Here is a 55,403-nt window from a genome sequence, read left to right as displayed (position 1 = left end):
CGCCGCGAAAGACGGCTTCAAGGCCGTCGAGTATCTTTTCCCCTATGCCTTCGCAAAGGAGGAGCTCGCCGCGCGGCTCAAGCACAACGGCCTGCAGCAGGTGCTCTTCAATGCTCCCCCAGGCCACTGGGACGGCGGTGAGCGTGGCCTGGCCTGCCTGCCGGGGCGCGACGCCGAGTTCCGCGAAGGCATGGCCAGCGCCATCGACTACGCCGTGGCGCTCGGCTGCCCGCGCATCCACGTCATGGCGGGCCTGGTGCCCGAAGGCTTCGAGCGCGAGGCCGTGCAGCCCGTGTACGTCGACAACCTGCGCTGGGCCGCGGCCGAGGCGGCCAAGGCCGGGCGCGACGTGCTGATCGAACCCATCAACACGCGCGACATCCCGCGCTTCTTCCTGAACCGGCAGGACCATGCGCACGAGATCGTCGACATGGTGGGCGCGCCCAACCTCAAGGTGCAGATGGACCTGTACCATTGCCAGATCGTCGAGGGCGACGTGGCGATGAAGATCCGCAAGTACCTGCCCACCGGGCGCGTGGGCCACATCCAGATTGCCGGCGTTCCCGAGCGCCACGAGCCCGATATCGGCGAGCAGAACTACACCTACCTGTTCGACCTGATCGACGAGGTGTCGGCGCAGAGCGGCTGGCAGGGCTGGGTCGGCTGCGAGTACCGGCCCCGGCGCGGCTCGGAACCCGGCGGCACCTCGGCCGGGCTGGGCTGGCTGCGGGCGCTGCAACAGCGCGCATGAAGCTCGAGTCGCTGCGCATTCCATCGCGGCTGCGCGGCTTTGCCGCGGGCGATGCGCAGGTCTTCGACGTCATGCTGGCCGGCGACAGGGTGCAGGCCATCGTGCCGAGCGCATCGCAGTCGCAGGCGCGCGGCACCTTGCTGAGCGCGCTGGTCGAGGCGCATGCGCACATCGACAAGAACTACACCGTGCAGGAAGTCGGCGCGGCCCAGGGCAACCTGTTCGCGGCCATCGACCGCATGGCGAAGCACCGCGCGGGCTGGAGCGGCCAGACGCTGCGCCCGCGCATGGAACGCGCGTTGCACGAGGCCTGGCAGTCGGGCACGCGCGCGCTGCGCACCCACATCGACTGGGTGGAGGGCGAGCCGCCCGCCGCGCTGGCGGTGTTCGAGGCGCTGCGCGAAGAGTGGCGCGGCCGCATCGAGCTGCAGTTCGTCTCGCTCACGCCGCTGGACCTGTTCGCCGATCTCGCGGCCGGCGAGCGCATGGCGCGCGAGGTGAAGCGCGCAGGCGGCGTGCTGGGCGCCTTCGTGTATCGCAACGAAGGACTGGTGCACAAGCTGGGCCGCGTGTTCGACCTCGCGCAGGACCACGGCCTGGGCCTCGACTTCCATGTCGACGAAGGGCTCGACGCCGATGCGAGCGGCCTGCGCAGCATTGCGCAGCTGGTGCGTGCGCGCGACTTCCGGCGCGGCGTGGTCTGCGGCCACTGCTGCTCGCTGGCCATGCAGGACGATGCCGTTGCCAACGAAACGCTGGCGCTATGTGCGGGCGCCGGCATCCACATCGTCGCGCTGCCGACCACCAACCTCTACCTGCAGGGCGCCTGGGACCGCACGCCCGTGCCGCGCGGCATCACGCGCATCCACGAGGCGGCGGCACGGGGCTTGCGTGCGAGCCTGGCAACGGACAACGTGCAGGACGCCTTCTATCCCTATGGCAGCTACGACCTTCTCGAAACCTTCGGCCTCGGCGTGCAGATGGCGCACCTCGCGCCCGCCGAAGAATGGCTCGACGCGATCACCCTCAGCCCTGCGAAGGCGCTCGGCCTTGCGTGGGACGGCCGCATCGCACCGGGCTGCCCCGCGGACCTGGTGCTGCTCGCGGCCACCGGCGAGCACGAGCTCGTCGGCCCGCGCGGGCGCCGGCGCACCGTGATCCGCGGCGGTCAAGAAATTCTGGAGCAGTCACGATGAGCATGGGCAAGCCAATGGCCAACTACGCCGCCGCCAAGCGCGTGGGCGATTTCGTCTTCATGAGCGGCGTGGTCGCGGTCGATCCGGCCACGCGCCGCGCGGTGGCCGGCTACGACGCCCTGCCCGAGGAAGGCCGCACGGCCCTGCAGGGCCTGGGCTATGCCACCGGCCAGATGTCGGTCGACGTCTTCGAGGCGCCCATCGTGGCGCAGAGCTGGTTCGTGCTCGAGCGCATCCGCCAGCTCGCGGCCGAGCATGGCGGCACGATGGAAGACGTGGTGAAGCTGGTGCAGTACTTCCGCCAGCTGCCGCACTACGCCTTCTACAACCGCGTGCGCGGCCTGTTCTATCCGGGCGAGCCGCCGGTCAGCACGGTGGTCGAGGTGTCGCGCTTCCTGCCGGGCGACGAGGTGCTGGTGGAAGTGGAAGCCACCATGTACCTGCCGCAGCACCGCGCTACCTGACGCCCGCGCCTTTCAGCAGGAATTCGGTCACCTGCTCGATCAGGTAGCGCCGGTCCTTGTCGTCGCCTTGCTGCGCCACATTGCGGAAGTAAGCGGCCTGCGTGGCGTGGTCGGCATAGAACTGCGTCACGGCCCAGATGTGGAACAGCACCAGCATCGGGTCGGCCTTGTCCATCAGGCCCTGGTTCATCCAGTTCTGTATGACGGCGGCGGCCTGGTCGGTGCGCTGCTTGCTCGTGTCCATCATGGTGTTGAGCACCGGCGCGCCGCGCATCATCTCGGCCGTGAAGATGCGCGAGCGCAGCGGGTGCTCGAACGAGAACACCATCTTGCGGCGGATCAGGTCGCCCAGCACCTTGCGCGGGCCGAAGGCCTCGTCGGCAAAGCCGAACACCACGATCCAGTCGTTGAGGATGTCCTGCAGGATCTGCCGGTAGAGCGCTTCCTTGCTCTCGATGTAGTAGTGCAGCTGCGCCTTCGAGAGCCCGGCCTTGTCGGCAATGGCCTGGGTCGAGGCGCCGGCCGGGCCCTCGCTTGCGAACACCTCGATGGCGGCCTGGTTGATGAGGCCGAGCACCTGCGTGTACTTGCGCGAGCGGCCACGCGTCGCGGCGGGCGCCTCGGCGTCGCCTTGTTGTTGTTCTTCTTTTCCGATGCTCACAGCTGCAGCACCAGTTCCCGGCCCCTGGCGCGCGAGCAGCACAGGGCCACCTTGTGGCGCCGCTCGCTGCCCGTGAGGCAGAAGTCGCGGTGCTCCGCGCCTTCGCCATCGCCCTCGACCACGCAGGTGCCGCACAGGCCCTGCTGGCACGACACCGGAATGTCGATGCCCACTTCGTGCAGCGCATCGACGGCGGTCTGGTCGGCCGCCACCGGCACGCTGATGCCGCGCTGCGCGAGCTTCAGCGTGAAGGGCAGGCCGGTGCCCGCGTTCGCATCGGTGGGAGCGGCGAAGTATTCGGCGTGCAGCGTGTCTTCGGGCCAGTGCGCCGCGGCCTCGCGCACCGCCCGCATGAAGCCGCCGGGGCCGCAGACATACAGGTGCGCATCCGGCGTGCGCTCGGCCAGCAGCGTGCGCAGGTCGATGCGCTGGCTGGCGTCGCCCTGGTCGAGGTGCAGGCGCAGGTGCGGCGCCAGCGCGGGCGAATGCAGCGCATCGGCAAAGGCCAGGTGTTCCTCGCTGCGCGCGAACACGCAGAGCGTGAACGAGGCACCGCGCGCCGCGAGCGCCTGCGCCATCGCCAGCAGCGGCGTCATGCCGATGCCGCCGGCCATCAGCAGATGGTGCCCGGCCTCTTCGCGCAGCGCAAAGGTGTTGCGCGGTGCGCTGATCGCGAGCAGGTCGCCCTGGCGCACGCGCTCGTGCATCGAGGCCGAGCCGCCGCGGCTTTCGGCTTCGCGCTTGACGCCGATCAGGTAGGACGAGGCGGCGTTCGACGGCGGATTCGAAAGAGACCATCGCGCCAGCGAGTACTGGCGCGAGAAGCCGCCGGGCATGTGCACGTCGATGTGCGCGCCGGCCTCGTAGCCCGGCAGGGCGCGGCCCCACGGGTGGGCCAGCTCGAAGGCCAGGATTTCCGGCGTCTGGCGCGAGATGCGTTCGACGCGGACGGTGAGCGTGCGTTCGAGGCTCATGGTGGGGTCTTCCTGCTAGATGCTCTGCAGCTTGCGCGCAACGCGTTCGATGAAGTGGCTGCGGTCGCGCGCGGTGACGGCGTTCATGTCGTGCAGCTGCAGCCACGTGACCTTGCAGCGCCACGCGAACAGCGCCCGCAGCGCGCGCGTGAACAGCCGCCGGCCCGGATCGCCGATGAGCATCACGAACCAGCGCGGCGAGCCGCCCGTGGTCACCACCGTCAGCCGCTGGATGTGCCGCATGCCCGACCTCGCGAGCTGTCCCTTGCGCTCTGCCGGCAGGAAGGCCACGCCCGGCAGCCAGACGCGCTCGAGCCAGCCCTTGAGCATCGACGGCGGTCCATGGAACCAGGTGGGATAGACGAACACCAGGTGCTCGGCCCACAGCAGCGCTTCGACATGCGGTTTGACGCGTTCGCGGATCAGTTCGGGGTTGTCGAGATAGGCGATGCGCTCTTCGCGCGTGAGCGTGGGATCGAAGCCTTCGGCGTACAGGTCGATGGCCTTGACGGGGTGCCGCGGCTCGAGGGCCTCGAGGGCGGTGCGGTAGAGCGCGTGGTTGAAGCTGTCAGGGTTCGGATGGCAGTGGACGACGAGCGTTTTCATGAGGAGGGCCGGTTCGCCGGTTCGGCGAGACGGGGTCAGAGCCCAGGGAATGAAGAGCCGCGCAGTGCCTTATGGCAACCCAGGCGCCGGCATCTGACCCCGGCGCAAGCCCCGCGCGGCCCACGGGAAAACTTCGAAGCAGAATTACTTTCCAGCGAGCTTCTTGCGGATGTCGAGACCGACACCCTTGTTGACGAACTGCGTGGTCACGACCTTCGACAGGTCGACCTCGCCGGGCTTGTAGAGGCCGGCCTTCACCATCTTGTCGTAGAAGTCTTTCACGCGGGCCTCGTCCATTGCGCCGATGCCCTTGGCGAGCGATTCGCCGCTGTCGACGATGCCCATCTTCTTCATGAGCTCGATCGAGCCCTGCGATGCGGCGACGGGCGAGTCGGGGTTGATCTTGGCGATCATCTCGTTGGCGGCCTTGTTGTCGCCGTAGAGGTAGTTGTTCCAGCCGATGATCGAGGCCTCGACGAACTTGCGCACGGTCTCGGGCTTGGTCTTGACGAGGTCGGCGCGCGTCTCGATGGTGGTCGAGTAGGTCGAGAAGCCGTTGTCGGCCAGGAGCTGCACCACAGGGTCGAAGCCGGCCTGCGCCTTGATCGAGAGCGGCTCGGAGATGGCGTAGCCCTGCTGGATGGACTTCTTGTCCGCCAGGAACGGGCCGACGTTGAAGGTGTAGGGCTTGAGCTGCGAATCCTTGAAGCCGTGCTCCGACTTCATCCACTGCCAGAAGCTGAACTGGCCGTCCTTGCCGATGAAGGCCACGGGCGCCTTGGCCATGTCCTTGAAGGTGTCGAAGCCCTGGCCCGGATGCGCGAACATGGCCTGCGGGTCTTTCTGGAAGAAGGCCGCGACCACGACGGTGGGCACGCCGTTCTTCACGTTGTCGAAGGATTGCAGCAGGTTGCCGGTCATGAGGAAGTCGACCTTGCCGGCCGGTAGCATCGGCCGGTTGTTGACCATCGGTCCGCCCTGCTGGATGTCGACGTCGAGGCCATACTTCTTGTAGGTGCCGTCCACCAGCGCCTGGTAGAAGCCGCCGTGGCCGGCCTGCGCCTTCCAGTTGGTGGCGAACACCACTTTTTCCTGCGCCTGTACGGCGAAGGCGGCGGCCGCGAGGGCCAGGGCTAGGGCGAGCGGATGGATGGTCAGAGCGGGAACGCGCATGGCAGTGGACTCCTGGTGTGAATTCGATGGGATATTTTCATGTCAGCTTGCGCGATGGACGAGGCTGCTGTTCAGGGCGTGTGCACAGATCACCGGGTACTCCCCTCCGCGAATGTCCCCCGGCCTGCGGCCTCCTCCTTTATTTCGCTGCGGGGAGCACCCGATGCTCTGTGCACTGGGGCGCGCTGCTGGTGAACCGCTGATCAACAGCCGTTGCTGATAACGATCACGTCGATGGGGTGCCTTGCGCAGCGAAATAAAGGGGGAGGCCGCAGGCCGGAGGACATTCGCGGAGCAAGGTACCCCGTCGGCGGGAGCGCGCCCTGAACAGCAGCCTTCGAAGCCGACGCAAAGGAAGACAAGACAACGCTTCATTTCAGCGCTCGACAGCCATATCGGAAGTCCAGCCACGCGTCTTGCCGGGGTTCATGAGCCCCATCGGATCGCTGCGCTTCTTGAACTCGATCTGCTGCGTGTCGATGGTCTTCATGCCGCCGTCCTCGATGGTCACGACATGCGGATTGAAGATCTTGCAGCCGCCCTGCGATTCGATCTCGCGGATCACTTCGTACTGGTGGGCTTCGCCCTTCCAGCGCACCAGCAGGATGCCGAAGGTGCCGCATTCGCCGCCGGCGCGTGCGAAGTCCTGGTGCTGCAGCACCTCGTCGCCGAAGATTTGCAGATGCCGCTCGACCACCGCCGGGTCGAAGGGCTGGGCGTAGGCCACCTGCAGGTAGGTCCAGCCGCGGTCGGCCTTGAGCGCCTGCAGCGTCGTGTGGTTGAACGCGCACTCGTAGGCGGGCGGCAGGCCCTCGGCGAGCAGCTCGGGCTCGGTGCCGGCGACGGAGAGGGTGCCGCCATGCGCAGCGGCCAGCGCGTGGAAATCCTTCATCGATTCGGGCGAGACCATCGCGAACGCCGCATGCCGGTCGCGCGGAAAGCGGTCGCGCATCGCCGTGTAGTAGGGCGAGAAGCGCGCCTCGACCGTGGAGAGAAGGAAGATGTCGAGCGTGGGCGCCTGCGCCGCGACGGCGAAGGCCAGCGCAGCGCGGTAGGTTTCGAACAGCACCGTGCAATGCACCCACTCGACGGCCGGGCTCAGCGCCACTTCCACGTCGAGGATCACGCCATTGGTGCCGTAGGCATGGTGCACCTGCTGGATCTCGTCGCCGTGCAGTTCGATGATGCGTGGCTCGCGCTCCACCGTCATGACGCGCGCGCGCAGCAGGTTGCCGGGGTCGCGCAGGATGCCGTGGCGGAACGAGCCGATGCCGCCGAAGCCGCCCGCGATGAAGCCGCCGATGGTGGCCACGTGCCAGGTCGAGGGCCACATGCGAAGCGCCTGGCCGGTTTCGCGCGCTGCAAGGTCGATGTCGTGCATGCGCGCGCCGGCCTCCACGCGCATGCGGCCGTCCTGGATGTCGAGCACGCGGCACATCTGCGTCACGTCGAGCACGATGCCGCCTTCGAGCGGCACGCACTGGCCGTAGTTGCCGGTGCCGCCGGCGCGCACGGTGAGCGGCAGCTTCCACTTCGCGGCCACGGCCGCCGCCTGGCGCACGTCGTCCTCGGTGCTGACCTTGACCACCAGGTCGGCCACGCAGCCCGCGAGCTGCGCGCTGAGGATGGGGCTGTACCAGTAGAAGTCCTTGGACAGCTGCTTGCGCTGGGCCGGCGCGGTGATCAGGTTGAGGCCGCGCAGGTCGGCGCGCACGGCCTCCCAGTCGGTGGCGGCGTGCATGGCCCTAGCGTTCACGGCGCATCTCGCTTTCATGCCAATGGCCGAGCACGAGGCGCGACAGGGCCGCGAACACGATGAAGATCACGATGCCCAGCAGGGACACCAGCAGCAGCGCCGCGAACATCATCGGGATCTCGGTGCGGAAGCTCGATTCGAGGATGCGCGACGCCAGCCCCGTCTCCTTGCCCGCGGTGCCGGCCGTGAACTCCGCCACCACCGCGCCGATCAGGCTCAACCCGCCCGCGATCTTCAGGCCCGCCATGAAGTACGGCAGCGCGCTGGGCGCGAGCAGGTAGCGGAAGGTCTGCCACGGCGAGGCCTGGTAGAGCTGGAACAGGTCGCGCAGGTTGCTGTCGGCGCTTTTCAGGCCGATGACGGTGTTCGACAGGATCGGGAAGAAGGCCACGATCCACGCGCACAGCAGGAGCGCCGCGGTGGTGCTCGACACGTAGATCAGTATCAGCGGCGCGATCGCGATGATCGGCGTCACCTGCAGGATCACCGCGATCGGGAACAGGCCGATCTCCACCCACTTGAAGAGCGCGAAGGCAATCGCCAGCAGCACGCCGCCGACAATGGCCGCGCCGAGCGCGAGCAGCGTGAGCTTCACCGTGAACCACAGCGCGCTGGAAAGCGAGCCCCAGTTGTCGAACAGCGTGCGCAGGATGAGCGAAGGCGCGGGCAGGATGTAGTGCGGGATGTTGTTGGCGCGCACCATCCACTCCCAGGCCAGCAGCAGCGCGATGACGATGCCCGCGGGCACCGCGATGCGCAGCATCGACTCGCGCCGGCGCAAGCCGTCTTCGTGCGCGCGCAGCGCGGCTTCGGAGGGCGCCGTGTCCGCCTCCGCGAGCGCGACGGGTTCATCAGTGATCGATGTCGACGCCATGCAGGGCTCCATGCAGGGATTGCGACACGGCGGTGCAGTGCGCGTTGTAGCGGCTCGAGGTGCGGAACTCCTCGCCGCGCGGATACGGCTCGTCGATGCGGATCTCGTCGATCACGCGGCCCGGGCGCGCGGCCATCACCACGATGCGGTTCGAGAGGTACACCGACTCGTAGACGCTGTGCGTGACGAACACCACCGAGAAGCGGTGCTCGCGCCAGATCGCGAGCAGGTCGTTGTTGAGCTTGATGCGCGTCATCTCGTCGAGCGCGGCAAAGGGCTCGTCCATCAGCAGGAGCCGCGGGTGTGTGACCAGCGCGCGCGCAATCGACACGCGCATCTTCATCCCGCCCGAGAGCTCGCGCGGGTACACGCCGGCGAAGCGCGAGAGACCGACCATCTCGAGCGCCTGCTGCACCACCGGCGCGGCCGCATCGCGGCTCTGGCCCGCGAGCTTGAGCGGCAGCCAGACGTTGTCGAACACCTTGGCCCAGGGCATGAGCGTGGGCTCCTGGAATACGAAGCCCAGGTCGCGGTCGCTCTGCGTCTTGCCGGTGTTGGCGCCCGACCAGTGCATCTCGCCCGAACTCAGGCGCGTGAGGCCGGCGATCAGCCTGAGCGCGGTGCTCTTGCCGCAGCCCGAGGGGCCGAGAAAACTGATGAAGTCGTGCTCGCCGATGTCGAGCGTCATGCCCTGCAGCGCGAGCGTGCCGTTGGCAAAGCGCTTGCTGACGTGGCGCAGGCTGACCAGCGGCGAAGAAGGCGATGGCGTCGTGCTTTCCATGGTGGCTGCGAGCCTAGCGCCAGGCGGGAACATTGGCGAGGCGCGACAGCGGGAAGCGGTCCACCTCCTGCAGCAGTTCGACGAAGCGCTGGCCCACGTGGTCGAGCACCGCGGCGCCTTTTTCGGCCGTGGCGCGCGTGGCGTCGCCGGCCGCGCCCGCGGGGTTGATGTCGTGCATCTGCCAGCCGAGCTTGCCGCTGGGCGTGATCGAGAGGAACTTGTTCTCGTCGGCCAGCTGCTCGGTCATCGAGCTGAAGTTCTGGAACCGGTCGCGGCGCACATGGTCGGGCGCAAGGTGCAGCATGACCGAACTTTCGAGGTCGCCGGCATGGATGCCGTGCCGGCCTTCGTGCGCGGTGAAAAGCCCTTCGGGCAGGCCCAGCGTGTACCAGTTGGCGGCCACGACCATCATGCCGTGCTCCTCGCGCAGGTCGCGCGCCACGATGTCCATCACGCTCATCTGGCCGCCATGACTGTTGTAGAGCACCAGCTTGCGCACGCCGGCCTTGGCCACGCAGGCGCCGATGTCCTTCCACAGCGCGATCAGCGTGGTGGCCGAGACGGTCAGCGTGCCCGGGTAGCGCGAATGCTCGTTGCTCTTGCCGTAGGCCACGGTCGGCAGGAACAGCACCGGCAGGTCGCCCGGCAGGTGCGGCAGCGTGGCGCGGACCATGCCGTCGATGGTGGCGGTGTCGGTCGACATCGGCAGGTGGGGGCCGTGCTGCTCGGTCGCGCCCACCGGCAGCACGGCAATGAGCCGTTCGCGGTCGAGGCGGGAGAACTCTTCGCTGGTCAGGTCGGACCAGAAGCGGCTGCGCAGGGGATGCGGGGTCATCGTGGCGTACCTCGTGGTGGCGGGCAACAGGGGCGGGATGATGAGCTAAATTATCCAATCGGTCAAAAAAAGATGGGTTGGCGATAACCCCCATGCCGCTGCCGCGTGAAATGCGGCGCCCACTTGATGGCGGCCTTCCTTGGGCATATAAGTCATCCATGGTTCCTTGACTCGTCGCAAGACGAAAGGGGGCGCTATGAAGAGGCGCATCTACTGGCTGATGCCGGACATCGCGAGCGCCAGGCGAGCGATGGACGATCTGGTGTGGGCACGCGTCGACGTTGCGCACATTCATTTCGCCGGACCGGAAGGCATGGACATGGCCGGGCTCCATGCAGCCAACGTGTGGCAAACCTCGGACCTCGTCCACGCAGCCAAGACCGGGTGGGTGGTCGGCAGTGCCTGCGGCGTCGTCGTCGGCCTTGCGGCCGCGCTGCTGTTCCCGATCGTCGGCGACGGCCCCGAATGGGAAGTGGCTGTGCTGGTGGCCATCCTGGGTGGCGCGGTCGGCGCCTGGTCGGCCAGCATGATCGGCATTTCCATCCCGAGTCCCAGGCTGCAACGTTTCGAGGGTGCCATCGCGCAGGGGCAGATCCTGCTGATGGTGGACTTGCCGCGTTCGCGCGTGCGGGACATCGAGGCGCTGCTGCGCTCCGCGCACCCTGAAGCCCGGTTCGAGGGCGAAGAGCCGCAAGTCCCGGCGTTTCTCTGACGCGCGCATGAGCCCTGAAACCATGCCGAGCCAAGGGAGCGCACATGACCATGGCCGTCGCCCTGTTGCTCATCGTGGCCGGCTCGGTGCTGTTTCACGTTTTCAATCCGTGGTGGACGACGCCCCTTGCTTCGAACTGGAAGCTGATGGACGACACCCTTGGCATCACGCTGGCGATCACGGGCATCTTCTTCATTGTCATCAACCTGTTCATCGCCTACATGCTGGTGCGCTTCCGCCATCGCGCGGGGCACCGCGCGGCGCATGAGCCCGAGAACAGGAAGCTCGAGCGCTGGCTGATCGGCGGCACCACCGTCGCCATCATGGCGCTGCTGGCGCCCGGTCTCCTGGTGTACGCGAACTATGTCAGGGAGCCTCGCGATGCGCTCGTGCTGGAGGTGCTGGGCCAGCAGTGGCAATGGCGCTTCCGCTTCCCGGGAGGGGACGGCAAGCTGGGCGCGACCGATGCGCGCTTTGTCAGCGCCACCAATCCGTTCGGCATCGACCCCGCCGACCGGGCCGGGCAGGACGACCTCCTGATCGCCGGCGACGAGGTGCACCTGCCGCTCGGCAAGCCGGTGCTGGTGCTGATGCGCTCGAACGACGTGCTGCACGACTTCTTCGTGCCGAACTTCCGCGCCCGCATGAACATAGTGCCGGGACAGGTCAGCCGCTTCTGGTTCACGCCGACCGTCGCGGGCCGCTACGAAGCGCTGTGCGCGCAACTGTGCGGCGTGGGCCATTCCAACATGCGCGGCTACGTGGTGGTGGAAGACCCGGCCAGCTACAAGGCCTGGCACGCGGCGCTGCCGACCTTCGCAAAGTCCCAGGCCAAGGCGCCCGAGGCCCCGGCCGGCGGCGATGCACGCGTCCGGCAGGGGCACGCGCTGGCGGACAGCAAGGGCTGCGTGGCCTGCCACACGATCGACGGCAGCCCGCGCGTCGGGCCGACCTGGAAGGGCCTGTACGGCAAGACCGAAACCATGGCGGACGGCTCTACCGCGCTGGTCGACGAAGCCTTCCTGCGCAGCTTCATCCGCGATCCGCAGGCGCGCCATGTGAAGGGCTTCCCGCCGGTCATGCCCAAGGTCGAGTTGACCGAAGAAGAGCTGGCCGCGCTGGTGGCCTATATCCAGAGTCTGGGCAGTCCGCCGGCGCAGGCTGCCGCTGAACAGAGGGCTCCCCGATGAACTCTCCCGCGCCCGCGGAGCACGCCATGCCCCACGCCGACCACGACGACGACGCCGGGCACCCCGCGCCGCAGAGTTTCCTGACCCGCTACGTCTGGAGCCAGGACCACAAGGTGATCGCAGTCCAGTACGCCTGCACCGCCATCGCGGTGGGCGTCGTGGGCGTCGTGCTGTCCAACCTGATGCGGCTGCAGCTCGGCTTTCCGGGCCAGTTCGAGTTCATCAACGCCGAGCGCTACTACCAGTTCGTGACCATGCACGGGATGATCATGGTGATCTACCTGCTCACGGCGCTGTTCCTCGGTGGCTTCGGCAACTACCTGATTCCGCTGATGGTGGGCGCGCGGGACATGGTCTTTCCCTATCTCAACATGCTGAGCTTCTGGGTCTACCTGCTGTCGGTGGTGGTCCTGATGGCGAGCTTCTTCGTCGCGGGCGGTCCCACCGGCGCGGGCTGGACGCTGTATCCACCGCAGTCGATCCTGCCCGGCACGCCGGGCCATGCGGGCGGCATCGTGCTGATGCTGGTGTCGCTGCTCATCTTCATCGTGGCAACGACGATGGGCGGCCTCAACTACGTGACCACCGTGCTGCAGGCGCGCTGCGAAGGCATGACGCTGCTGCGCATGCCGCTCACGGTGTGGGGCATCTTCGTTGCCACCATCCTCGCGCTGCTCGGTTTTCCGGCGCTGTTCGTCAGCGGCGTGATGCTGCTGCTCGACCGGACGCTGGGCACCAGCTTCTTCATGCCGGCGCTGGTGTCGATGGGCCAGCTGACCGGCTACAAGGGCGGCAGCCCGCTGCTGTTCCAGCACCTGTTCTGGTTCTTCGGCCATCCCGAGGTCTACATCGTGGCGCTGCCGGCCTTCGGCATCGTGTCCGACCTGATCAGCGTGCACGCGCGCAAGTGCATCTTCGGCTACCGCATGATGGTGTGGGCCATCGTGGCGATCGGCGCGCTCAGCGTGGTGGTGTGGGCGCACCACATGTTCGTGAGCGGCATGAACCCGTACTTCGGCTTTTTCTTCGCGACCACCACGCTGATCATCGCGGTGCCCACCGCGATCAAGGTCTACAACTGGATCCTGACGCTGTGGCGCGGCGACATCCACCTGACGGTGCCGATGCTGTTCGCGCTGGCCTTCCTGTGCACCTTCCTGATCGGCGGGCTCACGGGCCTGTTCCTGGGCAACGTGAGCGTGGACATCCCGCTGTCCGGCACCTATTTCGTGGTGGCGCACTTCCACATGGTGATGGGCGTGGCGCCGCTCCTGGTGGTGTTCGGCGGCATCTACCACTGGTTCCCCAAGGTCACCGGCCGCATGCTCGACGACCGGCTCGGCCGGCTGCATTTCTGGATCACTTTCCTCGGCACCTACGCGATCTATTTTCCGATGCACTACCTGGGCGTGCTGGGCATGCCGCGGCGCTACTACAACTTCGACGGCTACGCGTTCATTCCGCCGTCGGCGTTCAGCATGAACACGTTCATCACCGTGGTCGCGCTGATCGTCGGCGTGGGGCAGCTGCTGTTCATTGCCAATCTTGCCTGGAGCGCCTGGCGCGGCCGGCCGGCCGACGCCAATCCATGGCGTGCCGCCTCGCTCGAATGGCAGACGCCCGCCACGCCGCCGGGCCACGGCAACTGGGGACCGCGGCTGCCGGTGGTCTACCGGTGGGCCTACGCCTATGGGGAGCCGGGTGCGGCGGAGGATTTCATCGCGCAGAACACGCCGCCGGAAGCCGGGCCCGGGGAGCCCGAGCCGGAGGGCCAGAGCGAGGTCCGGGGAGCGCCGGCATGATTTCAGGAGCCGCCTTGAGCATCCGCGGTCCCGGCCGCGGCCGTGGCCGCGCTCGCGATCCGCATGCGAGCGCGGCCGGCATCGGCCTGTGGGTCTTCATGGGCGTGGTGACGGCGTTGTTCTCCCTCTTCATCGTGGCCTACGTGATGCGCATGAGCGGCGGCGATGCGATGACCATCGCGCTGCCGTGGCAGCTCTGGCTCAGCACGGCGCTGCTGGTGGCGGGCAGCGTGGCGCTGCAACGGGCCAGTGGCGCACCACGCGGTCCCGGCCCGGTGCGGGCCCGTCGCCTGCTGCTGGCGGGTGGCCTCTTCGCATTGGGCTTCCTGGCCGTGCAGCTGTGGGCCTGGCAGGCGCTGCTGAGCGCGCAGGTGATGCCGGCCGGCAATCCGGCGGGCAGCTTCTTCTACCTGTTGACGGCCATGCACGGGCTCCACTTGATGGGCGGGCTGGTCGGGTGGGCCTGGACGGCGCACGCCGCCTGGTCCGATCCGGCCAGGTCCGCCTGGCGCATCGCGCTGTGTGCGCGCTACTGGCACTTCATGCTGGCGGTGTGGCTGGTGCTGTTCGCACTGCTGGGCTGGGTGACGCCGGAGGTGGCGCGCTTCATCTGCGGCACATCCTGAGGAGGCATCTCGTGAACAACACCGCAACGATCGCAGCAGCGCCCCCGAGTCCGACCCTCGCCGCCAGCGGCTGGCGCGGGCTGGTTGCCGACTGGTCCTCCGATCGCCAGGCGTTCCACGTCTCGTGGGGCAAGGCGATGATGTGGATCTTCCTGCTCAGCGACACCTTCGTCTTCAGCTGCTTCCTGGTCGGCTACATGACGGTACGCATCTCGACCACGGCGGCGTGGCCCAACCCGAGCGAGGTGTTCGCGCTCCATGTGGGGGGCGCCGACATCCCGCTGCTGCTGATAGCGATCATGACCTTCGTGCTCATCAGCAGCAGCGGCACGATGGCGATGGCCGTCAATTTCGCCTACCGCCGCGACCGCGTGAACGCCGCCACTCTGATGCTCGTGACCGCGACCTGCGGCGAACTCTTCGTCGGCATGCAGGCCTTCGAGTGGTCCAAGCTGATCCTCGAGGAGGGCGTGCGGCCCTGGGGCAACCCGATGGGCGCGGCGCAGTTCGGCTCGGCCTTCTTCATGATCACGGGCTTCCATGGGCTGCACGTGTCGGCCGGCGTGGTCTTCCTGTTCATCGTGGCCTTCAAGCTGATGCGCGGCGACTACGAAAAGTCCGGCAACTACCAGATCGTAGAGATTGCCGGCCTGTACTGGCACTTCGTGGACCTGGTGTGGGTGTTCATCTTTGCGCTGTTCTATCTCTGGTGAGGAGGACGAAGATCATGAACCCCGCCGCTGGCCAGCAACATCCGATCGGCCTCTACCTCAAGATCTGGGGGCTGCTGTTCGTGCTCAGCACGATGTCGTACCTGGTCGACTACTTCCAATTCCAGGGGTACCTGCGCTGGGCCCTGATCATCGCCTTCATGCTGCTGAAGGCGGGGCTGATCGTCACGGTCTTCATGCACATGGCGTGGGAGCGGATGTCGCTGGTGTATGCCATCCTGGTGCCGCCCCTGTGCCTGCTGGTGCTGGTCGGACTGATGGCGGCGGAGGCCGACCACACCTTCATCACGCGGCTGCTGTTCTTCCACTGAAGGCCTTGCAGGCCGCTCAGCGCTTCACCACGTAGCGCGTCACCACCGGCGGCGACTCGCCGATGTGGAAGGCCAGCCGCCGCTCGCGCAGCGTCATGTCGGCGGCCGTGGCGCGGTTGAAGCGGCGCAGGTGGTCGGTCCAGCTTTCGTCCACGATCTCTTCCAGGTAGCGGCCCGGCTCGGCGATGTCGTGCAGCAGTTCCCAACCGATGGCGCCCTGGCCGAGGCGCGCGCGCCGGGTCTGGTGCATCACCAGGTGGAAGGCGGCCGCGCGCGCGGGATCGATCATGTATTCGATGGTGATGACCACGCGGCCGTTTTCCTCCGGCGTTTCCGCCGGCGGACCCGCGGCCCAGCCGGCCCGCGCGGGGCTCATGTCGGCTTCCTCGCCCGAGACGTCGGTGACCCAGCGCAGCGCCGCCAGCATCAGCAGGGTGCCGCTCACGGCGGCGATCTCGAGGCTGGAGCGCAGGTCGGTGACGGTGGCCACCTGGCCCCAGAGCGCCGCGCCGATCGCGCTCGCGCCCATGATCGCCATCTGGTAGGTCGACATGCCGCGCGCGCGCACCCAGTCGGGCAGCGCGAGCTGCGCCGAGACCGAGAGCGAGTTGGCCACCGTGATCCAGGCCATGCCGCCGAAGAACATTGCGGGCACCGCCACCCAGGCGTTGGGCGCGAAGGCCATCACCGCGGTGGCGAGCGACTGCAGCACCGTTCCGCGCAGCACCAGCTGGTCGCGCCCGAGCGCCTGGCGCAGCCGCGGCAGGAACAGCACCGCGATGATCGCGCCCGCGCCCATGGCCGCCAGCAGCAGCGTGAAGGTGGCAGCGCCGCCGCCCTTGAGGTTGCGCGCCAGGAGCGGCAGCAGCGCGAGCAGCGCGGTGGAGTGGAAGAAGAAGATCGTGATGCGCGAAAGCACCGCGCGCATGCGCTGCGACTGCCAGACGAACTGCACGCCCACGCGCATCGCGCTGATGAGCCTTTCGCGGCCCAGCGGATTGGGCGTGTGCTCGCGCCGCCAGCGCAGCACCACGAAGCCCGAGGCCACCGACAGCACCGCGTTGAGCGCGAACACCCAGACGCTGCCCGCGCTGGCAATCAGCATGCCGGCCGTGAGCGGGCCGATGATGCGCGAGGCGTTCATCGCAATGCCGTTCAGGCCCAGCGCCGCCGGCAATTGCGGCCGCGGCACCAGTTCGGGCACGATGGCCGAGAACACCGGCCAGCGCAGCGCCAGCCCGATGCCGTTGGCAAAGGTGAGCGCCAGCAGCAGCGGCGCGGTCATCATGTCCATCGCAATGGCCGCGCACAGCACGATGGCCGTGCCCGCCAGCCAGAACTGCGTGGCCACCAGCCAGCGCCGGCGGTCGAGGATGTCGGCCAGCGCGCCGCTGGGCAGGCCCAGCAGGAACACCGGCAGGGTGGAGGCCGACTGCACCAGCGCCACCCAGATCGGCGAGGTGGTCAGCGAGGTCATCATCCACGCCGCCGCCACGTCGTTCATCCACATGCAGATGTTGGCGATGAGCCAGGTGCTCCACAGCATGCGGAACACGGGCAGCTTGAGCGGCTCGAGCGCCGCGAACTTCGGCGGCTGCGGCCGGGCCGGGGGAATGGGTGTCTCTTCGGGGGAAATCGGTGGCATGTCGCCCGATTGTGCCTATCCCCTGTCGCTGGGCGCCAGGCGGTGTTCGAGCCGCCGCAGCATCGTGGTGAGCACGAGCGAGCGTCTTGCGATCAGCTGGCGCGGCGCGATGTACGGTGGCGTGAAGTCGCAGCTCTGCTTGCGCTTGTCGTTGATGGAGACGCCCGAGATCACGAGGTCGGCGTCGCCGTTGTTCAGCGCGCCAGATGCCCGAGCGGCCAGGCGCTGCTGGCCTTCACCTCGCCCAGCGAGAAGCTGGTGTGCAGGTCTTTCACGTTCGGCAGGTTCATGAGGTGCTGGCGCGCGAAGGCCGAGAAGCTGTCCAGGTCCTGCGCCACCACCTGCAGCTCGAAGGTGCCGGTGCCGCTGATGTAGTGGCAGGCCACCACCTCGGGCAGCTTGCGGATCGCGTCCTCGAGCTTGCGGGTGGCGTCGTTGGTGACGCGTTCGGTGTCCACGCGCACGAAAGCGAGCACGCCCAGCCCGATCTTGTGGCGGTCGATCTCGGCGTGGTAGCCCTTGATGAACCCGGCTTCTTCCAGCGCGCGCACGCGACGCCAGCAGGGCGCGGCCGAGAGCCCGACGCGCTGCGCAAGCTCGGCGTTGGTGAGGCGGCCATCGGCCTGCAGTTCTTGCAGGATTGAGAGGTCAAACTTGTCAATGCTTTCCATGGAAGGCGATATTAAGCAAGATTCTTCCTGGGGGACGCTTTTTTGGGGCACAGAACGCAAACACCTGTCGCGCGCACCGGCATACACTTTGCGGGATCATGGGCTCGCGCCCTACCCGGGCACAGACCCACACCCATCAGCCAGGCCCACGAGGCCCTGCCACACGGAGACAGACAAACATGAACGCACCGCTGCCCGAGCACATTCGCCGCGCGCTGGAAACCGTCACGCTCGACGACAAATACAGCCTCGACTACGGCCGGGCCTTCATGAGCGGGGTGCAGGCGCTGGTCAAGCTGCCGATGCTGCAGCGCCTGCGCGACAAGCAGGCCGGCAAGAACACCGCAGGCTTCATCAGCGGCTACCGCGGCTCCCCGCTCGGCGGCTACGACCAGGCGCTATGGAAGGCCAGCAAGTTCCTGAAGGAACAGAACATCGTCTTCCAGCCCGGCGTGAACGAAGAGCTCGCCGCCACGGCGCTCTGGGGCACCCAGCAGCTGGGCTTCTCGCCCGCGGGCACCAACAGGTTCGACGGCGTCTTCGGCATCTGGTATGGCAAGGGCCCGGGCGTGGACCGCTGCTCCGACGTCTTCAAGCACGCCAACATGGCGGGCACCACCGAATGGGGCGGCGTGATCGCGGTGGCGGGCGACGACCACATTTCCAAGAGCAGCACGGCCGCGCACCAGAGCGACCACATCTTCAAGGCCTGCGGCACGCCGGTGTTCTTTCCGGCCAACGTGCAGGAAATATTGGACCTGGGCATCCACGCCTTTGCGATGAGCCGCTTTTCGGGCATCTGGTCGGGCATGAAGACGATCCAGGAAATCGTCGAGTCGAGCGCCACGGCCATGATCGACCCGGACCGCGTCGAGATCGTCATTCCCACCGATTTCCAGATGCCGCCCGGCGGCCTGCACATCCGCTGGCCCGACCACGCGCTCGAGCAGGAAGCGCGGCTCATGCACTACAAGTGGTATGCCGCGCTGGCCTACATCCGCGCCAACCGGCTGAACCACAACGTGATCGAGGGCCCGAACGACCGCTTCGGCATCATGGCCAGCGGCAAGGCCTACAACGACACCCGCCAGGCGCTGATCGACCTGGGACTGGACGACGCCACCTGCCGCCAGCTGGGTATCCGGCTGCACAAGGTGGGCGTGGTGTGGCCGCTGGAGGCGCAGCTCACGCGCGACTTCGCCACCGGGCTGCAGGAAATTCTGGTGGTGGAAGAAAAGCGCCAGGTCATCGAATACCAGCTGAAGGAAGAGCTCTACAACTGGCGCGCCGACGTGCGTCCCACCGTGCTCGGCAAGTTCAACGAGCTCGACGGCGATTTCTCCGGCGGCGAATGGGCCATGCCCAACCCCACCGCCAACACGCTGCTGCGCGCCAATGCCGACCTGAACCCGGCGCTGATCGCCAAGGCGATTGCGCAGCGCCTGCGCAAGCTCGGCATCCTGGAGCAGGCCGGCGCCGACATGCGCGCGCGCATCGATGCGCAGATGGCCATCCTCGAGGCCAAGGAGCGCTCGATGGAGGTGCTCAAGGTGGGCGGCGTGCAGGGCGCCGACCGCCAGCCCTGGTTCTGCTCGGGCTGCCCGCACAACACCAGCACCGTGGTGCCCGAAGGCTCGCGCGCCATGGGCGGCATCGGCTGCCACTTCATGGCCACCTGGATGGACCGCTCCACCATCGGCTTCACGCAGATGGGCGGCGAGGGCGTGCCGTGGGTCGGCCAGCAGCCCTTCACCACCGACCAGCACATCTTCGCGAACCTGGGCGACGGCACCTACTTCCACAGCGGCCTGCTCGCGATCCGCCAGAGCATCGCGGCCGGCGTGAACATCACCTACAAGATCCTCTACAACGACGCCGTGGCCATGACCGGCGGCCAGCAGGTCGGCGAGCGGCCCGAGGGCCACTCGGTGCTGCAGATCGCCGAGAGCCTGCATGCCGAGGGCGCCAAGAAGGTCGTCATCGTGACCGACGAGCCCGAGAAGTACGAGGGCGTGAACATCCCGGGCGACCACGTGGCGGTCAAGCACCGCGACCTGCTCGACGAGATCCAGCGCGAGTTCCGCGAGATCGCCGGCACCACGGCCATCATCTACGACCAGACCTGCGCCACCGAGAAGCGCCGCCGCCGCAAGCGGGGCACGGCCGTCGATCCGGCCAAGCGCGTGGTCATCAACGAGCTGGTCTGCGAAGGCTGCGGCGACTGCAGCGTGCAGAGCAACTGCCTGTCGGTCGAGCCGCTCGAAACCGAGTTCGGCCGCAAGCGCACCATCAACCAGAGCAGCTGCAACAAGGACATGAGCTGCCTGAAGGGCTTCTGCCCGAGCTTCGTCACGGTCGAAGGCGGGCAGCTCAAGAAGAAGGCCAGGGACAAGGCCGATTCGCCGCTCGCGCTGGGTCCGCTGCCCGAGCCGGCCGTGCCGGTGCTGGCGCAGGACCAGGTGTGGGGCATCGTGGTGGCCGGCGTCGGCGGCACGGGCGTCATCACCATCGGCCAGCTGCTGGGCATGGCGGCGCACATCGAGGGCAAGGGCATCGTCACGCAGGACGCGGCCGGCCTCGCGCAAAAGGGCGGCGCCACCTGGAGCCATGCGCTGATCGGCGAATCGCAAGACGCGATCCGCACCACGCGCGTCGGCACCGCCGCGGCCGACCTCATCCTGGCGGCCGATCCGCTGGTGGCCGTCAACGCCGAAACCCTGGCGCGCATGCGCGAAGGGCGCACGCACGTGGCGCTCAACACGCACAGCACGCCCACCGCCGCCTTCGTGCGCAACGCCAACTGGGTGAACCCGCAGGACGACTGCGCCAGCCAGATCGCGCGCGCCGTCGGCGCCGATGCGCTCGGCACCTTCGACGCCGATGCCGCGGCGACCACGCTGATGGGCGACAGCCTCTATGCCAACCCCATGCTGCTGGGCTTTGCCTGGCAAAAGGGCTGGATCCCGCTGGCGCTCGAGTCGCTGCTGCGCGCCATCGAGCTCAATGCGGTGGCGGTCGAGAACAACAAGGCCGCCTTCGCCTGGGGCCGCCAGGCGGCCGTCCGTCCGGACGAGCTGCAAAAGCGCCTGCGCCCGGGCCAGGTCATCGAGTTCAAGAAGCGCGAAACCGTCGAAAGCCTGGTGGCGCGCCGGGTCGAATTCCTCACGGGCTACCAGAACGCGGCCTATGCCGACGAATACCGTCAGTTCGTGGACAAGGTCCGGCAGGCCGAATCGGCGCTCGGCAAGAGCGCGCTGGCCGAAACGGTGGCCCGCTACCTGTTCAAGCTCATGGCCTACAAGGACGAGTACGAGGTGGCGCGCCTGCACACCGACCGCAGCTTCCTCGCCCGTGTCGAGGGCATGTTCGAAGGTGAGATGGGCAAGGATTTCAAGCTCAACTACCACCTCGCGCCGCCCATCATCGCCAAGAAGAACGCCAAGGGCCAGCTGCAGAAGCAGAAGTTCGGCCCCTGGATGCTTTCCGGCTTCAGGCTGCTGGCCCGGCTCAAGGGCCTGCGCGGCACGGCGCTGGACATCTTCGGGCGCACCGAAGAGCGCAGGACCGAGCGCGCGCTCATCGGCGAGTACCGCGCGAGCATCGAGGAAGTGATTGCTGGCCTTCGCGCCGAGAACCATGCGCTGGCGCTGGAGATCGCGAGCCTGCCCGAGCAGATCCGCGGCTACGGCCATGTGAAGGACCGCAACCTTGCCGCGGCCCGCACCCGCTGGAGCGAGCTGCTCGCCAAGTGGCGCAACCCGCAGCAGTCGCAGCGCGCCGCCGCGTGATTTTTCCAGAGGCCGGCCCGGCACCGCCGGCCGCCTCGCGTGTTTGCTCCTGAAAAGCTAGCAAAGGACGCGCAGCCGAAGCCCATGGAAAGCCCTGCCCCGCGCGCCGGATAAGCGCGCGGAGCGGGGCATTGCCACGAATACAATGCCCGCTGCTGCGCGCGGCCCACGCCGCCTCAAGCTCTGACTCGCGGCCTTTCCTCGGGGCCGCGGAACCGCGGGCCCGGTCCGCGCTTCTGACATTCCTCTCTTCTCTCTGCTGGAGACTCTCTTGTTCATTTCCTCTGCTTTCGCCCAAACCGCACCCGCAGCTTCCGGCGGTGGCGACATGCTGTCCTCGTTGGGCAGCATGCTGCCCCTGGTGCTGATGTTCGTGGTGCTGTATTTCGTGATGATCCGTCCGCAAATGAAGCGCCAGAAGGAAGCGCGCGCCATGATCGAGGCGCTGGCCAAGGGCGACGAAGTCGCAACCGCCGGCGGCGTGCTCGGCAAGATCACCTCGCTCGGCGACCAGTACCTCGGCCTCGAAATCGCCAATGGCGTGGAGATCAAGATCCAGCGCAGCGCTGTGGTCCAGGTCCTGCCCAAGGGCGCCGTCAAGCAGTAAGCAAGCAATAAAACGCGCGGCTCGGCCTTGCGCTTCGCGGCGCATGGCCTCAAGTCACGCCGGTGTCCCGTTTCTGAAAAGCGCTTTCTCATGAACCGTTATCCGGTCTGGAAGTACGCGATCATCGTGATCGTGCTGCTTGTGGGGTTGATCTATTCCCTGCCGAATTTCTTCGGCGAGGCGCCTGCCGTGCAGGTGTCCGCGGCCAAGTCCACCGTCAAGGTCGACGCGGCCACCCAGAGCCGGGTCGAGGAGGCGCTCAAGGCTGCCGGGCTCGCGCCCGACCTGCTCACGCTCGAAGGCGGCTCGCTGCGCGCGCGCTTCGCCACCCCCGACGAGCAGCTCAAGGCGCGCGACACGGTGCAGCGCGCGCTGGTGCCCGATCCGGCCGATCCGCCCTACGTGGTGGCGCTGAACCTGGTCTCCCGCTCGCCGGCCTGGCTCACGGCGCTGCACGCGTTCCCGATGTACCTGGGCCTGGACCTGCGCGGCGGCGTCGACTTCCTGCTGCAGGTCGACATGAAGGGCGCCATCGACAAGAAGGCCGAATCCTTCGCGAGCGACCTGCGCACCACCTTCCGCGACAAGGGCATCCGCGGCACCTCGGTGAACCGCAATGGCCAGGCCATCGAGGTTTCGTTCCGCGACGCGGCCGCGCTGGAAGCAGCCAAGCGGCTGATCCAGGACCAGTTCCAGGACCTCGCCACCACCGACAGCCAGGACGGCAGCAACTGGCGCCTCGTGGCCACCATCAAGTCCGAAGCCGCGATCCGGCTCCAGGACGCGGCGCTCAAGCAGAACATCACCACGCTGCACAACCGGATCAACGAACTCGGCGTGGCCGAGCCGGTGATCCAGCAGCAGGGCCTGGACCGCATCGTGGTGCAGCTGCCCGGCGTGCAGGACACGGCCAAGGCCAAGGACATCCTGGGGCGCACCGCCACGCTCGAGATGCGCCTGGTCGACGAAAGCGCCGAAGGCCGCGCGGCCGAGCTGAGCGGCGGACCGGTGCCCTTCGGCTCCGAAAAGTTTCTCGAACGCAACGGCCGCCCCGTGATCGTGAAGAAGCAGGTGCTGGTCACCGGCGAGAACCTCACCGACGCGCAGCCCGGCTTCGACCAGCAGAGCAACCAGCCCAAGGTCGACCTGACCATGGACGCCAAGGGCGGCCGCATCATGCGCGACGTGAGCCGCGAGAACTACAAGAAGCGCATGGCCATGCTGATCTTCGAGAAGGGCAAGGGCGAAGTGCTCACGGCCCCGTCGATCAACGGCGAGCTTGGCAACCGCTTCCAGATTTCCGGCTCGATGACGGTGGCCGAAGCCGCCGACCTCGCGCTGCTGCTGCGCGCCGGTTCGCTGGCCGCGCCGATGGAAATCATCCAGGAGCGCACCATCGGCCCGAGCCTGGGCGCCGACAACATCGAGAAGGGCTTCAAGAGCGTGATGTATGGCTTCCTGGCCATCATGGTGTTCATGTGCGCCTACTACGCGCTGTTCGGCCTGTTCTCGTCGATCGCGCTGGCCGTCAACCTGATGCTGCTGGTGGCCATTCTCTCGATGCTGCAGGCCACGCTCACGCTGCCCGGCATCGCGGCCATGGCGCTGGCCATCGGCGTGGCCATCGACTCCAACGTGCTGATCAACGAACGCGTGCGCGAGGAGCTTCGCAACGGCGCCTCGCCGCAGGCGGCCATCCACGCCGGCTACGACCGCGCCTGGGGCACGATCCTCGACTCCAACGTGACCACGCTGATCGCGGGCATCGCGCTGCTGGCCTTCGGCTCGGGGCCGGTGCGCGGCTTCGCGGTGGTGCACTGCATCGGCATCGTCACTTCGATGTTCTCGGCCGTGTTCTTCTCGCGCGGCCTCGTGAACTTCTGGTACGGCCAGAAGAAGAAGCTCAAGACGGTGTCCATCGGCACGGTCTGGCGCCCCAAGACCGACGGCACAGCCGTGGCTGAAGGCAAGTAAAGGTCAAGGACAAGCGCCATGGAATTCTTCCGCATCCACAAGACCATCCCGTTCATGCGCCACGCGCTGGTGCTGAACATCATCTCCTTCGTCACCTTCGCGCTGGCGGTGTTCTTCCTGCTGCACCGCGGGCTGCACCTGTCGGTGGAGTTCACGGGCGGCACCGTGATGGAGGTGGCCTACCAGCAGTCCGCCGACATCGGCAAGGTGCGCGAGGCCATCGGCAAGCTCGGCTACCCCGACGTGCAGGTGCAGAGCTACGGCACCTCGCGCGACGTGCAGATCCGCCTGCCGGCGCAAAAGGGCATGAACTCCGACCAGCAGAGCGCGCAGGTGATGCAGGCGCTCAAGTCGGTCGATCCCTCGGCCACGCAGCGCGGCATCGAGGTGGTCGGCCCGCAGGTCGGCGAGGAGCTCACCACCAACGGGCTCAAGGCGCTCGGCATGGTGGTGGTGGGCATCATGATCTACCTGGCGATCCGCTTCGAATGGAAGTTCGCCGTGGCCACCGTGCTGGCCAACCTGCACGACGTGGTCATCATCCTGGGCTTCTTCGCCTTCTTCCAGTGGGAGTTCTCGCTCGCGGTGCTGGCGGCGGTGCTGGCGGTGCTGGGCTACTCGGTCAACGAATCGGTCGTGATCTTCGACCGCGTGCGCGAGAACTTCCGGCGCTACCGCAAGATGAACACCGTCGAGATCATCGACAACGCGATCACCTCGACCATCAGCCGCACCATCATCACGCACGGCTCGACCCAGCTGGTGGTGCTCTCGATGTTCTTCTTCGGCGGCCCGACGCTGCACTACTTTGCGCTGGCGCTGACCATCGGCATCCTGTTCGGCATCTACTCGTCGGCCTTCGTGGCGGCCGCCATCGCCATGTGGCTGGGCGTCAAGCGCGAAGACCTGATCAAGGGCGGCCCGACCAAGCGCGACGGCGGCTCCGAAGACGATCCGAACGCCGGCGCCGTGGTCTGATTGAGCCAGAACAAGGGAACGCGCCGCGCAGGCCCGCCGCCATGCCGCAGGTGATGCACACTTGTGCGGTGGCGCTTGCCGATGCAAGCTCTCGGTATTCGCCGAAAAATAGAGCCCCATTGGTCTTCCCGATCCTTCAATGAGCATTGCGCGGTCCGCTTCCTCCCTGCAGCTCGCACGCGAGACGCGCGAGCGTTTCGTTCGCGCCACCGAGGGCGTCATCGTCCCGCTGGCGCAGGCGATACGGGACCGCCTGACGCAGCAGGCCTCGGAAATCGGCAGCGCGCGCGCGATGCAGGAGAGCCGCGACGACTTCGTGGCGTTCCAGGGCCAGGCCTCGCAATGGGTGTCGCTCGCGCAGGCGGGCTGGCGCAGGTCGGTCGGCGGCACCCCGGGGGCGGCGCCGGCCGCGTCGTCGTCCGGCGCGAAGCTGCGGCTCGAACTCATCGACGACGATGCGATGGAAAGCAGCATCCTGTCGTCGCGCCTCGCGCAGCTGATCCACGACAAGGCCAGCTTCGAACTCAGCGACCTGCGGCTGCGCATCCAGTTCCTGGAAGGCACCGCCGAACTCGACGCCCACGACGTGCTCAGGCCCGAGACCCTGGCCAGGCTGCTGGTGGACCAGTGGCTGGCGGCCGGCCTGAGCCGCACGCTGTGGGCGCGGGTGCAGGACACCGTGCAGCAGCAGCTCGTCGGCGTGGTCGTCAAGGCCTACGAGGACGCCAACGCCTTCCTGGTTTCCCAGGGCGTGATGCCCGAAATCGATCTCAAGAGCTTTGTCCGCCGCACCGGCAGCAGCAGCGGCGGCGGCAGCGCCACCGGACCGGCGACGATGCCGGCATCGCCTTACGCCGGCGGCGCGGCGCAGGCCGCGGGTGCCGTGCAGCGGCCGGGCAGCGCCGACAACTCCTCCCCGCAGGCACGGGCTTTTGCGCCGTCCGCGCCGGCCTTCACCACGGGCGGCTCGCCGTTGATGGTCGCCCGCCAGCGCGCGCAGACGGCGCTCCTGAGCCTCAAGCGCTTCGTCGCCGCCCGCATCGGCGCGGAGCCGGCGGCTTCGCCTTCGATGACGACGACGGGGATGGACGGCCATGCGGCCGGCGCCACCGACGCCGGTTCCCCCCGCGCCGCGTCCAGGACCTTTGTCGGCGTGATCGCCGAAGCCGAGGCCGCCTACCGGGTGGCTGCCTCGCAGTACATGCAGGGCTCCATGCCGGGCTCCGCGGAGCAGGCCACCCTCATCCAGCAGACCGCGGTCGACCTTCGGCGGCGCAGCACGGAGCTCAAGAAAAGGGCGCCCACCACCGCCGACAAGGCCACGGTCGAGATCGTGGCGCTCATGTTCCAGGCCATCCTCGCCGAGGAGCGCATTCCCTTCTCGGCGCGCGTGTGGTTTGCCCGCCTGCAGATGCCGGTGCTGCGCGTGGCCATTGCCGAGCCCGAGTTCTTCGGCACGCTGCAGCACCCGGCGCGCATGCTGATCGACCGCATGGGCTCGTGCGTGATGGGCTTCGATGCCGCGGCCATCTCGGGCAGTGCGCTCGAGGGCGAGATCCGGCGCGTGGTGCAGGTGATCGAGCAGTATCCCGAAACCGGCCAGCGCGTCTTCAAGCTGGTGTTCGACGAGTTCGTCGCCTTCCTGAACCGCTATCTCACGCAAAGCGACGCCACCCAGCGCGTCATGAGCGTGGCGCAGCAGGTCGAGCAGAAGGAAACGATGGCGATCCAGTACACCATCGAGCTGCGCAAGATGCTCAACGACATGCCGGTGCGCGAGGAGATCCGCGAGTTCCTCTTCAAGGTCTGGGCCGAGGTGCTGGCGATTGCCGCGCTGCGCTACGGCGCCCAGGGCGAGCAGACGGTGATGCTCAAGCGCGTGGCCTCCGAGCTGGTGTGGGCGGCAAGCGCCAAGCCCAACCGCGCCGACCGCGCACGCGTGATCCAGGACCTGCCGCAGCTGCTGCAGCGCCTGCGCCTGGGCATGAACCTGCTGGGCATCATCGACGAGCCGCAGGAAGCCCACATCAAGGCCATCGGCGCCACCTTGTCCGACGCCTTCCTCTCGAAGACCGAGGCCATTCCCGCGGCCAAGATCGAGGCCATGGCCGAGCGCCTTGCGCACCTGGAAGATTTCGTGACCGACGACGGCGGCGCCTCCAGCCTGCCGCTCGATGCGAACAGCATCGAACTGCTGCTGGGCGTGGATGCGTCCTCGATCGAGGTCGTGGCCGACACCGTGGGCGGCGTTCCGGCCGAAGACATGCTGGCGTGGGCGCACGAGCTGGAGGTGGGCAACTGGTTCATGCTCGACCACAACGACCGCGTGAGCCAGGTGCAGTTCGTCTGGCGCAGCGATCGCAAGCAGCTGCACCTGTTCGCCTCGGCCGATGGCCGCAGCTTCCTGATCCAGGTCGGCCGGCTGGCCAACTACCTGCAGGCCGGCCTGCTGGTGCCGGCCGAAGAGGAAACGCTCACGGTGCGCGCCACGCGCGAGGCGCTGGCCAAGCTCGACGCGAATCCGGAACGGCTGCTGAACTAGCCAGCTAGTGCGCGACGCGGCCTTCGCGGCTCTCGCAGAGTTCGTCGAGCACCAGCGCATCGGGCTCGATGCCGGTGCTCCAGTGCACCATCAGCACGATGATCTTGAGCTCGTCGAGCGCGACCGGATCGCCCGGCGCCGCCATGGCGCGCTCGATGACGATCTCGCGCAGGCCGCAGGACAGCACGTTCGACGATTCGAGAAAGCGGATGAAGCCCAGGCAGTCGGCGCCCAGGTGCTCCTGCTCGGCTTGCGAATAGACCCGCATGGCGTTGTCCGACTGGGGCAGGGCCGCTTCGGGCGCGCCGCGCAGCGTGACGGTGGCCACGGCGTCGTCGCCGGGACTTCGTTCGAGCTGCATGCCCTGCGTGGCAAGGCTCAGGCCGTCGAGCCAGTGCAGCGCATCGCGGATTTCTTCTGCCTCGAAGCCGTGGGCGCTGAGCTTGCGGCCCAGTTGTTCGGGTTCGGGGCAGGCATCGCCGCGCCAATAGTTTTCGTAGACAAACACGAGCACTTCGAACATGGGCCCAATATAGCCGAGGAACCGTGGCTCGCCCCCAGGCTTCGTGCACTTCGTGTCACGCGCGCCTTCCCCCTACCGGGGGCAACACCAGCGGCCCGGCAAAGCCGGTTCCGCGGTGTTTCGCGAAAAAGCGGGCGCGGGCCCGGGCGTCAGCCGATGGCTGCTCTTTGAAACAGGCCGCCGGGCAGCCGCGCAACATGGCCGTCGAGCTCGAGTTCGAGCAGCTTGGCCTGCAGCGCGGCGGCGCTCCAGCCGGTGCGCGCGCTCAGCGCGTCCAGGCTCACGGGGTCGAAGCCGAGCGCATCCAGCAAGGGCTCCTCGCGCGCGCTGGGCACAGCGCCGGCATCGCCGTTCGCGGCCGCCGGCGCCGCCGCGCTGCCCGCGTGCAGAAAAGACGGCAGCTCCTCGAGGATGTCGTTGACCGATTCGACCAGCTTCGCGCCCTGGCGGATCAGCGCATGGCAGCCGCGCGACTGCGGCGAATGGATCGAGCCCGGAATGGCGAACACTTCCTTGCCCTGCTCCGAGGTGAGCCGCGCGGTGATCAGCGAACCCGACGCCAGCGCGGCCTCGACCACCAGCGTGCCGCGCGCCAGGCCGGCGATCAAGCGGTTGCGCTTGGGGAAGTTCTGCGTGAGCGGCGGCGTGCCGAGCGGCAGCTCGCTCACGATCAGCCCCTGCAGCGTGATGCGGTGCGCCAGGTCGCGGTGCCGCGCGGGATAGACGCGGTCCAGGCCGGTGCCTACGACGGCCACCGTGGCCAGCCGCGGCATGTCGCCGGCCGCATCGAGTGCGCCCTGGTGCGCGGCGCCATCGACGCCGAGCGCGAGGCCCGACACCACCGGCAGGCCCGCGTCGCCCAGCGCACGCGCAAAGGCGCGGGCATTGGCGGCGCCCTGCGGCGTGGGGTTGCGGCTGCCCACCACCGCAATGCTGTGGCCGAGCTGGGTCAGGTCGAAGTCCGCGGCGCCGAGCACGTAGAGCATCAACGGCGGGTCGGCCATCTCGAGCAGCGAGGTGGGGTAGGCGGCATCGCCCAGCGTGACCAGGCGGCGCGCGGCGCCGTCATCGTGGCCGGGCTGCAGCCACTGCCAGGTCTGGTCGACCTGGGCCTGCAGGCCCGGCGGCGGCTGGTGCAAGGCATCGGCCTGCGCCGCCGACACCACCTGGCGCAGCGCCTCGCCGCTCTGCGCAAAGACTTTCTCGGGCAGGCCGAAGGCGGCCAGCAGCCGGCGTGCGGCGCCATCGCCGATGCCCGGCGTCAGTGAAAGCCGCAGCCAGCCTGCGAGTTCTGCTCGGTCCAAATGAAGCGGAGAAAGAAAGCGGTAAAAAACGCAGGAGCGTCAGGGATTGACGAGGAAGTCGCCCGCCTTCGGAGTGTCGGTGATCTCGAGCACCAGTGCGTACGAAACCTTTTCGAAGGGCCGGAACACCATCAAGAGGCCGATGCGTTCGTTCGGAAGCTTGATGGTTTCCTTGCGCGCGCCGGTGCGGTCGAGAATGGTTTCGCCATTCTTCAGGATGGCCAGCACGTGGCCGCTGTCGATGCCGTCGCGGGTGCCCTTGTTGATGGCCACCACCTGGTTCTGGGCCGCGAACTGCACCGCGTTGCCATAGACCGAGATGATGCGGCCCTCGACCTGCGAGGAGGGCGCGCGCGGCACATAGCTCAGCAACTGGCGCGGCGGTTCGGGCAGCAGGCGGTCGCCGGCGCGGATTTCCTCGCGCGCCGCAATGATGTCGACGCTGGCCGGCACCACGGTGATGACGTCCTTGTCGTTGGTGGTCTCGACCGTGGTCGATTCGCCACGCTGGAGCTGCGCCTTGCCCAGGTACTGCGCCTCATAGCCGAGGATTTCACCGGTTCCCGGGTCCTTCAGCGGCGTGGCGCTGCGGAACACGCGGAAGTTCTTCAGCGGGCCAGGGGTTTCGAGCAGCGGCGTCTCGGCGTTGCCGCGCGCATAGGCACGGTCGCCGCGCGACAGCAGGACGCGGCTGTCGTTGCCCGCGACGATGCGCGGCGCGGCCTGCAGCGTGTCGGCATCGACCACGATCGGTTCGCTCAGGAAGGGCTCGATGACGCTCGGGTTGAGCGTGGGCAAGGCCATGCCGGCCAGCGAGTCGAAGCGCGTGCGCGGCGACAGCTTGATGGTGCCGCCGTCGCCGCTGCCGCCCGCGCCGCGGCGCATGGTCAGGCGTGCGCGGCCGCCGGTCTTGTCCAGGTAGAGGACCTGGCCGGGGTAGATGCGGTGCGGATTCGCGATTTCGCTGATGTTCATGCCCCACAGTTCCGGCCAGCGCCAGGGGCGCAGCAGGTAGAGGCGCGAGATGGCCCACAGCGTGTCGCCGGGCTTGACCGTGTATTCGTCTGGCGCATTGGGCGCCAGTTCGCTCAGCGGAACGCCGTTCTGGGCGGTTTGCTGGGCGGTGGCGCGCTGCTGTGGCGTGACGGGGTAGTTCTGCGCCCACGCCGCCGTCGTGCCGCCAGTGATCACCGCAAGGGCAGCCAACGTGGCGAGAAGATGCGGGCGCTGGCGGACAGTGATTCGGAGCTTTTTCATGTCTGGATGGGTGAGCGCGCCGCGTATCGGCGCACATACGAATCTCACAATTTGCTACGAATTCTGCGCCCGAAGCCCTTGGGAGGGCAACGTTTTCAGGCGATCCGGAGTCGCCGCGTCGCGGAATTGGCGAAAATAGCCACAACTTTCTCCCTGTTTCATGGCCAAACGAATCATTCTGAGTTACCCGGACAAGCGCCTGCACACGGTTGCCAAGCCCGTGCAGGGCGTCGACGCGCGCATCAAGACCCTGGTGGCCGACATGCTCGAGACCATGTACGACGCCAGCGGCATCGGCCTGGCCGCGACCCAGGTCGACGTGCACGAGCGGCTGGTCGTCATCGACGTGTCCGAGGAACGCAACGAGCCGCTGGTGCTCATCAACCCCGAAATTATCTGGGCAAGCGACGAAAAGGTGTTGAACGAAGAGGGCTGCCTCTCGGTGCCGGGCATCTACGACGGCGTCATGCGCTCCACCTCGGTCAAGGTCCAGGCGCTGGACGAGAACGGCGAACTGCGCACCATCGAGGCCGAAGGCCTCCTGGCCGTGTGCATCCAGCACGAACTCGACCACCTGCTGGGCAAGGTGTTCGTCGAATACCTGTCGCCGCTCAAGCGCAACCGCATCAAGAGCAAGCTGCTCAAGCAGCAGCGCGAAGAGGCCAAAGAGGGCCGGGCATGAAAGCCTCCCTGCGGCCCTGGGCGCTCGGTTTTGCCGCAGTGCTCGTGCTCGCGGGCTGCGCCAGCGAACCCACGCGCATCGTTCCCGGCACCACCGCCGCCGAAACCCTGCAGCGCCTGGGCCCGCCCACGGGCCGCTATCCGCTCACCGGCGGCGGCGAGCGCCTCCAGTATTCGCGCATGCCGGCGGGTTTCGAGGTCACCGACATCGACGTCGATGCCGCCGGCAAGGTGGTCTCCGTGACCCAGGTGCTCAGCGAGGCCCGCTTCGGCCACGACATCAAGGTCGACCAGTGGCGCCAGAACGACGTGCTCGCCTTCTATGGCCGGCCTTTTGAAATCAGCCGCGTCAGCTCGTTCGACGGCGTGATCTGGACCTGGCGCTACAAGGCCGTGAACGAGCGCCGCATGCTCTATATCTACATCGACCCCACCGGCGTGGTCCGCCGCTATCACACGGGGGACGACCTCGAACTCGTCCGGATCCGCGATTGACTCCGCTGAAGGTCGTTTTCGCGGGCACGCCCGAGTTCGCGCGCGCCGCGCTCGAAGCCATTGCCGCCGCCGGCCATGAGATCGCGCTGGTGCTGAGCCAGCCCGACCGGCCCGCGGGCCGCGGCATGAAGCTGCAGGCCTCGCCCGTCAAGCAATGCGCCGCCGCGCACGGCTGGCCGGTGGCACAGCCGCGCAGCCTGCGGCTGGACGGCAAGTACCCGGAAGACGCCGCGGCCGCGCGCGAGGCGCTGCTGGCGGCCGCGCCCGACGTGATGGTGGTGGCGGCCTACGGCCTCATCCTGCCGCAATGGGTGCTCGACCTGCCGGCGCACGGCTGCCTCAACATCCACGCCAGCCTGCTGCCGCGCTGGCGCGGCGCGGCGCCGATCCACCGCGCCATCGAGGCCGGCGACGCGCAGACCGGCATCACCATCATGCAGATGGACGCCGGCCTGGACACCGGCGACATGCTGCTGCGCGAAGCCGTCGACATCGGCAGCGACACCACCGCGCGGCTGCACGACCGGCTGGCCGAGCTGGGCGGCCGCCTGATCGTCCAGGCGCTGGCCGACATCGGCCACCTTGTGCGCACGCCGCAGCCGGCCGAAGGCGTCACCTACGCCAGCAAGGTCGAGAAGCACGAAGCCCAGATCGACTGGAACCAGCCGGCCGACGCGATCGTGCGGCGCATTCGGGCCTTCGACCCGTTTCCGGGCGCCAACAGCGTGCTCGACGGCGAGACCATCAAGCTCTGGGCCGCGCATGCGGCGCCGCCGGTCGTGGTCTCAGCCGCGCCGGGCACCCTGCTGGCCGTGAGCGACGCCGGCGTGGCGGTGGCGGCGGCCGGCTCGGCGGTGGTGGCCACCGAACTCCAGCGGCCCGGCGGCAAGCGCCTGGCCGTGGCCGACTTCCTGCGCGGCTTCGACCTGAAGCCCGGGCAGCGGTTCGGCTGATGTTCCTTTCCGCAGCCATCCGCCGCCGGCCCGAATTCCGCGCCGGCATCCGCGACATGTCCTCGGCCGCGCTGGGCATCGGCGCCTGGGGCCTGATGACCGGCGTGGCCATGGTCAAGTCGAACATGAGCGTGCTGGAGTCGGTGGCCATGACGCTGCTGGTCTACGCCGGCAGCTCCCAGCTCGCGGCCATTCCGCTGCTGTTCGCGGGCGCGCCGGCCTGGGTGATTTTGGCCACGGGCTTTTGCGTCAACCTGCGCTTCGTGGTCTTCAGCCTGCACCTGCGGCCCTACCTCATGCACATGCCGCGCTGGCGCCGCATGACGCACGGCTACCTGACGGCCGACCTGAGCTATGCGCTCTTCACCCGGCAGTACGCGACGCCGCCGGCCACCGCCGCCGAGCAGCAGTCGCAGGAGGCCTACCTCACCGGCAACTACTTCGTGACCTGGTGCTCCTGGATGGGCATGAGCCTGCTGGGCATTGCGCTGGCCAACTTCATTCCGCAGAGCTGGGGCCTGGGCTTTGCCGGCGTGCTGAGCCTGGTGGCGATCGTCTGCTCGATGGCCACCACGCGGCTGCGCGTGCTGGCCGCGCTGGTCGCCAGCGCCACCGCGGTGGCCGCCTATGCCCTGCCGCTCAAGCTCAACATCGTGGTGGCCATCGGCGCCGCGGTGCTGCTGTGCTTCTGGCTCGAGAAGCAGTTCGGGCTCGACCCCGACGCGGAGGACGACAAGTGAGGGGCACCGACCTGTGGACCATGGGCGTGATCGTGGGGCTGGCCGCGGTCACGGTGCTCACGCGCTGCTTCTTCTTCATCCTCGACCGGCCCTGGGGCCTGCCCGAGTGGGCGCACCGCGCGCTGCACTACGCACCGGCCGCCGCGCTGGCCGGCGTGATCGCGCCCGAGATCGTGATGACCCAGGGCCACCTGATCACCACGCTGCACGACGCCCGCCTGTATGCGGCCGTGGTCGGCGCCGCTTACTACTACTGGCGGCGCGGCGTGCTCGGCACGATGCTCGCGGGCATGGCGGTGTACCTGCCCCTGCACCTGGGCCTGGGCTGGTAGGCTTTCAGTCCAGCTTCACGCCGGCGGCCGCGATGATCTTGCCCCAGCGCTCGCTCTCGGCCCGCGAGAGCCTGTAGAAATCCTGCGGCGTGCCCGGCAGCGCCTCGAAGCCGAACTCCGAGAACAGCTTCGCCACCTTCGGCGCCTTCATCGCCTTGTGCAGTTCGCCGTTGATGCGCGCCACCGCTTCGGGCGGCATGCCGGCCGGGCCGATCAGGCCGTGGAAGGCGTAGGCGTTGACGTCGCTGAAGCCGGCCTCGGCGAAGGTGGGCACCTCGGGCAGTGCGCTCGCGCGCTGCGGTAGCGCAATTGCCAGCACCCGCACCTTGCCTGCCTTGATGATCGGCAGGCCCGAGGCCAGGTCGAGCATCATCGTGGGCACCTGGCCGCCCATCAGGTCGGTCATGGCGGGCGCGGCGCCCTTGTAGGGCACGTGCGTGATCGTGAGGCCGGCCTTCTGCTTGAAGAGCTCCATCGCCATGTGGTGCGGCGAGCCGTTGCCGGGCGAGGCATAGCTCGCCTTCTCCGGGTTGGCCTTCACGTAGCGCACGAACTCGGCCACGTTCTTCGCGGGAAAGTCCGGGTGCACCACCAGCGCCACCGGAAAGCGGCCGATGGCGCCGATGTAGGTGAAGTCGCTCGCGGGCTTGTAGGGCAGCTTGGCGAACATGTGCTCGTTGAAGAGCAGCGCCGCGTTCTCGGCCTGCATGATGGTGTAGCCGTCGGGCTTGGCCTGCATCAGCACCGAGACGCCGATGTTGGTCGATGCGCCGGGCCGGTTGTCGATGACGAGCGGCTGTCCGAGCGAAGGCTGCATCGCCTCGGCCAGCGAGCGCGCCAGGTTGTCGGTGCCGCCGCCGGCCACGTAGGGCACGATCCATTTGACCGGCTGGCTCGGATAGGCGGCGGGCTGCTGCGCCGATGCGAAGGGGGTGGCCAGCGCGAGGGCCGCGGCCATGAGGGGAATCAGTCGCTTCATCGTTTCTTGTCTCCGTTGCTTGTCTTGAAATCTGTTCAGCTCATTCGCCGCGCAGCGTCTGCCACAGTTCGCGGTCGCGCTCCGCGGTCCACACCACGGGGTGTTCGATGCCGCGCAGTTCGTCGTACGCGCGCGAGACGTCGAAGGGCAGGACGTGCTGGAACACGGGCCAGCTGCCGAAGCGCGGCGTCATCGCCGCTTCGGCGCGCGCGAAGCAGCCCTTGAGCGTTTCGCCCGCGGCGATGCCGGCCTTCACGCTGTCGAGCAAGGTCTGGAGAAAGGCCTGGGTCAGCCCGATGGCCTCGGCGCATTCGGCTTCGCCCTGCAGCACGGCGCCACGGCCCGGCACCAGCACGCGCGGCTTCAGGGCCCGCACCGCATCGAGCGTGCCGGCCCAGTCGCCGATGTAGGCGTCGCCCGCGTAGACGCCGCAGCGGTTCTCGACCACGTCGCCCGAGAACAGCACGCCGCAGTCGGGCAGCCACGCGACCGTGTCGCCGCTCGAATGGCCGCGGCCCAGGGCCATCAGGCGAAGCTCGCGGTTCTGACCGCGGCGAGGGCCCAGCCAAAGGCTCATCTCGCGCTCGAAGCTCTGCGTCGGGAAGGTCAGGCCCGGAATTTCTTCCACGCCCGCGAAGAGGCGCGGGAAGCGGCCGACCTCCGAATCGAAATCGGCCTGGCCGCGCGTGCGGATCCAGTCGAGCGTGCCATTGCTCGCGATGACGGCTTCGACCTCGTCGAAGGCGCTCGCGCCCATCACGCGCACCGCGTGGTAGTGCGTGAGCACGATGGTCCGGATGGGTTTGTCGGTCACCGCGCGGATGGCCGCGAGAAAGTCACGCGCCATGCGCGGCGTGGGGCGCGTGTCGATCAGCACCACCTGTTCGTCGCCGACGACGAAGCCGCAGTTCGGATCGAAGTCGCTGATGTAGCCGTACACGCCGGGCGCGAGTTCGCGCAGCTGCGGCTTCTGTTCGCGCGTGTCGGAGGCCGAGGCGAAGGATACGTGGGCGGTCATGGGGTTTCCGGAGTTGTCGTGGGGTCTTCGGCCGCGGCTCGGATGCAGGCGAGCAGCACGGCTTGGTCGCCGCACTGGTTGGCCAGCAGCAGCACGAGGCGGGCGTTGAGGTCGGCGCTCTGCGCTTCGCCGAGGCCCTCGTGCGCGGCGAGCAGCGCGGCGTAGAAGCCGTCAGGGTCGGGGATGCGGGGCTCGGTGATCATGGGGCGTGGTGGTCGAGGGCGAGGGCCGTGCGCAGCGCGGCGGCGATCGCATCGGGCGTGGCCTGCGGCAGCGTCGCGGCGCAGTAGGCATCGGGACGCACGAGCACGAAGCTGCCCGCGTCGTGCAGGCCGAGGTGGCGCACGAGCGTCTCGTCGGCCTGCAGCGTGGGCAGCCCACTGTCGCCGCCGATGGCGAGCAGGCGCAGCGGCAGCGCCGCCGTCAGGTCCATGGTCGTCCTGACTTCGGCGCGTGCCGGCGCGAGCCACAGGCCCACGCACTGCGTGTCCTCGGCCAGCAGCTGCATCAGCGTGGTCTCGCGGCCATCGGCCCAGCGCAGCGGCAGGTTCTGCACCGTGCGCGCGCCTTCCGGCAACTGCGGCGCGGGCGGATAGTCGTTGGCGACCGACATGCGGCCGGTGTTGACCAGCGCACGCGCGAACGGATGGCGCGCGGCCAGCGCCACCACCGCGCGGCGCAGCGTGTGCTCGGCCGGCGAGCGCGGCGCAAGGAAGCGCGCCGAGCGGCTCGTGACCTTGAGGTTCTCCTTCGCGGCCGGCTGCCGTTCGGCGTCGTAGCTGTCGAGCAGCGCATCGTCTGCCTGCCCTTGTGCGACCAGCGCCAGCTTCCAGCCGAGGTTCGCCGCATCCTGGATGCCGCTGTTGCCGCCGCGCGCGCCGAAGGGGCTCACCACATGCGCGGCATCGCCGATGAAGAACACGCGGCCGTGGCGGAAGCTGTCGAGCAGGTGGTCGCGGTAGCCGTACGGGCCGATCCAGACGAACTCGAACTCCACGCCCGGCCCGAGCTGCTCGCGCAGCCGCGCGCCCGCCACTTCGGGCCGGCTGATGTGGGCGGTGTCGCAGTCCTCGGGCATCTGGTAGTCGATGCGCCAGACGCCATCGGCCATCAGGTGCTGCCAGACGCCGCGGCCTTCGTTGAAGGGCGCGTCGACCCAGGTCCAGCGCTCGGTGGGCAGCGGCTTCTTGAAGCGCACGTCGCTGATGCACCAGCGGTCGGTGCTGCGCGAGGCATGCGCGTCGATGCCGAGCTGCGTGCGGATCGGGCTGTTGGCGCCGGTCGCATCGATCAGGCGGTCGGCTTCGATCGTGTAGCGGCCTGCGGGCGTTTCGATGTCGATGCGCACGCCGTCGCTCAAGGGCTCGATGCGCGTCACGCGGCTCTTCCAGCGCACATCGGTGAGCCCGAGTTCGAGGATGCGCTCGACCAGGAACCACTCGACATAGAACTGCTGCAGGTTGATGAAGGGCGGTTGCCTCGAGACGCTTTCTGCCTGGAGATTGAAGCTGTAGACCTCCTGCTCGCCCGAGAAGGTGCGCCCGAGCGACCAGGTGATGCCCTTGGCCGCGATGCGCTCGTAGATGCCCAGGCGTTCGAAGATCTCGAGGCTCTTCTGCGCATAGCAGATGCCGCGCGAGGACGCACCGCGCACGCCGACGGTGTCGTCCTCGTCGAGCAGCACCGCGCGCACGCCGCGCTGCGCAAGATCGCAGGCCAGCGTGAGGCCCGAGGGCCCGGCGCCGACGATCACGATCGGGTGGCGAACGATTTGGGTGCTGCCCAGTTCGGGCGGCGGCACGAAGGGCCAGGCCGGCAACTCGTAGGCCGGCGCAAATGCAAAGTTTTCCATGGCTCTTCTACAGCGCGTGGGCGAATTCGGCGATGGCGTCGGCCGCCTTCGGAATCAGCTCGGGCTGGCCCGCGAGGTAGTGGTTGCCGCCCACGATGTCGACGTTGCGGATGCGCGCACCGCCCGCGGCCATCCAGGCATCGCGCGTGCTCGGGAAGGTCGACTGGTCGCCCGTGTAGGTCAGCAGCAGCTTCGGAACGCTGGTGCGCGCGAGGTTGGCCGGCCCGTCGGCCTGCGAGCGTGAAGACCACTGCGAGAGAAACGCGGTGAGCGAGGTGGTGCGGCCCATCGCATTGGCCGAGTAGTTGACCTGGCGCGCATCGCCCCACACGCTGCCCGGCAGGCGGTCGTTGGCATCGAGCGAAAGATCCACGCAGCGCGGATCGGCATGCGTGCGGTAGACGATGAAGGTCTGGTCGCGCGGCGCGCCTGGCGTGCTGCGCAGCAGCGCGAGGCGGTCGACGCACCACTGCTCGATGCGATCGAGCCGCGCCTGCTGCGCCGCACTGAAGCGCGCGAGAAAGCCGCGGTCGTAGGGCATGCGGTGGCGCGGGTCGTACATGTCGAGTTCGGGGTCCACCGAGAGCGGGTCATGCTCGTCGGTGACGGACGGATCGATCCAGTCGCGCATCAGCCGCGTGCGGCCCAGGTGCGCGGCGCACAGCGCGATGCCGTCCACGGGCGGCAGGTCGCCCGGGTGCAGGTGCGTGGGGTCGCCGTCGGGCAGGTGGGTGGCGGTGAGCTTCTCGGCCTGCGCCTGGTAGAAGGCCGAAAGCGCCGCGCCGCCGGAGTTGCCGACCAGGAACACCTTCTCGTAGCCGGCCGCGCGCAGGTACTGCACGCCGGCGCCCAGGTCCTGGATGGCGCGCTCCATCAGCAGCACCGTGTCGTTGCCCACGTAGCGCGAGTTCAGCCCCATGCAGCAGATGCCGCGCTCGGCCAGCGGGCCGATCAGGTAGTGGCCCATGAAGTTGCTGGTCGGGTGCATCACGATGGCCGCGATCCTTTTCGGGCCCGGCGGCGCGCGGAAGGCGCCGTAGATGCGTGGGCGCAGCATCTGCAGGCCCGACTGGCTCTCCATGGCCGCGCCGGGCTTCACGTCGATGACGGCGAGTTGCAGCTCAGGCATGCGACTCGCCCTTCGCCGTGCGCAGCCCGGCCTTGCGCGCGGTCCACGCATCGAGGTCCGCACGCGCGCGCAGCGCGTGCGCCTCCATCTCGGCCTGCGGCACGGTCGGCGTGGTCAGCTCCACACGCAGGCCGTTGGGATCGAAGAAGTAGATCGATTCGATGATGTGGTGGTCGGTCACGCCCAGCACTTCGACGCCCGCGCCCTCGAGCCGCGCCTTGGCGGCGAGCAGGTCGGCCACCGAATCGACCCGCAGCGCGATGTGGTTGACCCACGCCGGCGTGTTGGGCGAAGGCAGCGCCGCGACGTCGTCGCCCAGGTCGAAGAAGGCGATGTACGAACCGTCGCGCATGCGGAAGAAGATGTGCACGTAGGGGCAGTACTCGCCCGTGCTCGGCACGTGGTCGCTCTTGATGACGTGCGCGAGCGGCAGGCCCAGAAGGTCTTCGTAGAAGCGGCGGGTTTCCTCGCTGTCGCGGCAGCGCCAGGCGAAATGGTGCAGCCCGCGAACTGGCGGGGCCGCGTGGGCGGTCGTCGGCATGGCTTTGTGGTCTCCGGTGAGCCGCGATTGGGCAATGCCGCGTCTTATGATGCAATCGAAATTAATTCATCGATTGATGAAATAACCATATGAATCTGACCCTGCGCCAATTGCGCGCCTTCGCGGCCGTGGCCGAGACCGGCAGCTTCACCGCGGCCGCGCAGCAGCTGCACCTCACGCAGTCGGCGCTCAGCGTGCTGGTGCGCGAGCTCGAGCGCGAGATGGGCGTGCAGCTGCTCGACCGCCACACGCGGCGCGTGCAGCTGTCGGAGGCCGGGCGCGAGTTCCTGCCCTCGGTGCACCGGCTGCTGGCCGACCTCGCAGGCGCGGTGGCCGGCGTCACGGATTTGCGTGACAAGAAGAAAGGGCTGTTGCGGCTTGCAGCGCCGCAGCTCATGGCCTGCACGCTGATGCCGCGCGTGATCGCGCTCTACCGCGAGGCGTTCCCGGACGTCGACGTGCGCCTGGCCGACACGCTGCCCGAGCACCTGCTCGCGGGCGTGACGGCCGGCGACGTGGAGCTTGCGGTGGGGCAGGACGTGGCCGTCGACGGCGCGATCGAGCGCCGCACCCTCTTTCGCGACCGGCACTGGCTGATCTGCCCGCCCGGCCACGCCTTTGCGAAGCGCCGCAAGGTGCGCTGGCACGAACTCGGCCCCTACACCTTCATCGCGCCCACGCGCGACTTCCGCCAGCGCGTGCTGCCCGAGCTGGCGCCGGCCGAGCGCGAGCTCATGCTGCGCCCGGGCACCCAGGAGGTGTCGTACATGACCACCGCGCTCGGCATGGTGGCCTCGGGGCTCGGGCTCACGGTGTGCCCGACCTATTCGGCGTCGCTGGTGCGCGCCCACGGCCTGCAGATGGTGCGGCTCGAATCGCCCGACTTCCACCGCGAGGTCTGCATCTACAGCGCGGCGCGGCGCACCCTGTCGCCGGCCGCCGCGAGCTTCGTCGAGATCCTCGAGCGCTACGCCCGGGCGCAGCCCAGGGGCGGATGAAAAGCATCGGCGGGCCGCAACAGGCGCACAGGGCGGTGCCGGGGCCAAACCTACAATGGAAGGCGACCTGTCTTCCACCACCTCCTCCTCCTCCTCCAGATCCATGAACGTCATTCGATTCACCGACCTCTGCGCGCAGGGCAAGGCCGCCGGCCAGCGCGTCTTCATCCGTGCCGACCTCAACGTGCCGCAGGACGATGCCGGCAACATCACCGAAGACACGCGCATCCGCGCCTCGGTGCCCTGCATCCAGCTGGCGCTCGACGCCGGCGCCGCCGTGATGGTGACCTCGCATCTGGGCCGCCCGACCGAAGGCGAATTCAAGCCCGAGGACTCGCTCGCCCCGGTGGCCAAGCGCCTGGGCGAGCTGCTCGGCCGCGAAGTGCCGCTGGTCGCCAACTGGGTCGACGGCGTCGACGTCAAGCCCGGCCAGGTCGTGCTGCTCGAGAACTGCCGCGTCAACAAGGGCGAGAAGAAGAACGACGAGGCGCTCGCGCGCAAGCTCGCCGCGCTCACCGACATCTACGTGAACGACGCCTTCGGCACCGCCCACCGGGCCGAAGCCACCACCTACGGCATCGCGCAGTTCGCCAAGGTGGCCGCGGCCGGCCCGCTGCTCGCGGCCGAGATCGACGCCATCACCAAGGCGCTGGCCCAGCCCAAGCGGCCGCTGGTGGCCATCGTGGCCGGCTCCAAGGTCAGCACCAAGCTCACCATCCTCAAGAGCCTGTCGGCCAACGTCGACCAGCTGATCGTCGGCGGCGGCATCGCCAACACCTTCATGCTCGCGGCCGGCCTCAAGATCGGCAAGTCGCTGGCCGAGCCCGACCTGATCGACCAGGCCAAGGCGGTGATCGAGGCCATGCGCGCGCGCGGCGCCGACGTGCCGATCCCGGTCGACGTGGTCACGGCCAAGACCTTCGCGGCCGATGCGCCCGCCACCGTCAAGGACGCGAGCGGCGTGGCCGACGACGACCTGATCCTGGACATCGGCCCCAAGACCGCCGCGATCCTGGCCGCGCAGCTGCGCAAGGCCGGCACCATCGTCTGGAACGGCCCGGTGGGCGTGTTCGAGTTCGACGCCTTCGCGGGCGGCACCAAGGCCATCGCCCAGGCCATTGCCGAGAGCAGCGCCTTCTCGATTGCCGGCGGCGGCGACACGCTCGCGGCCATTGCCAAGTACGGCATCGAAAAGCAGGTCGGCTACATCTCGACCGGCGGCGGCGCCTTCCTCGAAGTGCTCGAGGGCAAGACGCTGCCGGCTTTCGAAATCCTCGCCAAGCGTGCCGCAGGCTGATTTTTCGCGCCCGCGCGGCGGTGCCCGCTTCCTGTTGTCACACAAAGTGTATACAGTAGCGGATACAAAATGGAGACAAGTTCAATGATCACGGATCGCCTTCCCCGCCACGCCACCAAGATCGTCGCCACGCTCGGCCCGGCGTCCAACACGCCCGAGTTGCTGGAGCAGATGATCCTGAACAAGGTCAGCGTGGTGCGGCTCAACTTCAGCCACGGCACCGCGCAGGACCACATCGACCGCGCCGCCATGGTGCGCGAGGCGGCACGCAAGACGGGCCGCGAGGTGGCGATCATGGCCGACCTGCAGGGCCCCAAGATCCGCGTCGGCAAGTTCGCGCAGGGCAAGGTCTGGCTCGAGCCGGGCGCCAAGTTCGTGCTCGACGCCTCGCGCACCGAGCCCGGCGACGCCGAGGCGGTCGGCCTCGACTACAAGGACCTGCCGCGCGACGTGCGCCCCGGCGACCGGCTGCTGCTGAACGACGGCCTCATCGTGCTCACGGTCGACGCGGTGCGCGGCGAGGCGGTGCACACCACCGTCAAGCTCGGCGGCGAGCTCTCCAACAACAAGGGCATCAACAAGCAGGGCGGCGGCCTCACGGCGCCGGCGCTCACCGCCAAGGACATGGAAGACATCAAGACCGCGATGAGCTTCCAGGCCGACTACGTGGCCGTGAGCTTTCCCAAGAACGCCACCGACATGGAAATGGCGCGCCAGCTGTGCAACGTGGCCGCGGCCGAGTACGGCCACAAGCCGGGCCTGATCGCCAAGATCGAGCGCGCTGAGGCCATTCCCAAGCTGGAAGAGATCCTGCGCGCGAGCGACGGCATCATGGTGGCGCGCGGCGACTTGGCCGTGGAAGTGGGCAATGCCGCCGTGCCGGCGCTGCAGAAGAAGATGATCCGCATGGCGCGCGACATGGACAAGGTGGTGATCACCGCGACCCAGATGATGGAGTCGATGATCACCAACCCGGTGCCCACGCGCGCCGAGGTGAGCGACGTGGCCAACGCCGTGCTCGACGGCACCGACGCCGTGATGCTCTCGGCCGAAACCGCCTCGGGCCGCTACCCGCTCGAGACGGTGCAGGAGATGAGCCGCATCTGCGAAGCCGCCGAAGCGGCCGAGGACAAGACGCTCGACGCCGACTTCAGCGGCAAGACCTACAGCCGCATCGACCAGTCGATTGCGATGGGCGCGCTGTTCACGGCCCACCACCTGGGCGCCAAGGCCATCGTGGCGCTCACCGAATCGGGCTCCACGCCGCTGTGGATGAGCCGCCACCGCGCGCACATCCCGATGTACGCGCTGACCTCGCGCCTGGCCACGCAGCGCAGGATGGCGCTCTACCGCAACGTGCGTCCGCTGCTGATGGATTCGGAGAGCGACCGCGACACCGCGCTCGAGCAGGCCGAAGCCCACCTGAAGAAGCGCGGCATCGTGCAGACCGGCGACGTCTACGCCATCACCTGCGGCGAGCCGATGGGTGCCCCAGGCGGCACCAACATGCTGAAAATCTGCCGCGCGAGCTGAGCCCGCTCAGCCGTTCCTGAACAGGAAGCTGTAGGCGTTGAGGGCGGGCACGCCGCCCAGGTGCGCATAGAGCACCTTCGAGCCGGCCGGGAATTCGCCCAGGCGCACCTTCTCGATCATCCCGTGCATCGACTTGCCCTCGTACACAGGGTCGGTCAGCATGCCTTCGAGCCGCGCGCAGAGGCGGATCGATTCCAGCGTGCCTTCGTTGGGCAGGCCGTATTCGGGGCCGCCGAAGCGGCGGTCGAGCACCACGTCCTTGTCGGTGATGTCGCGGCCCAGCTCGACCAGCTCGGCCGTGCCCTTGGCAATGCGCACGATCTGCGCGAAGGTCTGCTCGGGCTTGGCCGAGGCGTCGATGCCGATCACGCGGTCGGCCCGGCCGTCGGCCGCAAAGCCCACCACCATGCCGGCCTGCGTGCTGCCCGTGACCGAGCAGGTCACGATGTAGTCGAACTTGAAGCCCAGCTCGGCCTCCTGCTGCCGCACTTCCTCGGCAAAGCCGACGAAGCCCAGGCCGCCGCGCGGATGCTCCGAGCAGCCGGCCGGAATCGGAAAGGGCTTGCCGCCGGCCTTGCGCACGTCGGCCATGGCTTCTTCCCAGCTCTTGCGGATGCCGATGTCGAAGCCCGCGCTGTCCAGCCGCACGTCGGCGCCCATGATGCGCGACATCTCGATGTTGCCGACCCGGTCGTACACCGCATCGGAATAGTTGACCCAGTTCTCCTGCACCAGCACGCACTTCAGGCCCAGGTGCGCGGCCACTGCCGCCACCTGGCGCGTCTGGTTCGACTGGATGCCGCCGATCGACACCAGCGTGTCGTAGCCGCCCTCGAGCGCCTCGGGAATCAGGTATTCGAGCTTGCGCGTCTTGTTGCCGCCGAAGGCCAGGCCGCTGTTGCAGTCCTCGCGCTTGGCGTAGAGCTCGACCTCGCCGCCCAGGTGGGCGCTCAGGCGCTTGAGCGGATGGATCGGCGTCGGGCCGAAGGTGAGCGCGTGGCGGGGGAATTTCTTCAGGTTCATCGGTGCTGCTCCAACAGAAAAGGGATGCCATCGATCGTAGGAAGAAGCCGCCGAAACGTGCTTGCAAACTTTGGTGGAATTTCGGCGCAAAAAAAGACAAGATCGGGGGAATCAGAGGTTTTTGATTCGAAAACACCACAATGAGCACAACAAAGTTGCGTAGCACGCCGGCGCAGGCGGCCGAAGCGGCGGCGGAGCTCGACCGCACCGATCGCGCGATCCTGCGCGCCCTGCAGCGCGACGCCTCGGTGTCAAACGTGGCGCTGGCCGCCAAGGTCAACCTGAGCGCGCCCGCCTGCCTGCGCCGCGTGGAGCGGCTCAAGGCTGCGGGACTCATCAAGGGCATCGTCGCGCTGCTCGATGCCCAGGCGCTCGAGCTCGGCATGCTGGTGATGATCGGCGTGGTGCTCGACCGCTCCACGCCCGATTCCTTCGCCGATTTCGAGAAGGCCGCGCAAAAGGTCTCGGGCTGCCTCGAATGCCACGTGGTCACGGGCGAGTTCGACTACTTCATGCTCGTGCGAACGCGCGACAACGACAGCTTCAACCGCCTGCATGCCGAGCAGCTGCTGTACCTGCCGGGCGTGCGGCAGATCCGGACCTTCGTGGTGCTCAAGCAGGTGCTGTCGACCACGCAGCTGCCCATCTAGGGGCGCCTGCGGCTGCGCGCCGGAGGGCCTGCGGCCCCTGTCAGTGCCGTCCCACAAGGGGGCTCGATAGAATTGGGGCAGTTTTCTTTCGTCTTTCCGCCTTCTTTTTTCCCTATTTCCGCGAGGTATTTCCCATGGCACTCGTCTCGATGCGCGAACTGCTGGACCACGCAGCCGCCAACGGCTACGGCATTCCGGCCTTCAACGTCAACAACCTCGAACAGGTCCAGGCCGTGATGGAGGCCGCCAAGGAAACCGGCGCGCCCGTCATCCTGCAGGCCAGCGCCGGTGCCCGCAAATACGCCGGCGAAGCCTTCATCAAGCACCTGATCCAGGCCGCGATCGAGCAGTACCCGAACATCCCGCTGGTCATGCACCAGGACCACGGCCAGAACCCGGACGTCTGCAAGGGCGCCATCGACCTGGGCTTCAGCTCGGTCATGATGGACGGCTCGCTCGAGGCCGACGGCAAGACCATTGCCAGCTACGACTACAACGTGGACGTCACCAAGAAGGTGTCGGACATGGCCCACCGCCTGGGCGTGACCGTCGAAGGCGAGCTCGGCTGCCTGGGCTCGCTCGAGACCATGAAGGGCGACAAGGAAGACGGCCACGGCACCGACGACACCATGACGCGCGAGCAGCTGCTGACCGATCCCGAGCAGGCCGCCGACTTCGTCAAGCGCACCCAGATCGACGCGCTGGCCATTGCCATCGGCACCAGCCACGGCGCCTACAAGTTCACGCGCGAGCCCACCGGCGACATCCTGGCGATCGACCGCATCAAGGAAATCCACCGCCGCATTCCCAACACCCACCTGGTGATGCACGGCTCGTCGAGCGTGCCGCAGGAGCTGCTGGCCATCATTCGCCAGTACGGCGGCAACATGAAGGAAACCTACGGCGTGCCCGTGAAGGAAATCCAGGAAGCCATCAAGCACGGCGTGCGCAAGATCAACATCGACACCGACATCCGCCTGGCCATGACCGGCGCGGTGCGCAAGTTCCTGGCCGAGAACCCCGAGAAGTTCGACGCCCGCGAATGGCTCAAGCCCGCGCGCGAGGCCGCCAGGCTGATCTGCAAGCAGCGCTACATCGAGTTCGGCTGCGAAGGCCAGGGCGCCAAGATCAAGGGCGACACGCTGCAGGTCGTCGCCGCCAAGTACGCCAAGGGCGAACTCGCGCAAGAAGTGGTCTGAAGACAAACTTTTTCCGCGATTCGCAGGCCACCGTTCGCGGTGGCTTTTTTCTGCGCGCACAATCCGTTTTCCCCCGTCACCCGTTTCCGCACAGCAGCACCGTCCCATGACCACTGTCCACACCTCTTCCATCCAGAGCCTGCCCCTGCTTGCGCGCGGCAAGGTGCGAGACAACTACGCCGTCGGCGAAGACCGCATCCTGATGGTCGCGAGCGACCGGCTCAGCGCCTTCGACGTGATCATGGGCGAGCCGATTCCGGGCAAGGGCGAGATCCTCACGCAGATGGCGCTGTGGTGGTTCGACCGCCTCGGCCAGCTGTGCCCCAACCACCTGACGGGCGAAGCGCCCGAGAGCGTGGTCACGCCCGAAGAGGTGCCGCAGGTCACCGGCCGCTCGATGCTGGTCAAGCGCCTCACGCCGATCCCGGTCGAGGCCGTGGTGCGCGGCTACCTGGCCGGCAGCGGCTGGAAGGAATACCAGGAAAGCCGCTCGGTCTGCGGCGTGCCGCTGCCCGAAGGGCTCACCAACGCGAGCAAGCTGCCGCGCCCGATCTTCACGCCCGCCGCCAAGGCCGCGGCCGGCGAGCACGACGAGAACATCAGCTACGACCGCGTGGTCGAGATCGTCGGCCCCAAGCTGGCGCAGCAGATCCGCGAGACCAGCCTGGAGATCTACGAAACCGCCGCGCAGATCGCGCTGGGCAAGGGAATGATCATTGCCGACACCAAGTTCGAGTTCGGGCTGGATGAGGCCGGCACGCTGGTGCTGATGGACGAGGTGCTCACGCCCGACAGCTCGCGCTACTGGCCGGTCGAGGGCTACCAGGCCGCGCTGGCCGCGGGCGCCAATCCGCCGAGCTACGACAAGCAGTTCGTGCGGGACTGGCTCGAAGCCACCAAGATCAACGGCAAGCCCTGGGACAAGACCCCGCCGGCGCCGCGCCTGCCGGCCGAGGTCATCGAAAAGACCGCGGCCAAGTACCGCGAAGCGCTGGAGCGCCTCACCGGCTGAGGAAAAAGGAAGCGGCGGGCCGCTTCAGCGGCTCGCCGAGTTCAGCGTGGCCACGGTGCGCCCGCTCGCGTCGAGCAGCGCGAGCCGCCCCGGGCCGGCCAGGCGGTAGGTCGCGGTGGTCTGCAGCGCCGAGATGAATTGCGCCTCGTTGGCGCCGCGCACCGGATCCGCGCAGGCCATGCGCGTCGAGGCCAGCTGGCCGATGCGCAGCGTGATGCCGCTGCGCGTGAACGATCCCGAAACGCGGTTGCAGCCGCCCGTTCCGCTGACGCGCCCGCTGCTGCGGTCGAACTGGATCTGCGCTTCGCCGCCGGGCGGCACGGGCTCGTTGCCCAGCTGCACCAGGCGCCAGACCGGGCCTTCGATCGGCTCGTCGAGGCTGATGCCGCTGCCGCAGCCGACCAGGGCGGCGGCCATCAGTGCGGTCGCGAAAACGGAAAGCGCGATGCGGGCGCGGTGGCGGGCGGAAAAGCGCATGGCCGGTGTGTCCTTCTTCTCAATTGCAACAAGTTGAATCGCCGCCATCGTATGCGAGGCCGCCCCGGCTCGCCAAGATGCGTGCGCCTGCCGCAATTGGCCGTGCTGCCGGTTCAGCTCAGCTCAGCACCACGCTGCTGAGCCGGCGGCGGTAGGTGGCCACCACCGGATCGTCCGGCGGAATCTGGCCGTCCGCCACTTTCACCTTGGGCGGCTCGATCAGGTCGAGGATCGCGATGTAGGTCTTGCGCGCGAGCTCCTCGTTCCAGGCCTTGTCGCGCATCAGGATCTCGAGCAGCTCGTCCATCGCATCGGTCCAGCGCTGCTCGGCCATCAGCAGACGGGCGCGGCCGAAGCGGGCGTCGAAGTCGCGCTTGGCGGCGGCGATCTTCGCGTTGAACCCGGCCATGGCGGGCGCGGCGCCCGACACCGGCGCCGCAAAATCGATGGCGTCCATCCAGCGCTGCAGCGAATCGAAGCGGCGCACCAGCGTGGTTTTGGCGATCACCGGCGCGAACGCCACCTTGGCATCGTCGATGCGGCCCATCTGCAGCAGCAGCTTGATGTAGTCGAAGCGCGCGTCGTCGTTGGCCGGGTCGGTCGCCACCGCATGCTGCAGCCGCTCGAGCGCGCCCTCGGTGTCGCCTTCGGCCAGCGCTTCCTGGGCCGCGGCCTCCTGGGAGGCGGCTTCGAGCTGCTCGGCGGCGGGCACGTGCTTGTCGAGGAATTCGCGGATCTTGTCGGCCGGAATGGCGCCGACGAAGCCGTCGACCGGCTGGCCGTCCTTGAACATCACGCAGAACGGGATGCTGCGCACGCCGAACATTTCGGACAGCTGCGACGAGATCTGGGGCACCTTGTCGGCGTCCAGCTTGGCCAGCGTGAAGCGCCCGGCGTACTCGGTTTCGAGCTTTTCGAGCACCGGGCCGAGCTGCTTGCACGGTCCGCACCATTCGGCCCAGATGTCGAGCAGCACCGGCGTGGCGACCGAGCCTTCGATCAGTTCAGCCTGAAAATTTTCGAGAGTGATGTCGATCATCGGGAACAACTGGGGGTGAAACGTAAAATTGGAACCATGAACGAAACCATTCAGGTCGGTGTAGTGATGGGCTCGAACTCCGATTGGGAGACGATGCGCAACGCGGTCGAGATTCTCCAGCAATTCGGGATCCAGCACGAAGCGAAGGTGGTCTCGGCCCACCGGATGCCCGATGCGCTCTTCGCGTACGCCGAAAGCGCCGCCGGGCGCGGGCTCGCCGCGATCATCGCGGGCGCGGGCGGCGCCGCCCACCTGCCGGGCATGCTGGCCGCCAAGACCACGGTGCCGGTGCTCGGCGTGCCGGTGGCCAGCCGCCACCTGCAGGGCGTCGATTCGCTCTACAGCATCGTGCAGATGCCCAAGGGCGTGCCGGTGGCCACCTTTGCCATCGGCAATGCGGGGGCGGCCAATGCGGCGCTGTTTGCGGTGGCGATGCTGGCGGTGAACGACCCGGCGCTGCGGACCCGGCTCGATGCCTTCCGCGCCGCGCAGACCGCCGCGGCCGAGGCCATGACGCTGCCGCCGCCGGTGGCAGATGCCGCCGCCGTGTCGCCGTTCTCGCCCCAGGGCGGGGGTGCGCTGTGAACAACAACGGCAACGGCCTTCCCATTCTTCCCGGCGCCACGCTCGGCGTGCTCGGCGGCGGCCAGCTGGGCCGCATGTTCGCCCATGCCGCCCAGCGCATGGGCTATTTCACGGCCGTGCTCGACCCCGACGCCGACAGCCCCGCCGGCCGCGTGAGCCACCACCACATCCACACCGACTACGCCGACATCGACGGCCTCGCGCGCCTCGCGGGCCTGGCCGATGCGGTCACGACCGAGTTCGAGAACGTGCCGGCGCCCTCGCTGGAGAAGCTCTCGGTGGCCCGGCCCGTGGCGCCCGACGCGGGCGCCATCGCCATCGCACAGGACCGGATCGCCGAAAAGGCCCATTTCACGCGCTGCGGCGTGGCCTGCGCGCCTTATGCGGTCATCGAGACCGCGGCCCAGCTCGCCGCCGCCTCCGATGCGCTGCTGCCCGGCATCCTCAAGACCGCGCGCCTGGGCTACGACGGCAAGGGCCAGCAGCGCGTGTCCACGCGCGCCGAACTGGTCGACGCCTGGCAGGCCGCGGGCTGCGTGCCCTGCGTGCTCGAAAAGCTGCTGCCGCTCGAATTCGAATGCTCGGTGATCGTCGCGCGCGGCCGCGACGGGCAGCTGGTGCACTTTCCGCCGCAGCGCAACCTGCACCGCGACGGCATCCTGGCCGTGACCGAGGTGCATGCGCAGAACATGCCCAAGACCGTGGCGCAGGCCGCCGTCAACTCGGCCAAGAGCATTGCCACCGGGCTGGACTACGTGGGCGTGCTGTGCGTGGAGTTCTTCGCGCTGGCCGACGGCTCGCTGGTGGTGAACGAAATGGCGCCCCGGCCGCACAACAGCGGCCACTACACCATGGAAGCCTGCGACGTCTCGCAGTTCGAGCTGCAGGTGCGCACCCTGGCGGGCCTGCCGCTGGCCGCGCCGCGCCAGCACAGCCCGGCGATCATGCTGAACCTGCTGGGCGACCTGTGGTTCACCGCGGGCGGCGACAAGCCGGTGGCGCCACGCTGGAGCGAAGTGCTTGCGCTGCCCGGCGTGCACCTGCATCTCTACGGCAAGATCGAACCGCGCCGCGGCCGCAAGATGGGCCACCTGACGCTCACCGGCGCCACGCTCGAAAATGTGCGCGCCGCGGCCTCCCAGGCCGCCACCGTGCTCGGCCTGCCGGCGCTGTCGGCGGCCGACTTCGCATGATCCTCGACGGCCAATCCCCCGAAGCCATTGCCGAGGCCGTGCGCGTGCTGCGCGCGGGCGGGCTGGTCGCGTTCCCGACCGAGACCGTCTACGGCCTGGGCGCCGATGCCACCAGCGACATGGCGGTGGCCGGCATCTTCAAGGCCAAGGGCCGGCCGGCCGACCATCCGCTGATCGTCCACGTGGCGGCCGGCATCAAGGGCACCGAGGCGCTGTCGCGCTTCGCGCAGCCGCTGCCGCCCTTCGCGCAGAAGCTGGTGCAGGCCTTCTGGCCCGGCCCGCTGACGCTGATCGTCACGCGCCAGCCCGGCGTGGCGGCCGCGGCCGCCGGCGGGCAGGACACCATCGGCCTGCGCTGCCCTTCGCATCCGGTCGCGCAGGCCCTGCTCGAGGCCTGCGCCGAGCAGGGCGTGCCGGGCCTCGCGGGTCCGAGCGCCAACCGCTTCGGCCGCGTGAGCCCCACCACTGCGCAGCATGTGCATGACGAGTTCGGCGATGCGCTGACGGTGATCGACGGCGGCGCCTGCGAGGTGGGCATCGAGTCGACCATCGTCGACTGCAGCCGCGGCGCGCCCGTGCTGCTACGCCCGGGCCTGATCACGCGCGCGCAGATCGAGGCCGCCGCGGGCGAGCGCCTGAGCAACCGCGAGGTGCTCGAGACGCCCGATCCGCGCGCCTCCGGCACGCTCGAGGCGCACTACGCGCCGAACGCCAAGCTGCGGCTGATGGATGCCAAGGCCATCCAGGCCGGCCTCGACGTGCTCGGCCCGGGCGCGGCCCACATCGCGGTGTGGACGCGCACCGAGGTGCGCAGCCATTCCCAGCGCGTGCTGCAGCGGCGCATGCCGGACGACGCGGCGGCGAGCGCGCACCAGCTGTTCGCAATGCTGCGCGAGTTCGATGCCGAGGGCGTCAAGCTGATCTGGGTCGAGACGCCGCCCGACACGCCCGAATGGGAAGGCGTGCGCGACCGCCTGCATCGGGCGTCCATGGGCTGATTCCCAAGCCCTTCGCTAGCCGCCGGCGGCCAGCACGCCCTGGAAGAAGCCTCGCGCCGAGGCCAGGCAGAACGGCGGCGCCAGGGTGCCGTGGTAGGCCAGGGTGACGGCCTGCCGCTTGTCGGCGTCGCTGCCGGGGGTGTTCTGCGCAAGGGTGCTCTTGGCCTGCGCGAAGCCGGCGCGCGCGGCGGAATAGGAGTCGGTGGCGCCCGAATCCTCGAGGTCGACCACTGTCAGCGCCGCGGCAGGCATGCCGCGGGCGCGGAAGTAGCCGGCGGTGGCGCGGGTGCTCAGGAAGTTCACGGTCGGATCGCTGGCGCCGCCGCACATGAGCACCGGCCGCGTCGGCAGCCAGGTGCGCAGGTCGTTGGCGCGCGCCGCCTTGCGAAAGCCCACGGCGGGCCGGCAATCGAGCGGCGAGGTCGTGCTCAGCGAGGCGGCCGTGGCGGGCAGCGCATTGCCGGGGCAGGGATTCGCCTGGATGTCGCCGGCCGCCTGCGTCAGGTAGCTCTGGCGGATCAGGTTGTTGGCGCCGTAGAAGATCGACAGCTCCGGGCTCACCGGCCCCGGCGTCGCACCCGCAGGAAAGAGCGCGAGCGGCGGCAGCTTGCCGTTGGCATACAGCGTGGCGATGGGCGTCGGGCTCGGCAGCAGGGTGTCGATGCCGGTGGCGTACTGCGACTCGTAGATATCGCCGGTGCTGCCGTAGACATCGCCGAACTGCTGCTGCCAGCTGGCCGAGAGCAGCGGCACGAACAGCGTGCTGCCGAGCGCCGGCCAGCCCACGAAGGTGTAGTCCGCCAGCAGGCCGATGGCCGAGGGTGCGGAGAGCGGCGCCGATGCCGTCACCGCCCGGCCCGTGGCCTGCATCTCGCGGTGCGCCGCCAGCGCCACGTAGCCGCCCTGCGAGTAGCCGGTGATCAGCAGCGAGCCCGCGTCCGTGGCGCTGATGCCCGCGAAGGTCTTGCGCGCCGCGGTGAGCGCATCCACCATGTCCTTGCCCTGCTGGTCGCCGTTCAGATAGGGGTGGTAGGCCAGCGTCGACTTGTCGTAGCCCGCGTAGTTGGGCGCCACCACGATATAGCCCTGGGCCGCGAACATGGCCGCGACCGTCAGGCCTTCGCCGGCGGCCGGCTGGGTGGAGTCGGTCCACCTGGCAAGGTTGTAGTTGCGCGCGGCCGTGGTGCCGTGCGCATACAGCACCACCGGGCGCGGCCCGTTGCAGGCCACGTCGGCGCCGGAAGGCAGCATGATCGCGGCGGTCGCGTTGGTCGCTTCGTTCTTGCCGCCAATGGTGCGGTATTCGAGATAGCGCACCTCGACCCCGCACCTGGGCGTGCCGGCCACCTGCAGCAGGGCCCTGCCCTGGTCGGTAGCCTGGAGGCTGGTGCGGAACTGGTCGGCCGAGAGCTTGGCGGTCTGCTCGGGCGGGTCCGTGACGACCGTGCCGCGGCCAGTGTCGCCGGCCGGCGGCGGAAAGCCGATGCCGATACCGCCGCCCCCTCCACCACCGCCGCCGCAGGCCGCCAGCAGCAGCGTGGCGCTGGCCAGAGCTGCAATCTTGTGCAGCGGAGTGGGGAGTTGTCGTTGCGGCTTTTTCAAGGCGTGGCTCCTGCGTGTTGTTTGTTCGCTGCTTGTCGTCGGATCGAACGGGCGTCCGATTCTGTGCAGCGCCACGGCCGCGCGCAAGCGGCGCGTCTACCAGCAGACGTTTTCAGTACACGGCCGCGGCCGATGGCCGTCAGTTGTCCTGCGAAGCCCAGTCGACCAGCGCGTCGAACGCGGCGCGCGCGGCGCCGGCGTTCTCGCCGTTGGCGATGGCCACCAGCACGTAGCGGCGGCCGCTTGCACCGTGCACATAGCCGGCCACGCCGGCCGCATCGCGCAGCGAGCCGGTCTTCAGGTGGGCCGCGCCGCCCGAGCGCAGCGTGCGCTTCCTGAGCGTGCCATCCACCCCCATGGCGGGCAGCGAGGACACCAGCTCCGGCATCAGCGGCGAGCGCCAGGCCACCTGCAGCATCCGGCCGAGCGCCGCGGCGCTGATGCGTTCGTCGCGCGACAGGCCCGAGCCGTTGTCGAACACCGGCGGCGCCTCGCCGGTGCCGATGCGCTCGCGCCACCACTGGCCCAGCGCACTGCGCGAGGCCTCGAAGCTGCCGCGGTTCTTCTGCGTGAGCCCGAGCGTGAGGAACAGCTGCTGCGCCATCACGTTGTTGCTGTACTTGTTGATGTCGCGTACCACCTCCGCCAGCGGCGGCGAGCCGAACTCGAACGCCGGCCTGAGCCCGGCCGGCACGCGGCCGTCGCGCATCTGGCCGCCGACCCGCCCGCCCATCTCGGCCCACATGCCGCCGATGGCGCGCAGGCCGTAGGTGCGCGGATCGGCATAGGCCACGGCCCAGCTCTTTTCGCCGCAGGAGGCCGGCAGGGCGCCCAGGAAGCGGATGCGGTTCGGGTCGCTGAAGTCGGGCTTGATCGCCGCGCGCCAGTCGCCGCATTCGCCGGGCGCGAGCGCCACCGTGGGCTGCATCGACACGCTGGCGAGCGGCGGTTCGTAGCTCACGCGCGCCTGCTGGCCGCCGCGCTCGGGCGTGAAGACCATGTTGACCGACTTGAAGTTGACCAGCAGCGCCTCGGGCGAGGCGTTGTAGGGCCGCAGCGGCTCGCCGTCGAAGGCGGCTGGGTCGTTCTCGATCGCGCTGTCGAAGGCGCTGCGGTCCAGCACGATGTCGCCGCTCACGGTGGTGATGCCCAGGCCCTGCACGCGCCGCAGCAGCAGCCAGGCGCGCTCCAGCACCAGCTTGGGATCGCCCTGGCCCTTGATGTAGAGGTTGCCGTTGAGCACGCCGTTGCTCACGGTGCCGTCGGCATACACCGGCGTGCTCCAGCTGTAGGCCGGCCCGAGCAGGTCGAGCGCGGCATAGGTGGTGACCAGCTTCATGATCGACGCCGGGTTCACCGGCACCTGCGTGCGCCAGGCCAGGCGCGGCGGGCGCAGGCCGTCGGCATCGGCCACCAGCATCGTCACCGAATCGCGCGGCACCTTGGCGCGCGCGAGGGCGGTCTCCACTTCGCCTGGAAAGACCTGCTGTGCAAGGGCGCCCGGAATGGACAGGGCGGTGAAGGAAAGCGCGCAGGCGGTGCGCAGCGAGAAGAGACGAAGAAGACGCATCGTGCCGATTATCTCGGCGGAAAAACATGCAGTTGCGCGTGATACAGCAGCATCACGGTCTTGGCGTCGGCGATGCGCCCGTCCGCCACCATGGCCAGCGCTTCGTCGATGCCGAGCTCGAGCACCTCGATGTCCTCGCCCTCCTCGGCCAGGCCGCCGCCGTCGCCGATGCGCATCGATGGCTCGTATTCGGCCACGAAGAAATGCAGCTTCTCGGTCACCGAACCCGGGCTCATGAAGGCTTCGAGGACCTTCTGCACTGCGCCCAGGCGATAGCCCAGTTCTTCTTCCACCTCGGCGCGGATGCGCGCCTCGGGCGCCGCGTTGTCCAGCAGGCCGGCCGCCGCCTCGATCAGCAGGTCGTCATGCCCGTTGACGAAGGCCGGGTAGCGGAACTGCCGCGTCAGCAGCACCGTGCGCTGCGCGAGGTTATAGGGCAGCAGCGTGGCGCCGTTGCCGCGGTCGTAGGTCTCGCGGTGCATGCGCTGCCACTGGCCGTCGTTGCGCCGCCAGTCGAAGGCGGTGGTCTTGAGCGTGTACCAGTTGTCGGAAAGCAGGGTGACTTCGTGCACCCGGACGCGGTCGTGGAGGGTCGTCATGGCGCGCAGCTTATGCGCAAATTCGTGCATAAACAAGAAAATTCGTGCAATCCGCGGCCCTGCCCGCTACCATCGCCCGATGCTCACCCGCCAGCGCAAGCAACACATCCTCTCGGTCCTGCAGCGCGACGGCAACGTCGTCGCCAAGTCGCTCAGCGAGGAGCTGGCGCTGTCGG

Annotated in this window: 54 protein-coding genes and 1 pseudogene (2 of these 55 only partly in view); 29 read left to right on the top strand and 26 right to left on the bottom strand. The window is 68.4% G+C overall.

Annotation, left to right across the window (positions count from 1 at the left end):
* The 3 genes in view from otnI to RZE77_RS26770 are tightly spaced (each overlapping or abutting the next) and all read left to right on the top strand, a layout consistent with a single transcriptional unit that may run on beyond the window.
* On the top strand, positions 1-751 hold the 3' portion of the coding sequence (gene otnI / locus RZE77_RS26780; RefSeq protein ID WP_319439997.1) for a 2-oxo-tetronate isomerase. 68 nt of this gene lie to the left of the window's left edge; the window shows 751 of its 819 coding nt (coding positions 69-819); its start codon lies off the left edge, out of view; it ends in the stop codon at positions 749-751.
* A complete protein-coding gene (locus tag RZE77_RS26775; protein WP_319439996.1) occupies positions 748-1,947 on the top strand; it encodes an amidohydrolase family protein in 1,200 nt (399 codons plus the stop codon). The genes otnI and RZE77_RS26775 overlap by 4 nt, the downstream gene beginning before the upstream one ends.
* Positions 1,944-2,411 carry a RidA family protein gene (locus RZE77_RS26770; RefSeq protein ID WP_319439995.1) on the top strand — a complete coding sequence of 156 codons (468 nt, stop codon included), beginning with the start codon at positions 1,944-1,946 and terminating at the stop codon, positions 2,409-2,411. The genes RZE77_RS26775 and RZE77_RS26770 overlap by 4 nt, the downstream gene beginning before the upstream one ends.
* Here RZE77_RS26770 and RZE77_RS26765 read toward each other — a convergent pair.
* From RZE77_RS26765 to RZE77_RS26730, 8 genes are all read right to left on the bottom strand, one after another.
* Entirely contained in the window at positions 2,404-3,072 is a 669-nt protein-coding gene (locus RZE77_RS26765; protein ID WP_319439994.1) for a TetR family transcriptional regulator C-terminal domain-containing protein, read from the bottom strand. The genes RZE77_RS26770 and RZE77_RS26765 overlap by 8 nt on opposite strands.
* Complete coding sequence (locus RZE77_RS26760) at positions 3,069-4,046, bottom strand: PDR/VanB family oxidoreductase (protein WP_319439993.1); 978 nt, start codon at positions 4,044-4,046, stop codon at positions 3,069-3,071. The genes RZE77_RS26765 and RZE77_RS26760 overlap by 4 nt, the downstream gene beginning before the upstream one ends.
* A 15-nt stretch (positions 4,047-4,061) precedes the next feature.
* The gene (locus RZE77_RS26755; RefSeq protein WP_319439992.1) at positions 4,062-4,652 is read right to left on the bottom strand and encodes an NAD(P)H-dependent oxidoreductase; all 591 of its coding nucleotides are present in this window, start codon (positions 4,650-4,652) and stop codon (positions 4,062-4,064) included.
* 144 nt (positions 4,653-4,796) lie between these two features.
* Positions 4,797-5,825 (bottom strand): ABC transporter substrate-binding protein, encoded by a 1,029-nt coding sequence (locus tag RZE77_RS26750; protein ID WP_319439991.1) that lies wholly within the window; start codon positions 5,823-5,825, stop codon positions 4,797-4,799.
* A gap of 376 nt (positions 5,826-6,201) precedes the next feature.
* Positions 6,202-7,566, bottom strand: a complete 1,365-nt coding sequence (locus tag RZE77_RS26745) for an FAD-binding oxidoreductase (RefSeq protein WP_319439990.1) — start codon at positions 7,564-7,566, stop codon at positions 6,202-6,204.
* A 4-nt stretch (positions 7,567-7,570) separates the two neighbouring features.
* Positions 7,571-8,455 carry an ABC transporter permease gene (locus tag RZE77_RS26740; protein WP_319439989.1) on the bottom strand — a complete coding sequence of 295 codons (885 nt, stop codon included), beginning with the start codon at positions 8,453-8,455 and terminating at the stop codon, positions 7,571-7,573.
* The gene (locus RZE77_RS26735) at positions 8,433-9,236 is read right to left on the bottom strand and encodes an ABC transporter ATP-binding protein (protein ID WP_319439988.1); all 804 of its coding nucleotides are present in this window, start codon (positions 9,234-9,236) and stop codon (positions 8,433-8,435) included. The genes RZE77_RS26740 and RZE77_RS26735 overlap by 23 nt, the downstream gene beginning before the upstream one ends.
* A gap of 13 nt (positions 9,237-9,249) precedes the next feature.
* The gene (locus RZE77_RS26730; RefSeq protein WP_319439987.1) at positions 9,250-10,071 is read right to left on the bottom strand and encodes a creatininase family protein; all 822 of its coding nucleotides are present in this window, start codon (positions 10,069-10,071) and stop codon (positions 9,250-9,252) included.
* 196 nt (positions 10,072-10,267) lie between these two features.
* On the opposite strand from RZE77_RS26730, the gene RZE77_RS26725 reads away from it, so the two are divergent.
* From RZE77_RS26725 to RZE77_RS26700, 6 genes are read left to right on the top strand one after another with little or no spacing between them, the layout of a single operon-like run.
* Positions 10,268-10,783, top strand: a complete 516-nt coding sequence (locus tag RZE77_RS26725; protein ID WP_319439986.1) for a DUF1269 domain-containing protein — start codon at positions 10,268-10,270, stop codon at positions 10,781-10,783.
* A 44-nt stretch (positions 10,784-10,827) separates the two neighbouring features.
* A complete protein-coding gene (locus tag RZE77_RS26720) occupies positions 10,828-11,973 on the top strand; it encodes a cytochrome c oxidase subunit II (RefSeq protein ID WP_319439985.1) in 1,146 nt (381 codons plus the stop codon).
* Positions 11,974-11,999: 26 nt separating this feature from the next.
* Complete coding sequence (gene ctaD, locus RZE77_RS26715) at positions 12,000-13,775, top strand: cytochrome c oxidase subunit I (RefSeq protein WP_319439984.1); 1,776 nt, start codon at positions 12,000-12,002, stop codon at positions 13,773-13,775.
* A complete protein-coding gene (locus RZE77_RS26710) occupies positions 13,772-14,401 on the top strand; it encodes a cytochrome c oxidase subunit 3 family protein (protein ID WP_319439983.1) in 630 nt (209 codons plus the stop codon). Before ctaD ends, RZE77_RS26710 begins: the two co-directional genes overlap by 4 nt.
* An 11-nt stretch (positions 14,402-14,412) precedes the next feature.
* The gene (locus RZE77_RS26705) at positions 14,413-15,114 is read left to right on the top strand and encodes a heme-copper oxidase subunit III family protein (RefSeq protein WP_319439982.1); all 702 of its coding nucleotides are present in this window, start codon (positions 14,413-14,415) and stop codon (positions 15,112-15,114) included.
* Between the two features lie 14 nt (positions 15,115-15,128).
* Complete coding sequence (locus RZE77_RS26700) at positions 15,129-15,443, top strand: cytochrome C oxidase subunit IV family protein (protein ID WP_319439981.1); 315 nt, start codon at positions 15,129-15,131, stop codon at positions 15,441-15,443.
* Between the two features lie 16 nt (positions 15,444-15,459).
* On the opposite strand, the gene RZE77_RS26695 is transcribed toward RZE77_RS26700, so the two are convergent.
* The 3 genes and pseudogenes from RZE77_RS26695 to RZE77_RS26685 form a co-directional block, all read right to left on the bottom strand.
* The gene (locus RZE77_RS26695) at positions 15,460-17,088 is read right to left on the bottom strand and encodes an MFS transporter (protein ID WP_319439980.1); all 1,629 of its coding nucleotides are present in this window, start codon (positions 17,086-17,088) and stop codon (positions 15,460-15,462) included.
* An 87-nt stretch (positions 17,089-17,175) separates the two neighbouring features.
* Positions 17,176-17,292 (bottom strand): annotated as a pseudogene (locus RZE77_RS26690) (transporter substrate-binding domain-containing protein); the annotation flags it as partial.
* Positions 17,283-17,759, bottom strand: coding sequence for an Lrp/AsnC family transcriptional regulator (locus tag RZE77_RS26685; protein ID WP_018905225.1), 477 nt, complete (start codon positions 17,757-17,759; stop codon positions 17,283-17,285). The pseudogene RZE77_RS26690 and the gene RZE77_RS26685, both read right to left, overlap by 10 nt.
* A gap of 179 nt (positions 17,760-17,938) precedes the next feature.
* On the opposite strand from RZE77_RS26685, the gene RZE77_RS26680 reads away from it, so the two are divergent.
* The 5 genes from RZE77_RS26680 (at position 17,939) to RZE77_RS26660 (ending at position 27,648) form a co-directional block, all read left to right on the top strand.
* Positions 17,939-21,547 (top strand): indolepyruvate ferredoxin oxidoreductase family protein, encoded by a 3,609-nt coding sequence (locus tag RZE77_RS26680; protein WP_319439979.1) that lies wholly within the window; start codon positions 17,939-17,941, stop codon positions 21,545-21,547.
* 271 nt (positions 21,548-21,818) lie between these two features.
* Positions 21,819-22,154 (top strand): preprotein translocase subunit YajC, encoded by a 336-nt coding sequence (gene yajC / locus RZE77_RS26675; RefSeq protein WP_018905224.1) that lies wholly within the window; start codon positions 21,819-21,821, stop codon positions 22,152-22,154.
* 90 nt (positions 22,155-22,244) lie between these two features.
* Positions 22,245-24,128 carry a protein translocase subunit SecD gene (secD, locus tag RZE77_RS26670; RefSeq protein WP_319439978.1) on the top strand — a complete coding sequence of 628 codons (1,884 nt, stop codon included), beginning with the start codon at positions 22,245-22,247 and terminating at the stop codon, positions 24,126-24,128.
* Positions 24,129-24,146: 18 nt separating this feature from the next.
* Positions 24,147-25,106, top strand: a complete 960-nt coding sequence (gene secF, locus RZE77_RS26665) for a protein translocase subunit SecF (RefSeq protein ID WP_319439977.1) — start codon at positions 24,147-24,149, stop codon at positions 25,104-25,106.
* 139 nt (positions 25,107-25,245) lie between these two features.
* Entirely contained in the window at positions 25,246-27,648 is a 2,403-nt protein-coding gene (locus RZE77_RS26660; protein ID WP_319439976.1) for a DUF1631 family protein, read from the top strand.
* A gap of 4 nt (positions 27,649-27,652) precedes the next feature.
* On the opposite strand, the gene RZE77_RS26655 is transcribed toward RZE77_RS26660, so the two are convergent.
* The 3 genes from RZE77_RS26655 to RZE77_RS26645 form a co-directional block, all read right to left on the bottom strand.
* Positions 27,653-28,171 carry a Smg family protein gene (locus RZE77_RS26655; RefSeq protein WP_319439975.1) on the bottom strand — a complete coding sequence of 173 codons (519 nt, stop codon included), beginning with the start codon at positions 28,169-28,171 and terminating at the stop codon, positions 27,653-27,655.
* A 149-nt stretch (positions 28,172-28,320) separates the two neighbouring features.
* Entirely contained in the window at positions 28,321-29,475 is a 1,155-nt protein-coding gene (dprA, locus tag RZE77_RS26650; RefSeq protein ID WP_319439974.1) for a DNA-processing protein DprA, read from the bottom strand.
* A gap of 39 nt (positions 29,476-29,514) precedes the next feature.
* On the bottom strand, positions 29,515-30,732 hold the full coding sequence (locus RZE77_RS26645) for a LysM peptidoglycan-binding domain-containing protein (protein WP_319439973.1): 1,218 nt from the start codon (positions 30,730-30,732) through the stop codon (positions 29,515-29,517).
* A gap of 160 nt (positions 30,733-30,892) precedes the next feature.
* Between RZE77_RS26645 and def the strand changes: the two genes are divergently transcribed.
* Genes def through RZE77_RS26620 form a run of 5 tightly spaced genes read left to right on the top strand, consistent with a single transcriptional unit; the run spans position 30,893 to position 33,933 of the window.
* Positions 30,893-31,414 (top strand): peptide deformylase, encoded by a 522-nt coding sequence (def, locus tag RZE77_RS26640; protein WP_319439972.1) that lies wholly within the window; start codon positions 30,893-30,895, stop codon positions 31,412-31,414.
* Positions 31,411-31,908 (top strand): hypothetical protein, encoded by a 498-nt coding sequence (locus RZE77_RS26635; RefSeq protein WP_319439971.1) that lies wholly within the window; start codon positions 31,411-31,413, stop codon positions 31,906-31,908. The genes def and RZE77_RS26635 overlap by 4 nt, the downstream gene beginning before the upstream one ends.
* The gene (gene fmt / locus RZE77_RS26630) at positions 31,905-32,861 is read left to right on the top strand and encodes a methionyl-tRNA formyltransferase (protein ID WP_319439970.1); all 957 of its coding nucleotides are present in this window, start codon (positions 31,905-31,907) and stop codon (positions 32,859-32,861) included. The genes RZE77_RS26635 and fmt overlap by 4 nt, the downstream gene beginning before the upstream one ends.
* Complete coding sequence (locus RZE77_RS26625; RefSeq protein WP_319439969.1) at positions 32,861-33,601, top strand: AzlC family ABC transporter permease; 741 nt, start codon at positions 32,861-32,863, stop codon at positions 33,599-33,601. Before fmt ends, RZE77_RS26625 begins: the two co-directional genes overlap by 1 nt.
* Positions 33,598-33,933: an AzlD domain-containing protein gene (locus RZE77_RS26620; RefSeq protein ID WP_015867848.1), complete on the top strand. Its 336-nt coding sequence runs from the start codon at positions 33,598-33,600 to the stop codon at positions 33,931-33,933. The genes RZE77_RS26625 and RZE77_RS26620 overlap by 4 nt, the downstream gene beginning before the upstream one ends.
* A gap of 4 nt (positions 33,934-33,937) precedes the next feature.
* Here the strand turns inward: RZE77_RS26620 and RZE77_RS26615 are convergent, their stop codons facing one another.
* Genes RZE77_RS26615 through RZE77_RS26590 form a run of 6 tightly spaced genes read right to left on the bottom strand, consistent with a single transcriptional unit; the run spans position 33,938 to position 39,452 of the window.
* A complete protein-coding gene (locus RZE77_RS26615) occupies positions 33,938-34,912 on the bottom strand; it encodes a Bug family tripartite tricarboxylate transporter substrate binding protein (protein ID WP_319439968.1) in 975 nt (324 codons plus the stop codon).
* Positions 34,913-34,952: 40 nt separating this feature from the next.
* The gene (locus tag RZE77_RS26610; RefSeq protein ID WP_319439967.1) at positions 34,953-35,930 is read right to left on the bottom strand and encodes an MBL fold metallo-hydrolase; all 978 of its coding nucleotides are present in this window, start codon (positions 35,928-35,930) and stop codon (positions 34,953-34,955) included.
* Complete coding sequence (locus RZE77_RS26605; RefSeq protein ID WP_018905213.1) at positions 35,927-36,133, bottom strand: DUF2783 domain-containing protein; 207 nt, start codon at positions 36,131-36,133, stop codon at positions 35,927-35,929. The genes RZE77_RS26610 and RZE77_RS26605 overlap by 4 nt, the downstream gene beginning before the upstream one ends.
* Complete coding sequence (locus tag RZE77_RS26600) at positions 36,130-37,782, bottom strand: FAD-dependent oxidoreductase (RefSeq protein ID WP_319439966.1); 1,653 nt, start codon at positions 37,780-37,782, stop codon at positions 36,130-36,132. The genes RZE77_RS26605 and RZE77_RS26600 overlap by 4 nt, the downstream gene beginning before the upstream one ends.
* A 7-nt stretch (positions 37,783-37,789) precedes the next feature.
* A complete protein-coding gene (locus RZE77_RS26595; RefSeq protein WP_319439965.1) occupies positions 37,790-38,911 on the bottom strand; it encodes an alpha/beta hydrolase family protein in 1,122 nt (373 codons plus the stop codon).
* Positions 38,904-39,452 (bottom strand): VOC family protein, encoded by a 549-nt coding sequence (locus tag RZE77_RS26590; RefSeq protein WP_319439964.1) that lies wholly within the window; start codon positions 39,450-39,452, stop codon positions 38,904-38,906. Before RZE77_RS26590 ends, RZE77_RS26595 begins: the two co-directional genes overlap by 8 nt.
* 89 nt (positions 39,453-39,541) lie before the next feature.
* On the opposite strand from RZE77_RS26590, the gene RZE77_RS26585 reads away from it, so the two are divergent.
* The 3 genes from RZE77_RS26585 (at position 39,542) to pyk (ending at position 43,280) form a co-directional block, all read left to right on the top strand.
* Positions 39,542-40,450, top strand: coding sequence for a LysR family transcriptional regulator (locus RZE77_RS26585; protein ID WP_319439963.1), 909 nt, complete (start codon positions 39,542-39,544; stop codon positions 40,448-40,450).
* A gap of 103 nt (positions 40,451-40,553) precedes the next feature.
* Positions 40,554-41,747 (top strand): phosphoglycerate kinase, encoded by a 1,194-nt coding sequence (locus RZE77_RS26580; protein WP_319439962.1) that lies wholly within the window; start codon positions 40,554-40,556, stop codon positions 41,745-41,747.
* An 84-nt stretch (positions 41,748-41,831) separates the two neighbouring features.
* Positions 41,832-43,280: a pyruvate kinase gene (pyk, locus tag RZE77_RS26575; protein ID WP_062364063.1), complete on the top strand. Its 1,449-nt coding sequence runs from the start codon at positions 41,832-41,834 to the stop codon at positions 43,278-43,280.
* A 6-nt stretch (positions 43,281-43,286) separates the two neighbouring features.
* Here the strand turns inward: pyk and RZE77_RS26570 are convergent, their stop codons facing one another.
* Entirely contained in the window at positions 43,287-44,303 is a 1,017-nt protein-coding gene (locus RZE77_RS26570; protein WP_015867838.1) for a 1-aminocyclopropane-1-carboxylate deaminase, read from the bottom strand.
* 140 nt (positions 44,304-44,443) lie between these two features.
* On the opposite strand from RZE77_RS26570, the gene RZE77_RS26565 reads away from it, so the two are divergent.
* From RZE77_RS26565 to RZE77_RS26555, 3 genes are all read left to right on the top strand, one after another.
* Positions 44,444-44,953 carry an Lrp/AsnC family transcriptional regulator gene (locus tag RZE77_RS26565; RefSeq protein ID WP_319439961.1) on the top strand — a complete coding sequence of 170 codons (510 nt, stop codon included), beginning with the start codon at positions 44,444-44,446 and terminating at the stop codon, positions 44,951-44,953.
* A 134-nt stretch (positions 44,954-45,087) separates the two neighbouring features.
* The gene (fba, locus tag RZE77_RS26560) at positions 45,088-46,152 is read left to right on the top strand and encodes a class II fructose-bisphosphate aldolase (RefSeq protein WP_018905207.1); all 1,065 of its coding nucleotides are present in this window, start codon (positions 45,088-45,090) and stop codon (positions 46,150-46,152) included.
* Positions 46,153-46,258: 106 nt separating this feature from the next.
* A complete protein-coding gene (locus RZE77_RS26555) occupies positions 46,259-47,164 on the top strand; it encodes a phosphoribosylaminoimidazolesuccinocarboxamide synthase (protein ID WP_015867835.1) in 906 nt (301 codons plus the stop codon).
* Positions 47,165-47,188: 24 nt separating this feature from the next.
* On the opposite strand, the gene RZE77_RS26550 is transcribed toward RZE77_RS26555, so the two are convergent.
* Positions 47,189-47,641: an META domain-containing protein gene (locus RZE77_RS26550; protein ID WP_319439960.1), complete on the bottom strand. Its 453-nt coding sequence runs from the start codon at positions 47,639-47,641 to the stop codon at positions 47,189-47,191.
* Between the two features lie 118 nt (positions 47,642-47,759).
* Positions 47,760-48,680 (bottom strand): tetratricopeptide repeat protein, encoded by a 921-nt coding sequence (locus RZE77_RS26545; RefSeq protein WP_319439959.1) that lies wholly within the window; start codon positions 48,678-48,680, stop codon positions 47,760-47,762.
* A gap of 36 nt (positions 48,681-48,716) precedes the next feature.
* Between RZE77_RS26545 and purE the strand changes: the two genes are divergently transcribed.
* The 3 genes from purE to RZE77_RS26530 are packed head-to-tail and all read left to right on the top strand — an operon-like array spanning position 48,717 to position 51,456.
* A complete protein-coding gene (gene purE, locus RZE77_RS26540) occupies positions 48,717-49,265 on the top strand; it encodes a 5-(carboxyamino)imidazole ribonucleotide mutase (protein ID WP_319439958.1) in 549 nt (182 codons plus the stop codon).
* Positions 49,262-50,458 (top strand): 5-(carboxyamino)imidazole ribonucleotide synthase, encoded by a 1,197-nt coding sequence (locus RZE77_RS26535; protein ID WP_319439957.1) that lies wholly within the window; start codon positions 49,262-49,264, stop codon positions 50,456-50,458. Before purE ends, RZE77_RS26535 begins: the two co-directional genes overlap by 4 nt.
* Positions 50,455-51,456: an L-threonylcarbamoyladenylate synthase gene (locus RZE77_RS26530; protein WP_319439956.1), complete on the top strand. Its 1,002-nt coding sequence runs from the start codon at positions 50,455-50,457 to the stop codon at positions 51,454-51,456. Before RZE77_RS26535 ends, RZE77_RS26530 begins: the two co-directional genes overlap by 4 nt.
* Before the next feature lie 15 nt (positions 51,457-51,471).
* Here RZE77_RS26530 and RZE77_RS26525 read toward each other — a convergent pair whose 3' ends face one another.
* The 3 genes from RZE77_RS26525 to RZE77_RS26515 all read right to left on the bottom strand — a co-directional run bounded on the left by RZE77_RS26525 (position 51,472) and on the right by RZE77_RS26515 (position 55,227).
* A complete protein-coding gene (locus RZE77_RS26525) occupies positions 51,472-53,058 on the bottom strand; it encodes an alpha/beta hydrolase family protein (protein ID WP_319439955.1) in 1,587 nt (528 codons plus the stop codon).
* Between the two features lie 139 nt (positions 53,059-53,197).
* Entirely contained in the window at positions 53,198-54,628 is a 1,431-nt protein-coding gene (gene dacB, locus RZE77_RS26520) for a D-alanyl-D-alanine carboxypeptidase/D-alanyl-D-alanine endopeptidase (RefSeq protein ID WP_319439954.1), read from the bottom strand.
* Positions 54,629-54,636: 8 nt separating this feature from the next.
* Positions 54,637-55,227, bottom strand: a complete 591-nt coding sequence (locus tag RZE77_RS26515) for an NUDIX hydrolase (protein ID WP_319439953.1) — start codon at positions 55,225-55,227, stop codon at positions 54,637-54,639.
* A 79-nt stretch (positions 55,228-55,306) separates the two neighbouring features.
* Between RZE77_RS26515 and RZE77_RS26510 the strand changes: the two genes are divergently transcribed.
* Positions 55,307-55,403: the start of a DeoR/GlpR family DNA-binding transcription regulator gene (locus RZE77_RS26510; protein WP_319439952.1), read on the top strand. Its footprint extends 668 nt past the window's final position; only the first 97 of its 765 coding nucleotides appear in the window; its start codon is at positions 55,307-55,309; its stop codon lies beyond the right edge, outside the window.

This window comes from Variovorax sp. SPNA7, assembly GCF_033807855.1.
Lineage (GTDB): Bacteria > Pseudomonadota > Gammaproteobacteria > Burkholderiales > Burkholderiaceae_C > Variovorax > Variovorax beijingensis.
The sequence above is the reverse complement of the archived record's forward strand: the minus strand, read 5'-3'. Positions and strand labels throughout refer to the sequence as shown.

Coding starts and splice junctions, on each gene's coding strand:
- RZE77_RS26745 (WP_319439990.1), bottom strand. CDS start 7,566: ATGCACGCCGCCACCGACTGGGAGGCCGTGCGCGCCGACCTGCGCGGC.
- RZE77_RS26770 (WP_319439995.1), top strand. CDS start 1,944: ATGAGCATGGGCAAGCCAATGGCCAACTACGCCGCCGCCAAGCGCGTG.
- RZE77_RS26755 (WP_319439992.1), bottom strand. CDS start 4,652: ATGAAAACGCTCGTCGTCCACTGCCATCCGAACCCTGACAGCTTCAAC.
- RZE77_RS26655 (WP_319439975.1), bottom strand. CDS start 28,171: ATGTTCGAAGTGCTCGTGTTTGTCTACGAAAACTATTGGCGCGGCGAT.
- RZE77_RS26610 (WP_319439967.1), bottom strand. CDS start 35,930: ATGACCGCCCACGTATCCTTCGCCTCGGCCTCCGACACGCGCGAACAG.
- secF (WP_319439977.1), top strand. CDS start 24,147: ATGGAATTCTTCCGCATCCACAAGACCATCCCGTTCATGCGCCACGCG.
- RZE77_RS26750 (WP_319439991.1), bottom strand. CDS start 5,825: ATGCGCGTTCCCGCTCTGACCATCCATCCGCTCGCCCTAGCCCTGGCC.
- RZE77_RS26515 (WP_319439953.1), bottom strand. CDS start 55,227: ATGACGACCCTCCACGACCGCGTCCGGGTGCACGAAGTCACCCTGCTT.
- def (WP_319439972.1), top strand. CDS start 30,893: ATGGCCAAACGAATCATTCTGAGTTACCCGGACAAGCGCCTGCACACG.
- RZE77_RS26550 (WP_319439960.1), bottom strand. CDS start 47,641: ATGCGCTTTTCCGCCCGCCACCGCGCCCGCATCGCGCTTTCCGTTTTC.
- RZE77_RS26585 (WP_319439963.1), top strand. CDS start 39,542: ATGAATCTGACCCTGCGCCAATTGCGCGCCTTCGCGGCCGTGGCCGAG.
- RZE77_RS26615 (WP_319439968.1), bottom strand. CDS start 34,912: ATGAAGCGACTGATTCCCCTCATGGCCGCGGCCCTCGCGCTGGCCACC.
- purE (WP_319439958.1), top strand. CDS start 48,717: ATGAACGAAACCATTCAGGTCGGTGTAGTGATGGGCTCGAACTCCGAT.
- RZE77_RS26680 (WP_319439979.1), top strand. CDS start 17,939: ATGAACGCACCGCTGCCCGAGCACATTCGCCGCGCGCTGGAAACCGTC.
- RZE77_RS26720 (WP_319439985.1), top strand. CDS start 10,828: ATGACCATGGCCGTCGCCCTGTTGCTCATCGTGGCCGGCTCGGTGCTG.
- RZE77_RS26530 (WP_319439956.1), top strand. CDS start 50,455: ATGATCCTCGACGGCCAATCCCCCGAAGCCATTGCCGAGGCCGTGCGC.
- RZE77_RS26700 (WP_319439981.1), top strand. CDS start 15,129: ATGAACCCCGCCGCTGGCCAGCAACATCCGATCGGCCTCTACCTCAAG.
- secD (WP_319439978.1), top strand. CDS start 22,245: ATGAACCGTTATCCGGTCTGGAAGTACGCGATCATCGTGATCGTGCTG.
- RZE77_RS26710 (WP_319439983.1), top strand. CDS start 13,772: ATGATTTCAGGAGCCGCCTTGAGCATCCGCGGTCCCGGCCGCGGCCGT.
- RZE77_RS26685 (WP_018905225.1), bottom strand. CDS start 17,759: ATGGAAAGCATTGACAAGTTTGACCTCTCAATCCTGCAAGAACTGCAG.
- RZE77_RS26730 (WP_319439987.1), bottom strand. CDS start 10,071: ATGACCCCGCATCCCCTGCGCAGCCGCTTCTGGTCCGACCTGACCAGC.
- RZE77_RS26660 (WP_319439976.1), top strand. CDS start 25,246: ATGAGCATTGCGCGGTCCGCTTCCTCCCTGCAGCTCGCACGCGAGACG.
- RZE77_RS26580 (WP_319439962.1), top strand. CDS start 40,554: ATGAACGTCATTCGATTCACCGACCTCTGCGCGCAGGGCAAGGCCGCC.
- RZE77_RS26740 (WP_319439989.1), bottom strand. CDS start 8,455: ATGGCGTCGACATCGATCACTGATGAACCCGTCGCGCTCGCGGAGGCG.
- RZE77_RS26735 (WP_319439988.1), bottom strand. CDS start 9,236: ATGGAAAGCACGACGCCATCGCCTTCTTCGCCGCTGGTCAGCCTGCGC.
- RZE77_RS26645 (WP_319439973.1), bottom strand. CDS start 30,732: ATGAAAAAGCTCCGAATCACTGTCCGCCAGCGCCCGCATCTTCTCGCC.
- RZE77_RS26595 (WP_319439965.1), bottom strand. CDS start 38,911: ATGCCTGAGCTGCAACTCGCCGTCATCGACGTGAAGCCCGGCGCGGCC.
- RZE77_RS26545 (WP_319439959.1), bottom strand. CDS start 48,680: ATGATCGACATCACTCTCGAAAATTTTCAGGCTGAACTGATCGAAGGC.
- ctaD (WP_319439984.1), top strand. CDS start 12,000: ATGCCCCACGCCGACCACGACGACGACGCCGGGCACCCCGCGCCGCAG.
- RZE77_RS26725 (WP_319439986.1), top strand. CDS start 10,268: ATGAAGAGGCGCATCTACTGGCTGATGCCGGACATCGCGAGCGCCAGG.
- RZE77_RS26760 (WP_319439993.1), bottom strand. CDS start 4,046: ATGAGCCTCGAACGCACGCTCACCGTCCGCGTCGAACGCATCTCGCGC.
- RZE77_RS26625 (WP_319439969.1), top strand. CDS start 32,861: ATGTTCCTTTCCGCAGCCATCCGCCGCCGGCCCGAATTCCGCGCCGGC.
- RZE77_RS26775 (WP_319439996.1), top strand. CDS start 748: ATGAAGCTCGAGTCGCTGCGCATTCCATCGCGGCTGCGCGGCTTTGCC.
- RZE77_RS26590 (WP_319439964.1), bottom strand. CDS start 39,452: ATGCCGACGACCGCCCACGCGGCCCCGCCAGTTCGCGGGCTGCACCAT.
- RZE77_RS26570 (WP_015867838.1), bottom strand. CDS start 44,303: ATGAACCTGAAGAAATTCCCCCGCCACGCGCTCACCTTCGGCCCGACG.
- RZE77_RS26600 (WP_319439966.1), bottom strand. CDS start 37,782: ATGGAAAACTTTGCATTTGCGCCGGCCTACGAGTTGCCGGCCTGGCCC.
- RZE77_RS26635 (WP_319439971.1), top strand. CDS start 31,411: ATGAAAGCCTCCCTGCGGCCCTGGGCGCTCGGTTTTGCCGCAGTGCTC.
- dacB (WP_319439954.1), bottom strand. CDS start 54,628: ATGCGTCTTCTTCGTCTCTTCTCGCTGCGCACCGCCTGCGCGCTTTCC.
- RZE77_RS26695 (WP_319439980.1), bottom strand. CDS start 17,088: ATGCCACCGATTTCCCCCGAAGAGACACCCATTCCCCCGGCCCGGCCG.
- RZE77_RS26555 (WP_015867835.1), top strand. CDS start 46,259: ATGACCACTGTCCACACCTCTTCCATCCAGAGCCTGCCCCTGCTTGCG.
- pyk (WP_062364063.1), top strand. CDS start 41,832: ATGATCACGGATCGCCTTCCCCGCCACGCCACCAAGATCGTCGCCACG.
- RZE77_RS26565 (WP_319439961.1), top strand. CDS start 44,444: ATGAGCACAACAAAGTTGCGTAGCACGCCGGCGCAGGCGGCCGAAGCG.
- fba (WP_018905207.1), top strand. CDS start 45,088: ATGGCACTCGTCTCGATGCGCGAACTGCTGGACCACGCAGCCGCCAAC.
- RZE77_RS26605 (WP_018905213.1), bottom strand. CDS start 36,133: ATGATCACCGAGCCCCGCATCCCCGACCCTGACGGCTTCTACGCCGCG.